Below are 57,671 nucleotides of genomic sequence, written 5' to 3' on the forward strand. Positions count from 1 at the left end.
AGCCAGATGAGAAACGCCCTGCCGCTGGTTTAATAAAGCCTGAGCTGCTTGCTGGTGTATCAGATACTTGATCTGAGCCGCCGCTGTGAGATGCAGGTGCATTTTTTTCAGCTGCTTGTTTTGCTTTCTTCGCTTCTTCCTTTTGTCGGTGTGCTTCCTCAGATTTCACAGCCGCTTTTTGATTCGCTAGGATTTCTTGTTCATTCTCAAGCTTGCCTAGTTCATCATGTGCATGATTTTTTTTATCTGTCACATCACCTAAAATGTGTTCTTTTTCTTTGTGCTTCTTAGATAAATCTTTTTTCAGTGCTTCTAGCTCTTTCAGAGATGTTTCAAGTCCGCTTAGCTGATTATTTAGCTCTGCTTCTTTTTGCTCCACCAGCTTTAAGTCATTTTCATGTTCTGTAATCATGTCTTTGTCTGCTTCGACAATCGTTGTGACAGCCCCAACACGACCGACAAAATCACTAAAGCTGCGAGCACCTAGCAGCACATCTAAATAGTTGATCGTACCGCCGCTTTTTTGCATTGAACGAATTCGGTCTTTGAAAATGGCTTTTCTTTTTTCAATTCGCTCATTGATGACTTGAATGTCTTTTTTTAGCTTCTTGATCTCTTGCTTCGTTTTTTTAACTTCTTTCTCTTTTTCAGCGACTTTTTCAGTTGCAGTACTTACCTTTTGGTCAATTTGTTCAATTTCTTTCTTGAGCTTTGATTCTTTCTTTTCAAGCTTTGCCAGCTCTGACTTCTTCTTCTTCAAGCTTGATTCAGTCTTCGATGTTTTCTCTTCGATTTGTTGACGTTTTTGATCTAGGTCTTCGTATGCGAATGCACGATTCTCGTTCCCTGGAATGTATAGCCACGTTGTTCCAATAAACGCTGCCATTCCAGCCATCATCAGCTTTCTTTTCAAAACGATATTCCCCTCCCATGACAACTGTCGACATGAAGAGCCGACCGGATGAATCGGATCAACCGGTCACATCTTCTATAGAACCCTCGAATGCTGCCATCAAAATATATTTATACTTTTAAGAATTTACGGATAGACGTTAAGCTTCCCCATACACCAATGATTGCACCGATCACTAGCAGGACCAGTGATACTTGATAGACAAACGGATTGTATGGAAGCATTGAAATAAATGAGCCTTGTACTCTCGGTGCGACCCAGCCAACTGCATATTGATACGTGCCAAGCAATAGGGCAATTGGTATAATGGAACCAAATACACCAAGCAATAATCCTTCAATGAAGAATGGCCAGCGGATAAACCAGTTCGTTGCACCTACCAGCTTCATAATCTCAATTTCTTTACGTCTAGCAAAAATCGTAATTTTGATCGTATTGGAGATTAAGAACATAGCTGTAAATAACAGCCCAATAATGAGCACAATGCCGACATTACGCGCTACTCCAACTACATTGAAGAGTCGGCTGACCTCTTCTTTCCCATAGGTTACTTTATATGTACCCTTTAGGTTTTCTAATTTCTTCGCTACTTTTGGTGTATCGTGAGGATCTGTTGTTTTCACAATAAACGCATCGTTTAATGGATTTTCTTGATCAACAAGTCCCATGGATTGTCCATTTTCTCCAAAGCTTTTAATCAGCGCTTTCAGTTCGTCATCTTTAGATGAGTACTTCACATTACTGATTTCAGGAATCTTTTCAATTTCTGCTTTTAATTCATCCTGCTGCTTTTGATTCGCCGTTAATTCGATTAATACTTTTACTTCTACTTCTTTTTCAGCGTTCGATGCCATGTTATTCAAGTTGAGCATAATCACAAGGAAAACCCCAACTAAAATCAATGTGACAGTAACCGCACTAATTGATGCAAATGTCATCCACGTGTTTCTTCCAAGTGAACGGAAGCTCTCACGTAAATGCCGCGAGAGAGTTTTAATCATAAATTCCGTACTCCCCTCTTGCTTCGTCACGCACAATCATTCCATCTTCGATTGCGATGACGCGTTTCTTCATGGTGTTTACAATTTCTTTGTTGTGTGTCGCCATAACCACTGTTGTTCCGCGGTTATTAATCTCTTCGAGCGTCTTCATGATTTCCCAAGAAGTGTCTGGATCAAGGTTTCCTGTCGGCTCATCTGCAATGACGACCTCAGGGCTATTAACAATCGAGCGGGCGATAGACACACGCTGCTGTTCACCGCCGGACAGCTGGTCAGGAAATTGACGCGCTCTGTGCTTTAGCTGAACCAGATCGAGAACATCAAGCACTTTTTTCTTAATGATATGAGGCTGTTCACCAATCACTTCAAGAGCAAATGCTACGTTCTCAAACACAGTAAGAGTTGGGAGCAGCTTGAAATCTTGGAATACTACGCCAATTTCTCTTCTTACGTAAGGAATTTCTTTTTCCTTCATTGAGCCTAAATCTTTGTTATTAATTAAGATTTGCCCTTTGGTTGGCTTCTCTTCACGATACATCATTTTGATGAAAGTGGATTTACCAGCACCACTGGGACCAACAACATACACAAACTCTCCTGGATGGATAGAGACATTGATTCCATTGATCGCCTTTACGCCATTAGGATAGATCTTGTAGACTTCCTTCATTTGAATCATGTAATCACCTAATCTTTTCTTATTCGCTGACTAACAGCTTATCATGATGTTTTGACACTTCTCGTCAAAAAACGTTATGTATGGTCACGCACATACCCTTCGATACTTACTAACAATTTATGTCCTTTTCATCCAAAAAGATGAAAAAATTGAATCGTCTAAATTTCAACAACTCCAATTATACGTCATGAATCGACGCAATGGTATTACATTTATATTTCAAAACTTATAAATAAAAGGTAAATAGAACAATCAAAACCGAAAAACATGCCTTTATACCCTTATTTTTTAAATAAAATTTAATATAATGCGTTTTCATACTATCCAAAAGTCTTTTTCTACATATAAAAAAACAAAAAAACCTTGTCGATTAGACAAAGGTTTTATTTTTTCTCTGCAAGCCATTTTGCTACTTCTTTTGCCTGCTTCTCATCTACCATACCGCTTGGCATAGAGCCTTTACCGTTTTGCGCAATATCTGCGATTTGGCTTTCATTATATTTCTTCCCTACTTCCTTCAGGCTTGGACCGCCTCCGCCAGATAGGTCTTTCCCATGACAGCCGATACAGTTTTGCTGATAGATCTCCTCACCACTGCTCACAGATGATGCACTTTTGCTGCCTTCTTTGTCGCTGCTGCTTGAATTTCCTCCACAAGCCGCGAGAACAAGAAGCATCGCTGCAAATAGCATCGTTAATCCGCTTTTTTTCATCTATTTCCCTCCCTTACAATCATTTGGTCAACGCTATTATATCCTTGTTTATGCCCTTTTAAAACCCTCACCAAGCACCTCTTTTGCATCCATCACGATGACAAATGCTGATGCATCGATTGCTTTCACCACTTGTTTCAACTTTGTGAATTGTGACTGCCCAACGACACACATCAAAATTGGGCGGTCATGATCGGTATATCCTCCGACTGCTGAGATCTTCGTCACACCGCGGTCAATTTGATCAAAAACCGCCTGTCTGACCTCATCTTCATGCCCTGTAATGATCATTGCCATTTTTGAATGACTGAAGCCAGCCTGTACCACATCAATCGTTTTACTAGAAATAAACACACCAATGACCGCGTACAGCCCCTCTTCAATTCCAAAGACCGTCATCGCAGCCAGAACAATCAAGCCATCCATCATCGCTAAACAGGTGCCTAGCGTGAGTCCTGTGTACTTATTGATGATTTTGGCAGCGAGTGCTGTTCCACCCGTTGATCCATTCCCAAGGAACACGAGCCCTATTCCGATCCCAATGACCACACCGCCAAATATAGCCGCCAGCAGTGCTTCATGTGTGACAGGTGCAATATGTCTTGTGACAAACACCATGAAAGGTAAAAAAATCGAGCCAACGAGTGTTTTCACTCCAAATGTACCGCCTAATAAATAAAAGCCAGCGATAAACAGGGGAATATTAAGCCCCCATTGCACATACGCCGCTTCAAAGCCGAATGACTGCATAATGGTACTAATGCCGCTCACACCGCCTGCTGCAATCTGATTCGGTAATAATAACGTATTAAAACCAATCGCCACGATGGCAGATCCGATTAAAATGAACAAATAATTTTTCACTTCGATCCAAAATTGTGAATGTCCCTGCTTCATGTCTTTCTTCCTCCGTTACTTCTGAATGCACACCTATTTTAATCCCTCTTAAAACGATTGTAAATAACAGCCAAATGCAGTGCTAATGGATTAATACTTTATCACACAGACGGAATAGCGTACTTGCCGGTTGGCATAGGATGAATTGATGGTATATTTAATATGTACATGAGAAAGAAGGGGCATGCGATGAAGAAAATACTGAAGATAACAGGTATGACATTACTTGCACTGATCATCTTAGCTTTTGGTGCTTTCTATACATGGAGCCGCTTTACATATGGACCATCAGAAGCATTAAAAAAACAAGTGAACATGGAGCAAGTGGAACATAAAAACAATGTTTATACATTTGAAGCATCAAAAAGTGATACTGGCATCATTCTCTACCCTGGGGCAAAGGTGGAACCACTTGCGTATGCCTATATCGGGGATACGCTGATGAAAAAAGGCTACTCTGTCTTTATCCCTGACATGCCATTTTTCTTTGCGATCTTCAATCCAAACAAAGCGCAGGACATCATCAAAGATCACCAATCGATCAAACACTGGTATATTGGCGGACATTCACTTGGCGGGGCAGCTGCCGCTATGTTTGCAGAAAAAAATCAGAGCAAGCTCGATGGACTCTTTTTCCTAGCATCTTATCCAGCATCAGATGACCTGAAACAATCGTCACTAAAAATCCTCTCTATTTCAGGTGAAAAGGATGGGCTGGCAACACAAGAAAAAATCAAAAAATCGAAAGCAAATCTGCCGTCTCAAACCGTTTTTCATGAAATAAAAGGCGGAAATCATGCGCAGTTTGGCATGTATGGCAAACAAAAAGGGGATCAGCCAGCGGACATTCCAGCCCTGTCGCAGCAAAATGATCTCATCCAGACAATGCTTGACTGGCTTAAGCCAGCAAAAAAGCTCCCATAACGGGAGCTTCAGCGTGTAGACAAACCCTCGCATTCTTTGTCAGTCCTGCGCGTTGGTGCTCACGAATGTTCAATTCGCTCCGCGCCAATGCTCGTCCTTCCTAGACTTCAAAGGTTTTCTATCACGCTGAAAAGAAGACAAAGAGCTAAAATAAAGATCATTTTAGCCCTTTGTCAACAGTCTGAAAGCTCCCGTAATGGGAGCTTTTATTATTATCTTTTCGTCACTTCTAAAAATTCTTCAGCATCTGCTACAGCCAAACGAATGGCTTCTTCCCAAAATGCTTTTTGGGTAAGGTCAACGCCTAGATGCTTTTTAGCTAAATCTTCCACTGTCATTGAAGCAGTATCTTTTAATAATGCAATGTATTTCTCTTCAAACGATGTACCAGCCTGCAATGCTTTTGCATAAATTCCTAACGAGAACATGTATCCAAAGGTGTATGGGAAATTATAAAATGGAACATTCGTGATATGGAAATGCAGCTTAGACGCCCAGAAATGAGGATGGTATTCATCTAATGAGTCACCAAACGCTTCCTTCTGCGCTTCGACCATCAATTCATTCAATCGGTCAGCCGGCACTTCTCCTTTTTTACGCTCTTCATAAAAGCGCTGTTCAAATAAGAAACGAGATTGAATGTTCATGAAGAAAGCTACACTGCGCTGCAGCTTATCCTCTAACAGGCTGAGACGCTCCTCTTCATTTGCCGCTTCTTTTAATGAAGCATCAGCTACAATCATTTCTGCGAAGGTCGACGCTGTTTCAGCTACATTCATTGCGTATTTGCGATTCAGAATGCGAACATCCTGCATCACTTCCTGATGGAACGAATGACCAAGTTCATGCGCTAGTGTCGCCACATTGGATGGACTTCCTGAGAAAGTCATAAAAATACGTGATTCTCCGCTGTCAGGGAAATTTGTACAAAAGCCGCCTACCCGTTTGTTTGGACGGTCCTCAGCTTCTATCCAGCGTTCATTAAAGGCTTTTTCTGTAAAAGCAGCGAGCTCTTCTCCAAATCCAGCGAAATGTTTCACAATAAAAGCAGCTGCTTCTTGATAAGGATAGATTTTGGTCTCACTCCCGATAGGAGCCCCAACATCGAACCAGCTCAGCTTATCAACTCCAAGCATGTCAGCTTTTCGGTGTAAATAATCAATGAATGGCTGCTTATGTTCATCAATCACAGACCACATCGTATCAAGGGTTTCTTGTTTCATACGGCAAATTTCTAGCGGCTCTTTTAAAATGTGCTTCCAGCCTCTTGCTTCATACACTTGCAAACGAAAACCAGCAAGGTGATTAAGCGTACTAGCAAATAAATGTTCATCCTGCGTCCATGCATGCTCTAGGTTGTGGTAAACAGCCTTTCTGACTTCACGATCTGAATCATCCATCGCATTTTCCGCTTGGCCTACAGAGATCATCTGTGTTTCTCCATGCTGTTCAAAAGGAATGGTAATTTTATTCACTAAACTGGAATAAAGCTCATCCCACGCATGGTACCCATCTACAGCCAGCTTTTGAATCAGCGTTTCTTGTTCAACAGGTAATTGATCCTTCACACGGTCTCTCCGCTCATTTAATATGTAGCGGACATCTGAAAAGGCGGTTGAATTCATCAGTTCTTCCCACTTGTTTGCTGGGATAGCAGCAAGCGCTTGATCAAACAGTGCAAGGATGGTTCCTAAATCAGCTTCCAGCTTGGCAATCGTACCTCGAAGGCTTCCTGCTTTCATATCCTTCGTATTTTGAGCTTGGAGGCAGGTTACAAATGAACCTGCTTGAGATAATTTTTTATATGTAGTTTCATACGTGTCAAGGACAGACGTTAATTGGCTTTCAACGTGTGTATCTTCTTTTGAAAAGGCATTCACCTTTTGTCGTAATTCATCTAATAGCTGCTGAATATTTTGCAGGTATGTCTTAAATTCTGGTGAAGAACTACCTCCTTTAAAAAAGGCATCTAAATCCCACGTTTCTTGCAATGGTGTTAATCCCAAAATATTTCCCCCTTTATTTGCTAATTTCATCATACAAAGGATATAGAATCAGTATGTCGTATGTATTCCTTTATATTCATTATATTTTCTCACAATTAAAAAAACCCGGCAAGAAGCCGAGTTTTTATGATAATTTCGAACGCAGGTACGCATCGATAAATGAATCTAAATCTCCATCCATCACCGCTTGAACATTTCCCATCTCCGTATTGGTTCGATGGTCTTTCACAAGAGAATAAGGGTGGAATACATAAGAGCGGATCTGGCTTCCCCAGCCAATTTCTTTCTGCTCTCCTCTGATTTCGTCCAATTCTGCCTGCTGTTCTTCGATCCGTTTTTGATAAAGTTTCGATTTCAGCATTTTCATCGCACGTTCTCTGTTTTTAATTTGTGATCTTTCTGTTTGGCATGTCACGACGACATTCGTTGGAATATGTGTGATACGAACGGCAGAGTCCGTCGTATTGACGTGCTGCCCGCCAGCTCCACTTGCACGATACGTATCCACCTTAATATCCTCTGTCCGAATATCAATATCAATTTCTTCATTGAATTCCGGCATGACATCACAGGAAACGAAGGATGTATGTCGGCGGCCAGAAGAATCAAAAGGAGAAATACGGACCAAACGATGGACACCTTTTTCAGCTTTTAAGTAACCGTATGCGTTATGCCCTTTGATGAGCAAAGTCACAGACTTAATTCCTGCCTCATCACCTGGAAGGTAATCAAGCGTTTCGACCTTAAAGCCTCTGCGCTCTGCCCAGCGAGTGTACATTCGCAGAAGCATAGAACCCCAGTCCTGTGATTCAGTACCGCCTGCACCTGGGTGAAGCTCCAGAATGGCATTGTTTTTATCATAAGGTTCGCTTAAAAGAAGCTGCAGCTCAAATTCGTTAAACTGCTTCGTTAAGTTCTTCAGCTCTTTTTCAAGCTCTGCATGAAGCTCCTCGTCATAATCTTCCTTTAATAAGTCATGCGTCATTTGCAGCTCTTCATGCGATTCACTGAGCTCATGATAGGAATTCACAGAATCCTTCAGTGCATTGGCTTCATTGATAACGCCTTGAGCCTTTTGCTGATCATTCCAAAAATCAGCCTCTGACATCGTCGCTTCAAGCTCTGCGATTTTGGCCTCTTTTGTTTCTAAGTCAAAGAGACCCCCTAAAATCAGCTAGCCTGCTAGCCATATTTTCAAGCTCTTGTCTAATTTCTACTAATTCCATATCCTTCACCTCATAGATGTATGGGGGCTGACATGAATAGAAAGAGGTTTTCACCTCTTTCCATTACTTATTCTGTCTTCCCATGACAATTTTTATATTTCTTGCCGCTTCCGCAGTGACATGGGGAGTTTCGTCCAATGTCTACGACTTTACGTACCGGCTTCTTCTTCACTGTCTTCTCCTCATCGCCCTCTTGCGGCTGATGAGCCGTTGTTTGACCTTGAACCACTTCTTCACGTTCTAGGTTGTTTTGGATTTCTGATTTCAAGACATACTTGGCCACGTCATCTTCAATTGAAGCAACCATATGCTCAAACATCGCAAATCCTTCCATTTGGTATTCACGAAGCGGATTCGTTTGTGCGTACGCACGTAAATGAATACCTTGGCGCAGCTGATCCATTGCATCGATATGGTCCATCCACTTCGAATCCACCGCACGAAGAACGATGACTTTTTCAAATTCACGCATTTGTTCTTCGCCAAATGTTTCTTCTTTTGCATCGTATTTTTCTTTAATACGATCCATGATGAAGCTTGTGATTTCATCTGCTTCTTTACCGAAGATATCTTTGACCGTAATGGCACCTTCGTCTAAATAGTTCGTGTTGATTAATTCAACAAGACCATCTAGTTTCCATTCTTCAGGCAGCTCTTCTTTTGGCGTATAAGATCCCACAGCACGCTCAATTGAAGATTGGATCATATTAATGACAATTGATTTTAAGTTGTCAGAATCGATGACTTCAAAACGCTGTTTGTAGATTACTTCACGCTGTTGACGAAGCACATCGTCGTATTGCAGAAGCTGCTTACGGGAATCAAAGTTGTTCCCCTCTACACGTTTTTGAGATGATTCAACGGCTTTAGACACCATTTTACTTTGGATTGGTGTAGAGTCATCCATACCAAAGCGGTCAAGCATCGCCATCGTCCGCTCTGCACCAAATCGGCGCATCAATTCATCTTCCATGGAGAGATAGAATTGGGTAATCCCTGGGTCTCCTTGACGTCCAGAACGTCCGCGAAGCTGGTTATCAATACGACGGGATTCATGACGCTCTGTCCCGATAACAGCCAGACCTCCAAGTTCTTTTACACCTTCGCCAAGCTTGATGTCTGTACCACGTCCTGCCATGTTTGTTGCAATGGTCACAGCACCTTTTTGACCAGCCTCTTCAATAATTTGTGCTTCACGCTCATGGTTTTTTGCGTTTAACACTTGATGAGGAATGCCTTTATTTTTAAGCAGCTTAGAAATAAGCTCAGATGTCTCAACTGCTACTGTTCCGACAAGAACTGGCTGCCCTGTCATATAGCGCTGCGCAACATCCTCAGCCACTGCTTTAAATTTACCATCCATTGTGCGGTAAATTAAATCAGGTCTGTCATCACGAACCACTGGTTGGTTGGTCGGGATTGACACAACCTGCATGTTGTAAATGTTACGGAATTCTTCTTCTTCCGTTTTTGCTGTACCAGTCATACCAGATAATTTTTCATACATACGGAAGTAGTTCTGGAACGTAATTGTTGCTAGTGTCATGCTTTCGTTCTGCACTTCAAGACCTTCTTTTGCCTCGATGGCTTGATGCAGACCTTCACTATAACGGCGTCCTTTCATTAAACGTCCTGTGAAGGAGTCAACGATGACTACTTGGCCTTCTTCTACCACATAATCCACGTCTTTTTGCATCGCAACATGTGCCTTCAGCGCCTGAGCGATGTGATGGTTCAGCGCGACATGTTTGACATCAAACAGGTTTTCAATGCCGAATGCTTTTTCCGCCTTCGTCATTCCGCTTTCAGTCAGCTGCACACTTTTTGTTTTAATATCATACGTGAAATCATCTTCGATTTTTAATGTGCGGACAAATGCATTGGCTTGTACATAAAGCTTTGTTGATTTCGCAGCTTGTCCTGAAATAATAAGAGGTGTTCTCGCTTCATCAATTAAAATGGAGTCAACCTCATCGATCACGGCATAATGAAGCGGTCTCTGAACCATTTGCTCTTTGTAAAGCACCATGTTATCTCGTAAATAGTCAAAGCCGAGTTCATTGTTTGTTGAATACGTGATATCAGCGGCGTACGCTTCTCTTTTTTCATCTTTGTCTAAGCTGTTTAAGTTTAAGCCGACTGTTAAACCAAGAAACTCAAAAATTTTGCCCATTTCCTGCGCATCACGGCTTGCCAAGTATTCGTTGACTGTCACGATGTGGACGCCTTTTCCAGAAAGAGCATTTAAATAAACAGGCATTGTTGATGTCAATGTTTTACCTTCACCTGTTTTCATCTCAGCGATGTTACCTTCGTGAAGCGCGATGCCCCCCATGAGCTGCACCTTAAACGGGAACATTCCTGTTACGCGGCGGGATGCTTCGCGAACCGTTGCAAATGCTTCAACCAGTAGGTCATCCACGGATTGTCCTTTTTCAAGTTTTTCTTTAAATTCAATCGTTTTATTTCGTAAAGCCTCGTCAGATAATTTTTCAAAATCTTGAGCGAGAGCTTCGATTTCATTTGCCTTTTTTTCATATCGGCTGATCGTACGTTTCGTAGGATCAAACACTTTGTTTAAGATTCCAAGCATATAATAACGCTCCTCTATTTCATGCAATTTTTCGGCATGTCCAAAAGTTTGACAGGTCCATATTTACCTGCATTTATCATACCATACCTTCTTTCATTTCCAAAGAATTTGCCATAATTTCGCACAAAAAACCCGCCCCTAATGAAGGGAACGGGTTTACTTTATTTAGGTTGTTTTAAAATCAGCATCAACTGATATTTAAGCGTTTGGCTCAATGAGTCCATATTTACCGTCATTTCGGCGATAAACCACATTGGTCAAATTTGTCTCAGCATTTGTGAAAACGAAGAAACTATGACCTAACATGTTCATTTGGAGAATGGCCTCTTCACTATCCATCGGCTTTAAGTTGAAACGTTTTTGTCTGACGATTTCTGTTTCATCAATCTCTTCGTCATCTTGAACCGCTACTTCAGCCGTACCATTTCCTCCAGCAAATAAGTGCTTTTTGGCACCTTGCTCGCGGAATTTACGGTTTACTTTTGTTTTGTGCTTTCTAATTTGACGTTCTAATTTACTGGCTGCTAGGTCTACTGCATTGTACATATCCTCATTATGCACCTCAGCTCGAAGTGCTAGATCAGTCATTGGAATGGTAACCTCAACTTTAGATTCTTGATCGTTGTAAAACTTCAAGTTCACGTTGACTGAAGCATCTACATCTGTCTCAAAATAACGCTCCAGCTTTCCAATTTTTTTCTCGACATGATCTCTTAGTGCAGGTGTTACGTCGATGTTTTCTCCTCTGACATTGTAATTCATGTAAAGAACGCCTCCTTTAAAATTAAGGATATGTAAACCTATTTCTACTTTTCCCTCCTTTTCTCCTGCTCAAACGTAAAAAAAATGTGAATATTTATTGAAATTTGTCGAATTTTGCGGTGCTTCAACTGTTGCTTGATAGGTGATGAATATATATTCGGCTGATTCTTGAAAAAGACCAGCGCACATTAAATGGTAAAAGATGAAATCGATGTTTTCAGCGATTGAGATAAGGATTTTAAATCCTCCGCAGCGGCTTTCATCTCTTCATTGGCGGCTAATGATTCTTCAACAGCAGCAGACATGTACTCTGTTTCTTCTGAGTTTCGTTTCGCACCTTCTTCAATGACACCAACTGTTTGAGAAATTTCCTCTGTACTAGCAGAAATTTGTTCTGCAGTGGCTGACAGCTCTTCTGCTTTCATTGAAATATCACGAATAGATTCCAAGATTTCATGGAAGCTCTGTTCAGATAATTGTGATACTTTTACACCCTCTGCTACATCCCGCTCGACCTTCGTCATCGATTGTGATGACCTTTCTGTATCTTTGTTCACGTTTTCGAGTAATTGACTAATTTGGTCTGTCAACTGACTAGATTCTTCTGCCAGTTTCCTCACTTCATCTGCTACAACTGCAAAGCCTCTTCCATGTTCTCCCGCTCTTGCTGCTTCTATAGCTGCGTTTAAAGCAAGCAAATTCGTCTGGTCAGCAATGGCATGGATATGACCTAACAGATCTTGAATGCCTGTAAACTGCGCTTGCACATGGGCCATTGTGGAATGGTGTTCATTCACAGACTCTTTAATAGAACTCATTTGTTGCACAAATTGTTGAATAAGGGCGGCACCCTCTTCAGCCTTTTCAGTCACTGAAATTGAGTGACCCGAAACATCGGACGTGTGTACAGCTGCATTTTGCATGCCAGTCGACACTTCCTGAATGGCGGATGCCACTTTTCCGACCGCATCTGATTGTTCACGTGAAGCTTCACTGACCTGTTCAATCGAGCTGGATGTCTGCTCACTAGCAGATATCGTTTGACTGATGGTTTCCTCAAATTGAGCAGCAGAATCAGCAAGCTGTCTTGATCCGCTTTGCACCTGCAAAATAAGCTGACGCAAATGAGCCGTCATTTGATTAAAGGCTGTGCCGAGTTGACCAATCTCATTTTTAGAGGTCACTTCAATCTCTTCAAGGGTAAGATCACCATCTGCCATCCTTTTTGCGGCATTGGTGACAGAAACAATTGGTTTTGTCATGCGATGAACAAATCTGATCCCAATCACCAAAAGGCCAACAATAATCGCTGCACTGACCAAAATGAGTGTAAGCAATAATTGATTACTATCTTGATTGAGCTGATTGATTTTTTGATCACGTTGTTTTAGCTGATTTTGAGCGAATTCTTTTGTAAAGGTATGTATTTCTTGTTCGATAGGTTGTAATTCTTGACTGAGGCGGGTGTTGAATTCTTTTTGATTTTGCATATTTAATGAATTAAATAATCGATTTGTTGAGGTGTAGTAGAGATAATTTTTTTCTGAGATTTGATCTAATAGATTTTTTGCTTGTTTGACCGTACTCATTTTAGAAGCTTCTGCTGTTTTCTTATTAATATCTTCATATGTTTGCTCAATTTTCTGCAAATTTTCAGCATCTTGCACGACGACATATGTTTTAATCTGTGCTTCCTGCTTTTGCAGAAGGGTTTCTAATTCCAGCGATGTCTGATAAAGCTTCACTTCCTTGCTTAATAGCGCTTTATAGGATTGATCTGTTTTGTAATAGAGAAAGCTTGAGAATCCTAACATACTGACAAACAATACACATATGACAATAAGCCCAAATAAAAATTGATTTTTTAGTCTCATAATTTCCTCCGAATGGTCTGAATTGGACAAAAATTAATGAATGACATACGGCCTCATACAGGCATGTATTTCATCCATCCACTTTCTATATTCAGGTATAAAGTATGTTTTCAGGAATGATTGGAAGTGATTTGAAGGGAATGTATAGAAAGCTAGTACATCAAAACTTAAAAATATTTGATCAAACGAACGAATCGTTTTGGCAAAGTGTTCATTTTCAATAATTGAAAGCAGAAGAGGATGTGTTGTGTCTAAATGAAAGAAGGCATGGATCAGATCATTAAAGATCCGATCCCCTTCTGTTTTGTCAAAATCCTTCTCAATTTCATCTAAATAGTTTAGACTCTCTTCTATCGTGTATAGAAGTTCATAATATGTGGTTAATAAAATATAGTCATTTGAACGATACGCCACAGGTCTCACCTATTTATTTCCGTTTATCGTAGTATACGCCGTCACTTGTTATGGGCTGGTATGGATTTTGATAATTCAGCTGTTTTGTTTTCTTTTTTTGTATGGCTTGAATATCTGCCTTTATTCCATTTTGGATAACCGTTAATTGCTTCGCCATCTGTTGATCTGTTTGGATGATTTCGCGGATTTTCTCTTTTTCTTGATCCGTCAATTCATGCTGTATATCTCTCATTAATTCGTCTCTCTCAATTAAAAAGGCATCAAAGTCTTCAACAAGTGTCTCACTTTGCGGATTTTCCGCTATTTCGGCTGCCATTTTTAATGTTTGATCATGCAGCTGGTCCACAATACTCATAGAGAGCCCCCGATAGAGTGGTGACGGCCTTTTCGATCGGTTTGAATGACTTCCTTCCACGCATCACGAAAATCAGTTACGTACTCTTCTACTTCATTCAATATCTCTTCGTCATTTTGAAGATTGGCTTCTATCAGTCTGCGATAAATGTAATCATACATACTTGCCATACTCTTTGATACGTCATAGGAACGATTTAAGGTGACATTTAATTCTTGAATGATGTTTTGAGCCTTTTTCAGGTTCACATTTCTCGTTTCTGCATCCTCTTTTTGAATGGCATGCTTCGCTATTCTGATGAACTTTAAGCAGCCTTCATAAAGCATAAGCGTCAACTCGGCAGGTGTTGCGGTCTCAATAGAATTTTTCTGATAGGCGGCATAAGGGTTCTGTATTGCCATATGTTATAAACCTCCAATTATTGTCCAAGCAGTTGAGAAAGGTAGCCAGATTGGTTGTTTAGCTTTTGAATTGCACTATCCATGGCGTTAAACTTTTTGTAGTAACGGGCTTCAACCATTTTTAAACGATCTTGGAATGTACTCATTCGTTTTGTCAAAGAATCAAGGTCCTTACCAAGTCCGTATTCCTTTGATTCCATTGTTATGCTGCCAGCCTTTTTTTGAATGCTCTTCGAAAAGTCTGATAAGGAATTTTTGATACGATAGATGATGCCTTGTTCTTGATATTGCTGCTGCGCTTTGTCTTTATCCTTTGAATCCACATTTAAACTACCCGAGATGAACATTTGTCTGACCTTCTCCGGGTCTTCTTCAATGGCTTTTTTTAATTTCTCTACTCCATCACTATCCTTAATAAATTCAAGCTTCCCACCATCTTTATAGCTGGATGATGTCGAAATACCGATTTGTGTGAGTTGGATTTTATTCGCATCACTTGTCGTAATATTAGCATACAAATCACTTCTTATTTTAGAGGCACCAGATCGTAAAATGGAATCACTTCTCAGCAAGCCAGACTTCGCGGTCGTTTCCCATAGCTCTATTTCTTTTTCAGACATCGCTTTTTTCTCTTCAGCCGTTAATGGATGATAGTCTCTGTTTTTCTTTTCATTGACTTTTCCATTAATCTGCTCAACGAGTTCATTATATTTATCAACAAATTGTTTAATTTTATCATATATTGCATCCACATCTGTTGAAACGTTTAAGCTGACGGGCTTATCTGTCGTTGCTTTAAGCTCGTACGTAATATCAGCCTGCGTGAATGTATTGTTGTTATTTTCCATTTTCAGACCATTAATCTCGTATTGCGCCTTCTGTCCTTGAGTGGTCGCAACTAATTTGTTATCTCCATCTACTTGGAAGCCTAATTGCGTTAAAAATGAAGCCGAATTGCCATCAGCTGCTTTAATACTGACGCCTTCACCCGTTGTTCGAGAAGTAAGAGCGATGGTATCCACGTAGTTAGTGCCATCAGAGATTTGGCCTTTGTAAGCCGTCACACCTAATTGCGCGCTGTTCAGCTTTTTCACGATGTCATCAATTGTATCGGTATCAGAAGTATTGATTGTCACCGTTTTTGGTTTTGTCGAATCTGGTGTCGTCACTTCAAACGTAAACGTTCCGTTTGTTGGTGTAAATCCAGATGTACCAGAGGATTTGAAGACGGAAGCTGTCGCTAGCTGAGTGACATGAATAGAGCCAGAGGTCGCATTTGTTGATCCAGTTGCTGTGACAGCAGATTCATTAGAGCTTGTCACCTTTTTGGCGCCATATGTACTTGGACGCGTTAAGTTTAAACTGTTAATCAAATCATCTAATTCTTTAATTTTCGAGTTAACCTCGCGATAGCTGTCTCTTTGCCATTCAAGCGTTTGTTTCTGACGCGTCATTGTATCAAGTGGTGCTTGCTCCGTTTTCATCAGCTTTGATACGATTTCATCAATATCGAACACATTTGAAAATCCAGTAATACGATTGACCATTATTTATGTTCTCCCTTCATTTACATTCTTTTATCTACAAATAAACCGACAATTTCTGTCATTGCTGCATAGAAATCAAGCCATTCCTTGGAAGGAATTTCTCTAATGACTTCATCTGTTTGGTTATCTACGACTTTGACATAATATTCGTTGAGTTTTTCATGTAATTCAAATTGAAGATGAAATTGAGTAGGTTCAATCAGCTTGTTTGCCCCTTGAAGCGTTTTTTCAATTTCTTCTTTTGAAACAGCCCTGCCATTTGCTTGTGAGTCAGAGTTTACATTGTCATTCTGGTTATTAGAAACACGGGTTTGAAATGCATCGATAATTGGCTCTAGCGATGTCAACTTACCAACAGACATAGTTATTCAGCTCCTGTGCTTTAATCTATCTTTTATATCGGCTTTGAATTTGCAAATTAAATATAGATGGACCGATTTGTTAAAGTTTCCTATAGATCATGAACATCTGTATCGAAACGCTTTCACACGGAGAAGGACAGCTGAATGCGATAAAAAAATCCTCACTTTTTTTGTGAGGATAATTGAGAGAGGAGATCTAAGGATAAACTAGCAGCACGATTGTTCTCTTCTTGAATTGACAGGTACACTTCTTTCCTGTGAATATCGATGTGCTTAGGAGCCTCAATCCCGACTTTCACTTGATCGCCTTCGATTGAAATAATCTTGACTTCAATATCATCGCCTATTTGAATCGACTGGTTTAATTTACGAGACAGCACTAACATGAGGATGCCACCTCTAACAAATGTTTTGTATGATAGGCTGAATCATGCAAAATCACCTGCTTGGCTTTCATGTTTTTCCGGTTCACAATAATAGGCGCTCTTAAATTGGCTGTTGTTTTTTCAATAGATGATTCCATTGTTAAAATAACCATTACTTCCACATCATTGGCATCTTCTACTTCCAGAATGTCTACAACCGTTTCGTCTAAATCAAATTCGTATTGATTGAAGAATAAAAACGGGCTGCTGACGATAAAACCTAATGCCGAGTTATTTAATGATTGAAGAACTAAAAATGGAGACTCTTCTGATAAAGGCAAAATGACAAACTGTTTTTGATCCAGAAATCCTGGTATCCCGTTAGAGAAGTGAATGATTTGCTCCTCTTTGATTGTCACTTCACCATGGTATTTTGTTTGAATGATCATAATTCACGACCTTTTTCATTTTTCTTAATTATACCTTATCACCATTTTGGCCCGTTTCGTCAACTTCTATTTTTAATTCTGGGTATTGTAACATATCAATATTGACCTTACCTGGCTGGTAGTTAACGATTGGTTTATGAGGTGTGGCCTCTATGATAGCTTTTTGCGGCTCCACATCAATTTGAAGCTCAGAAGGCTGATAGTGAATTTTCACACTAAAGAATGAAGGTATCACACCAATGGTGAATTGTTTTGCTGGGGGACTGCCATTGATTTTGGCAAACTCAGCAATCGCATTCCCACCATTCTCGATCTTGATGAGTTCACTTCCTTCTTCCGCTCTTCGACCCATTCCTTCTCCAACAGCACGCTTCCCCTCAGCTGCCCATTCCTCAGAACGTCTAAAAATTGACTTGATGTCCATATCGGCAAATGCCTCGGTTTGATCAATGGTTAATTTCGACGGTGTCCTTTTGATATTCATGACAGCTCGTGGCTGCTGAATCTCAAGATCAGCTTGTGGCTGCTCTACTTCTTGCCGGGAAGGAGTTGTCGACATTTGAAGTTTTGCATAGGTTTGCTGCATTAACAATCTAGGGATTTGCATATGTTCACCTCCATGATGCAAAAAAGCACCCATCGGATGCTTTTTATTATCTTAAGAAATCTACAAGGGATGGCTGAATGACTTTCGCTGTTGTCGCTAAAGCAGCTCTATTCACCGTCTCTTGTTGAAGAAGATCAAGAATTGCCTTTTCACTTTCAACATCTTCATTATCTGATTTAGCATTTTTCAGTACTTGAAATTGTGAAGTCAAACGACTTCCTACTAAGTCAACACGATTCGAACGCGCTCCTAGGTCAGATCGCTCAGCACTCATTACTTCTTTAAACTGATCGATACTTCCTAATGCATCATCAGAATTCGCAAACGTTCCATTTTTCAATGAGTTTTCTAAATCAGTCAGCATTTCAATGACATTTTGACCGTTAGCCTGTCCGCCAAACGCTGAGATTGGATTTGAGTTTACATTTAAAGTGATACCATCAGAAATATTCGCTTGAACAGCATTCGCATCTGTATAATTTTCGAAGTTAAATGTATACGTTCCGTCTGCATTCTCAACAACTGGTTTAACATTTGTATTTGTCCCATTAAATACGAACTTACCTAGCATTTGAGTGTTCATTGCATCAATGATTTGATTCTTCATCTGGCCAATTTCCACTCCGATAGCTGCTAAATCTTCGGGCTGCTTTGTTCCATTTGCCGCATCAAGCACTTTATCTCGTATATTTGACATAATATCAATGATTTCAGTGACACTTGTTTCAGATGTATCAATCCAGTTTTGTGCTTCATTTAAGTTATTTTTATATTGTTCATTTCGGAACAAGGCAGTACTATATTGAAGGCTTTTTACTGCTGCAACAGGATCATCAGACGTTTTTGTAAAACGTTTGCCTGTTTGTGCCTGCTCATTAATTTTAGAAAGTTTTTCATAACTTTTACTAATATTTCGAAGTGAGTTTTGAGAAATCATCCCTTGTGTGACTCGCATCCGTTATCCCTACCTTCCTACGACACCCATGCCGTTTATGACCTTATCCAATACTTCATCTTGTAATGTCATAATTCTCGCAGCCGCATTATATGCATGCTGAAATTGGATCATATTCGTCATTTCTTCATCAATGGAGACAGCGCTAGTCGACATTCTACGTTCATTGGCTGAATTGACAAGAGCAGCTGAACTGCTTTCAAGCGTCATGTTCTTTTTCCCTTGTACCCCCATCTCAGCAATCACATTTTGGTAATAATCCTGAATTGTCGTTGTATTTCCGCCGATTGGTAACTTTAAGTCTTGTATATTAGCTAATTTCGTAGCATTGGAACCGTCACCTTGTGTTTGATTGAGAGATGCAGCAATATTATCTGTTGATGCTAAAATGACATCGCTCACTTTAATACGAGCTGCCAAACCTTTATTCAACTCATTGTTATTTTCGATATCAAAAAAGTCTTGTCCACTTGCACCATTTAACGTGTACCCCTGCTTATGTACATCGTTAAATGTATCCATGAATACTTTTGCTACTTCATCCAGCTCTGCAAGCATATCTGGATACATGCCTTTTTCAGCACCGTTTGACATGTAGCCATAAGCCTCAACAAGTGCTTTTACTTTACCGTTCACTTGTAATTGATCCGCTGCAATTGTTGTTGTTCCGAATTGAAGTGAGTTAACAAGTCCCGTTGTATTATCGTAAGAGATTTGCAGTTCAGACTTTTCGTTCGTAATACCATTCAAAATGTTTCCAGCAGATTGTCCATTTGCACCGATAATGTCGATGTTGACAGTTCCTTCAGCAATTTTGAGTGCATTACCGCCAGGTGGATTGTAGCTGACCTTAATATCAACAAGTGAGGATAATTGATCGACCAAAGTATCACGTGTATCATAAAGATCATTTGGAAGATATCCATTTGGCTCAACTGCTGCAATCTGTTTGTTCACTTCATCTATTTGAGATAAAAGAGTGTTTACATCTTTGGCTGTTGAATCGAGTTCCGTTTTTAAATTCTTTTGTATCGTTGTTAAAGAAGAATTGAGCAGACGGAATTGGTCAACTAAAGCCTGTGCACTTGTTTTAACAACTGTACGTGCAGAAGCCGTATCAGCATTTTTTGATTCCGATAAGACCTGTAATGATTTCCATAGATTATCAAAAGCTCTGTTCAAGCCCTCATCCGTCAAATCATTCATAACCCCTTCCATCTGTGAAAGGGCATCTGACTTCGTTGAGTAGTAAGATAAGTTATTATTATGATCTCTGTATTGTAGATCTAAAAAGCTGTCTCGAATTCTTTCAACGGTTCCAACTTGTACACCTGTCCCCATTTGGCCATACGTTTTGCCGTCATAAACAGAAATGACTGGATAAGGATTTTCTGCTTTAAAGGTCACTCTTTGTCTTGAGTAGCCCTCCGTATTTGCATTGGAGACGTTGTTTGATGTGACATAAAGCCCTGCACGCTGGGCTGTGATGCCTCTTTTTGCCGTTTCTAGTCCCATGAATGTAGAACCCATTGGTATCCTCCTTGTTTACGCCTTTGAATCAAACAAAGCCCTTTGCTGTTTAGGCTTTGAACTCTCAAGACCATTTTGTCCGTAATTCATATTTTCTTTATTAGGGTTAACGAGATCGAATGTCAGTGAAATAAATTGAAGTGACTGCTGAATAAGCTGCTTGTTCAGTTCATTTACATCTTTTAGTTCCACCATGATGTCATTTAGTTTCTCATATAATGAAATGAGCTCTTCTTGATCTGTACCTTCAGCCTTTTCGATACATGCAGTGATGGTTGGTGATTGATCACTTTGTAAAAATTGAACGGTCGCTTCAATTCGTTTTTCTTCTAATTGAGAAATGGCCTGAATATACTTTTGCTCTAAATTCAGAACCTCTGAAAGAGCATCAATCTCATTGCTTTTCAGCATTTCTGTTTTATCCTTAGACAACTTTAAAAGCTGTTCATGCAATCCATAGAGACGATGCAGTTCTTCAATAATTATTTTAACTGACATTCACGCTGCTCCCTTTTGTTATTGTTGTTTATAAAAATTCAGCATTTTATCTGCAATGCCTTTTGTATCTACTTGATATGTTCCGGCTTCAATGCTTTTTTTAATTTGGTCAATTTTATCTTGGCGTTCTCTCATAATATTCGGCACCTTTTGCATTTCGATTGCCTTTTTAGAAATTTCGACTTTATCAGTTGATTTAGCTTGATTCGATTGCAACGTTTGTTTCTCATATGTTTTCTTGTAAGGATTTACTGGTTGTGTTCCATATCGATTAATTTTCACGGGATTCCTCTCGCTTTCCGTTACAGTCTGTCTTGATTCTATCCATTTTATCGACCAAACTGCAACTTAGTTTAGGGAATCAGTCGTTTTTAGGATTAATGGCATAATAGGTGTCTTTTTTCCTAGATTCAATCTCCCTTTTACGCTCCTCTTCTTGGTTCATTTGGCTGATTTGTGAATGAATATCCTGTTCACATTGGCTGCATAGCTTGTTTTTCCTGATCGCTTTGCCACATCTTTCACAAGGATAATTAATATTTGGAAATTGACTAATTTGCAGTCTTTTCAAACGAATAAATTTCAAGATTAATTCTTCATCAACGTCTGTTGCTTCTACTATTTCAGCAATAGTTGATTGTCTATTACTTTGTTTTCTCAAGAATTTATATACGATATCAAAAGAACGTTCTTCTTCTTCAAAGCATTTATTACAAACCGTTTGGATGGTGGTTTTTAAAAATAGCTGATTACATTGTGGACAGTTTGCCAATTGATTCATAACCAAAACCCCTTACGTTATTATCTTTTCTTATTATCGGTTAATTATCATGATTTTTAACTACGTATCAACGTAAAAGAAGAAACACTTTTAGCACCTGCGTCTTTCAAAATTCTTGCCGCATCATAGATGGTTGCTCCCGTTGTATAGATATCATCAACTAATATAATATCCCTTTGAACAATCGCATCTGTTTGCTTGATTTGAAACAATCCTTTTTGATCTAGGCGTTCATTTTTCTTTTTTTTAGACTGCTTACTTTGATGTATTTTCACGAGTGGCTGCAATATTGGCTTATCTAGCAAAGAAGCGATTATCACGGACTGATTAAATCCTCTTTCTTTTAGTCTTTCATGACTTAAAGGGATCGGTATCAGCAATGGGTCTTTTATGCAGAAGGAATGTTTAAATGCTGCTTGTACATCTTTTTTAAACAGCTCAGCTAAAGCCGTATCACCCCGAAATTTAAAGCGGGCAAGGACATCTTTCATCAAATCATTGTAAGTATAAACTGACCTATTTTTTACAAGGACTTTAGTAGAATCAGAGCGTTCATTCCAACTATTACAGTCCTGGCATAATTGGTCATTTGACTGCGCCCTTCCGCATGTTGGACAAATAGGACGATCAATCTTTACTAAGTGATTCTTACATGCTACACAAAGACGATCATCATTTAATAGTAGGAATGATTTCCATGTAAAAGCAGGCACAAAATGTCCCTCGCAAATTTGACAAATCAATTGGTTTCCTTGTTCAGCAGCAGACGATTTTCACACCTTGGAAATGCGGAAACCTTGGAAGCTGCTTCTGTCAGAATGACCAGCATCGCAGTATTCTTCTGTTTATCCACCATCTCAGATTTACTGTAAGATATTTTATCGATATCTGTTATATATTGTGGTTTCACTTGATTCAGTGAAATCGCTAATACATCTTCCATACACTTTTCACAATGACAAATCATGTTTAATTGGTTGAGATATTGATTGAGAATTTCCTTGAGTAGTATTTCTTTTGCATTGAGTAGCATATTTGTCTCTCCTGCCATTTGTGTATTGTGAATATAATGTACCATGATTTAGTTGAACCCACACTGTTTTTCAGAAAACTCTTTTGCAGCCGTATCATTCATTTTTACGATATGCTTCTTTGCTTGTTTCATACTTCTCGTTAAACCAAAATGAAAAAGGAAAACATCTCCTGTACAATAATCCGGATGTCTGCCTACCCGTCCAGAAATCTGAACAAGTGCACTCTCTGTAAAAATAGTAGATTCCGAACCTAGTACCCCCACTTGAACATTTGGAATGGTTACGCCTCTTTCTAGAATAGTGGTTGTAACTAGTACATCGTATACGTAATCTCTAAAGTGCTGAACCTTTTGTTTCCTATCCGGATCATCGGCAGATACTCCCTCCACGTTTAAGGATTGTTCTCGTAGAATCTTCGTTACCTTCTTCATGACAGCAATTGAAGGAACAAAAAGTAATATTCTTCTCTTATTTGCAATATGTCGCTGCATCCAATTCATCACTTTAGGGGGCAGCTGGTTCTTTTTTAATTTCTTTTTCCAATGTCCGATCCAATGAAAGGTCGGTACGGGTAATGGGTGCTTGTGAAAACGCAAAGGAATTTTTATCGCTTCCAGTTTTCCGCGAGAAACCTCTCTCGTCATTTTTTTAGAGGGTGTCGCACTTAAATAAATCCTAACCCCTCCGTTCTTTCTCATCGCCTTTAGAACAGCAAATTGGAGTCGCTCATCCATTGAATAAGGGAAGGCATCGACTTCATCTACAATGAGCACATCAAAAGCATTTTTGTATCTCATCAGCTGGTGGGTTGTGGTGATCACAAGCGGTGCTATTTGAAACCTTTGAGAACTGCCTCCATAAAGTACGGTAATTATCACCCCTTGAAATGCTTTTCTAAGCCGCGGTTCGAGTTCAAGCACAACATCTGTTCTAGGAGTCGCAATACAGACACTCATTCCTTGATTTAATGCATATTCGATTCCATGAAAAAGCACTTCCGTTTTCCCTGCTCCGCAAACCGCCCAAACAAGTAGATCAAATTTGTTTTTAATAGCTTCAATCATTCTTTCTGACGCTCTTTTTTGTCCTTTAGACAGCTCTCCCTGCCATGTTAATTCGGCTCGACCTGTTTCTACCATTTGTGGACCTGTCCATTCATAAAGAAACCCACATTCTGCTGCTTTTCCCATCATGATGCATGATCTACAGTACACACAATCCTTTTGACACACTTCACATGGAGAATGAGCGAAATACCGCTTGTGTGATACACCGCACCGGCAGCATGTAAAACCATTTGCTTTCCTCTCAATGGCTGGAGACCGATTGACTAAGCCCTTCTCCTCCAGCCAATCTAAATTGGACTGTGGGCACTTTGTTTCAACGGTGAGCAGATGGCGTGAATGCAGCTGCCCCATTAGTTCCATTGCTTTGTCCATATTCAACATTACCAAACACCTTTCAATTGATGTTTGGCCATTATGCGCAAAGACAGGACCTTTCGTCCAACAGGTAAAATCAAAAAACAAAACCTCTTTTCCATACGAAAAGAGGTTTTTTAGGAATTATCTAATCACCCAGCCAAGGGCTAAAGAGCCTTCACCTAGATGGGTGCCGATTACGGCACCAAAGTAGCTTTTATAAAATTCAACATGAGGATATTTTTCTGATAAGTGCGCAATTAATTCTTCTGCTTCTTCTTCTCTATTACCATGTATCAGTGTTGCTCTCATCGGAACACCACGTGATGCATCTTCATCAAATAATTCAAAAATACGTGAAATGGCTTTTTTACGTGTGCGAATCTTCTCAAAAGGAACAATTAGCTTGTTGTCAAAATGCAAAATAGGCTTTACCTTTAAGAGGCTTCCAATAAAAGCCTGAGCACCATTTAATCTGCCGCCTCTTTGCAAATGAGTTAAATCGTCTACCATAAAATACGCCCGCTGACTTTCTTTCAGGTAATTTAGATGCGCTAAAACTTCTTCTAAAGAAGCACCTTCTTGGATTTTTTCAGCAGCTTCTAACACATAAAAACCTTGTGCCATACAGCTTGTTTCTGTATCAAACGGGTAAATATCAATCCCGTCAACTAGATCATTCGCTGAGACCGCACTATTATACGTTCCACTAATTCCACTTGAAAGGTGGATACTAATCACGGCGTCGTATGTTTCACTTAGTTTTTCATATAAGGCTATTAATTCACCGAAAGCAGGCTGAGAGGTTGTTGGAAGATCTTTGTGTTTTTTGATTTCTTCATAATATGTCTTCCAGTCCATTTCTATTTCTTCACGGTATGATTCACTGCCGAAGATGACGTTAAGGGGGATCATATGAATATTATGTTTATCACGCAGCTCTTGTGGTAGATAAGCAGTACTGTCTGTTACAACGGCTATTTTCATTCTTAAATACCTTCCTTATTCGTTAAGTTACTCTTTTTTATTTTAAAAAAATGATCATTGTTTCATTAGATTTATAATAGTAATCAAAAAAGCCTGCCTAATCAATAGGCAAGCCCTCTATATCCGAAAAAGAATCCTTACCCTGTCTATCATTTCCCTTCACCTAAAATGTGAGAGAATAAAAACAGGCGAAAAAGGAGTACTTGTCCGGAACACTATCTCATTTCTACCCAGCCATTTTTAATAGCTACAACAACAGCTTGTGTACGGTCGTTTACATTCATTTTTTGCAAAATGTTACTCACGTGGTTTTTAACTGTTTTCTCACTAATAAAGAGCGATTCACCGATTCCTCTGTTGCTCTTTCCGTCAGCTAACATTTGAAGAACTTCACATTCACGTCTAGTTAAGATATGAAGTGGTCTGCGAATTTCAGGATATACCTCGTGCTGTGGATGTGCTGAAACGCCGCTAGTCGCTAGGCGTCGGAATTCATTTACTAAGTTATGAGTGACTTTCGGGTGTAAATAAGAGCCTCCGTCAGCTACAACTTTCACTGCTTCGATGAGTGTGTCTGCATCCATTTCTTTTAACAGGTAGCCTCTCGCCCCTGTTTTCAATGCATGTGTTACATAGTTTTCATCGTCATGAATAGATAGAATAATGACTTTTGATTCGGGATAAAGCTCAACAAGCTGCTTTGTAGCCTCAACACCATTTACATTCGGCATATTAATGTCCATAATGACAACATCCGGATGATAGTGTTCTACGATACGTGCAGCTTCGTCACCGTCGTCTCCTTCTGCAACTACTTCAAAAGTAGGTTCAAAATCTAAAATCCGTTTGACACCTTCACGGAATAATTGGTGGTCATCAATAATTACAATATTTACTTTAGTCACAAGCTACGCCTCCCCATGTTTATTGTTCTACACCTGAACTTTATGGTCAATATGTCTTTTGACTCTATTTTACAATTTTATTTTGCAATGTTAAAGGCACGCGAATCATGATGAATGTCCCTAGACCTATTTTTGAGTCTATGGTCATTTTACCTTCCAGTAAGTCTACGCGTTCTTTCATGCCAAGTAAACCGAAGGATTTGTTTTTGTTTGTTTTTACATCTTTCATATCAAAGCCTTTTCCATCGTCTTTAATAATTAAGGTCACAAAGTCTTTCGTTACTTCTACTTTGACAGAGATTTCTTCAGCTTCAGAATGCTTTAATGAATTTGTGACAGCTTCTTGGGCTAGTCTAAACAGTGCTACTTCAAATTGAGAAGCAATTCTTTCGCTTTCTGTATCACCTAGGCATTGGAACGTAATTTTGGTTTTTCCATCATATTCTTCAATTGTGTTTAAGTATTTTCTCAGTGTCGGAATCAGACCCAAATCATCTAAAGCCATCGGTCTTAAATCATAAATGATTCTTCTCACTTCGTACAGTGCATTTCGCACATTCTGTCTGAGACTTCTAATTTCTTTAAAGCCTTCTTCTGTACCGCGGTCTCTAAAAATCCGTTCAATTAATTCGGAACGCATCATCACGTTTGCCAGCATTTGAGCAGGGCCGTCATGAATTTCCCGCGACACTCTTTTGCGTTCTTCTTCTTGGGCTTCAATAATTCTGAGACCAAAATCTTGTTTTGCCTGAGCATCTTCAAGTAAAACGCCAACCTGGCGTAAATCCTGGTTGAGATAGTTGAGAACCACTGTAATCTGACTCACAAGCGTTTCAGAGCGTTCAATGACGTCTTGTAAACTTAATAACCGTCTTTCCAGATCGTCTCTTCTTTCTCTCAGCTGCTTCTCGCGCTGCTGAATCATGGTGAGTTCCACTTGCAAGTTATGTGCTTTTTCGTAGGCCTCACGTATTTCTTCTTCGCTGAATTTGTTGAAGTTTCTGCTGACCTCAGATAAGCGGTTTCTAGCATGTCTTGTATGGACTTCCAGCTTATCCCCAAAATCAATTACTTCGTTTACTTGCTGTTTGATTTGCTTCAGCTCTTCTACTAGGCTTTCATATTGTTGACGGGACTGTTCGCCTATTCTAAATACTTCGTCCTTGCTGCCATCAACTGTACTTAGCATTTTCATGATGATTGAATCCAATAATTTCGGATCCATTTTGGGTGTTGTCATGGCTTTTCCCTCCCGTAACAGTGATGTCATCTTTTTTTATTATAAATGTCATTGATCTGCATTTTATGTCGAATTATAATGAAAGAATGCGTATAATCATGAAGTTTTTATGACGACCCTTTTTCCGCTCCTATCATCATAACAAAATACGCTGTAAAATTCTAAAACCAATGCAAATTTTCACTAGTCTTACAATTTGCTTGTCAGGAGGGTATGTCTTTTGCTGAATCGCTATCTTACAGTAAAAAGTCGTGGCGAGCATGAGATCGTCATTGAAAAATCACGTTTTATTTGTCATATACAGCGTGCTGTCTCAGAAGAAGAAGCACAAGCATTTATACAATCCATTAAAAAACAACATTGGAATGCCACACATAATTGTTCAGCCTATCTCATTGGTGAACATGACCTGATTCAAAAGGCGAATGATGATGGTGAACCAAGCGGTACAGCAGGTGTGCCAATGCTTGAAGTGCTAAAAAAACGGAAGCTGAAAGATACAGTCGTTGTGGTCACTCGTTATTTCGGCGGTATCAAGCTTGGTGCCGGTGGATTGATTCGTGCCTACGGAAAATCTGTATCAGAAGCTATCAACCATGTTGGAATGGTAGAGCGCTGTTTAATGCGTACAATGCACACAACAATAGATTATACATGGCTTGGAAAGGTAGAGAATGAGCTTAGAGCCTCATCTTTTCAGCTAAAAGAAATCCATTATGCAGAAGATGTTATTTTTGAGACATATGTCGAAGAAACACAAACAGAGCAGTTCATTGAGTGGATGACTGAGCTGACAAATGGAAAGAGTGTTACAAAAGAAGGCGAACTTATTTATTTAGAAAAGGACATTGGTCCGATAAAGGAGACAGATGAATGGCACAACGAGTAAAAGTGCGTGTACGAAAGAAAAAGAGTAAGAAGAAGAGAATTATCAAACGTATTCTGGTCTTATTTTTGCTTCTTATCATCTGCATGGGCGGATTTGCAGTATATAAAATCGTCAATACTCTTCAAGCTGCTGACAAAACATATGATGAACTAAACCGTGGAGAGAAATCGAATCTTCGTGATGCTGTCATTGATATTAAGAAAAAACCTTTCTCTGTACTATTTGTCGGAATTGAGGATTATGCCACAAAGGGTGATCATGGCCGTTCAGATTCACTCATTGTTGCAACGATTAACCCCCAAGACAAAACGATGAAAATGGTTAGTATCCCTCGTGACACACGCGTACAGCTTGCAAGTGATACAACAGGAAGTAAAGAAAAGATCAATGCAGCATTTGCTAAAGGTGGTAAAGACGAAACGATCGAAACTGTCGAACAATTCTTGCATATTCCGATTGATAAGTATGCAACCGTTGATTTTGACGGATTCAAGGATGTCATTGATGAAGTCGGCGGAATTGATATCGATGTTCCATTTGACTTCAATGAAAAAAGTGATGTTAAAAAATCGAAAAAGATTTACTTCAAAAAAGGCAATATGCATTTAAACGGGGAAGAAGCACTTGCTTACGCACGGATGAGAAAACAAGATCCACGCGGTGATTTCGGACGTAACGATCGTCAGAAACAAATTTTACGTGCAATGATTGATCAAATGGCGAAGCCAAATAACATTGCGAACGTCGATAACATTGCGAAAGAAGTCAGTGATCACATTACGACCAATTTCCGTATCACAGAAGGTCTTGCCCTTCAGCAAATCTACAGCGGATTTAAAGGAGACGACACAGAAACTCTTTCAATTAAGGGATCAGACCTTTATTTAGGGCCAAATCGCACGTATTACTTTGAGCCAGATCCGACCAATTTAGCTAACGTCCAAAATGAATTACGGACGCATTTAAAGCTGCCTGCTGAATCTTCAACTGAAACAGATTCACAAACCAATCCGTCCTCTGGTGAAACGGGGACAAGTGATACACCTAACTCATCGACCAGCACACCTGGACAATAATAAAAACAGCCCAGTTCCTAGGAACGGGCTGTTTTTTACTGTCTTTTGACCATTCGTTTATAAAATTTCGTAAATGGTTTAAACTCTTCATTCACCAAGCCTGTGACTTCCGCAATCACTTGCATGAACATGACCAGTAAAAAGATAATAATCAGTGATAACCATATGGTGGCGCTCGTCAGCAAAATGGCACTTAAGCTAAAGACTAAGCCAATCATATAAATCACGATGACAGCCATGCGATGGGACAAGCCAAAGGCCATCAGTCTATGATGAATATGAGATTTGTCAGGTGCTGAAATCGGCTGTTTGTTTAATATTCGTCTAATGATGGCAAAAGTGGTATCGAAAATAGGGACACCTAAGATGATCACTGGGACAACAACACTAAACAAAGTGACACTTTTGTACAGCCCTAATAGTGACAGTACCGAAATCATATAGCCTAAAAAAAGCGAACCGGTGTCACCCATAAAAATCTTCGCTGGATGAAAGTTGTAAAAGAGAAAGCCGATGGTACTGCCAATGACAACAAGGGATAATGAAAGAATCAAAATTTTATCAGCTGAAAATGCCATCACGGCAATGGTTGATAAACCGATGACAGAAATACCGGCAGCCAGTCCATCAAGGCCGTCAATTAAATTAATAGCATTTGTGATTCCGACAATCCATAACACGGTTAGGGGATATGCCATCCAGCCTAACTCAATTCGATCTGTTAAGAAAGGAACAGAGAAAAAGTCCATTTTTAAGCCTGTGCTTACAATCAGACAAGCAACAAGAACTTGTACGAGAAATTTAAATCTTGCACTTAAATTATATTTATCATCAAATATACCTAGAATGACGATAAGTACGGCACCAACTGAAATTGCTGTAATTTTATTATGTAGAAACAGCCCGCCTGCTAATGCTCCAGCCGCTACCCCAATAAAAATTGCCAAACCGCCCATTCGAGGCATTACTTTATCATGAACTTTTCGTTTATTCGGCTGGTCCACTGCACCAATCTTAATTGCAAACTTTTTGACGATTGGTGTCACAATTAAAACTGTAGCCAGAGAGACAAAAAACGCTAATAAGGCGCGTTCGTAATCCATAGGTCAGTCTCCTTCTAAATTGAAATCTGTATTTTGTATATTGGCCGCTCTTTCCATTATACAATTGAATAGAGGATGATCACAAGCTCCCCCTGTGAAGAAGAAACAAATAAAAACGCACAATCCCTGATGAATTATGCGTTTTCTTTAATATTCGTTAGTTCCACCATGTTTGTGAACAGCGCGTGCCAATCTTTTTTCTTCGCACGGCTTTGTCTTAGATGTCTATAGGTCATGTCGTCTTTTTTGCTGATCACTTTTTGGCAGGCTTCTACGAAGAGCGCAGGATCCTCGCCTTCTAAATATTCATACACATCATTCTCTTTTAGCCTTTCCGTTGACGGAAGATTTAAACCAACAACCGGTATTCCTGCGGCTAAAAATTCATATAGCTTGAGCGGAAACACGGCTTGATTGTAAGGAGATTGTTTGTATGGCATCATGCCTACATCAATCAGCTTCATATACGCAGGCACTTCTTCTGGTGCAACAGCACCTGTCCAAATCACATTCGGCAGTTTAAGTGCATGCTGAAAAGATGGATCACCATTTGTTCCATCCGGACCGACAAATAAAAATGTCCAATCAGGCTGCATGCGGGCAGCTTCTGCTATCATGTCAAAATCCAGCTTCGGCTTGATGCCTCCAATAAAACCAAGAACAGTTCCTTCTCTACCTTGTAGCACATCCTCCTTACATGGAAGATTGCTTTTTGCAAACACATCGTACTCGACGCCATTTTCAACTGTAAAGACATCTTTCGGTTCACCCATGAGACGCCTTTTGATTTGATCGTGTAAGTATTGAGAAGAACATGTAATGCTGTGTGCGTATTTGATGATTCGATTTTCTGCTTTCACAATGACACGCTGCCTCATATAAGAAAGCAAATTATTTTTGCCGCTTATCGGCTCTCCCCACAGGTCACTGCAATCATAGACAATATGTTTCCATTCAAATAAAGAAGATAAGAGCGGAAAACCCGGAAACGTATACCATAAGCAAACAGCGATTCCCTTCTTTTCCTCCTGCCGCAAATGCTCAAGAAGAGGGGACAATTTATGAATATAGAACATGTCTTGATATCGGCCAAAGCGGAAAAATTTGCTCTTGAGCACATCAGGAATGGTCAATTGCTTCATTCGATCGGTTATGGGCTGAAAGGGAGCTGTGTGACGGGATGCAGATGGACATACCCAGATGACCTCTTTCGTTTCTGGATCAGATGCTAGAAATTCCGCCAGTCGATGCCGTCTGTACCTCAGGCCGTCCTGTCCCCATTCTCCCGTCGCTACGATAACATGTATGATCGAGTCTGCTTTCACCTTTATCACCTTTTTTCCCTTCTGTTTATAAGCGCTTCTTCACAGCATTTGTCGCATAGTGCATAAAACACCAAGATGCTTTGACAAAATGAAGCTGCTCAATTTCTCTGTAGACGAACCACGTTTTTTTCGCTGCTTTCCACTTGTTACTAGAGATCGAGTTTCCAACGATGCGGTATTCACTGAGCGGTTCACTCATGCCATAGGCTGTAAATCCTCTTTTTAATATGGACAGCCATGTAGCTAAATCCTGTCTTGTGCGGATGTTCGGCATTTCTACATGTCCTATCTTCTGTACATCAAGCATCACCGTTAAACAGCCGATAATGGTATTTTTCAAAGCTTCATCATAAGTTAATCTTGCTGGTGCAGTGACAGTTTTTTCTAACGGTTCTCCATTTTCTGCAATGATGTCATATGCCGTGAATGTAAAGGCATAATCGTTTGTCAGCATGAAGTCTACCTGCTTTTCGAGTTTCGTCTCTTTCCACTTATCATCACTGTCTAAAAAAGCGATAAAGCGGCCTTTTGCCTGTTTGATGGCTGCGTTTCTGGCGATGGCAGCTCCCCCATTTTGCTCTAAATAAATGACGTTGATTCTGTCGTCTGCTTCACTTAAGTCCCCAAGCAGCTTCCTTGTTCCATCTGTTGAACAATCATCTGCGATGATCAGTTCCCAATTAGAATAGGTTTGGGCAAGGACGGAATGAACTGTATCCGTTAAATAACGTTCCGCATTATAGGCCGGTGTAATGATTGATACTAACGGTTGATTGTTCACCTAAGACTCATCTCCAGTTCATCATTAAGATTCTTTGAACACTTCGGGTAAGACCACAAACATGAGCGAGATGCTAAAGCCAATGACAAGTCCAAGCAGTGCCCGCTTTTTCGCTGACATGCCTTTATTGCCTTCATCAAGAACTTGGGCAGGATCAACAATCTTCGCCTGCTTCATTCCAAGCTTTGTAGACTCCAATTCATATAAAAATCGTTCTTTATCTACTTTGGAATCGTTGCTGACAGATTCGTCTTCTAGAGCAGATAATCTACTTTCAATCACCTGCTGCCTTTTTGTAAATAATGCTTTGTCTTGCTTCAGAAATGTATCCGACACCTGCTTCACGACAGCTAAAGCATGATCCTTATCAGCATCTGTGAAAGACAGCTGTAATTGTGTATCTGATTGATTGGTGAGGATGAGGCGGCTTTTCACATCCTGCCTTTCTTCTTCTTTAACATCACTGAGTGCTTCATTCAAAAATGCATCGCTTTTTAATAGAGATGTCACTTCTGCGATATTGTTATACACTCCGTCATCATATTTACCAAGTGTGAGGGTAACGGCAGCTGTGTAACTAGACTGCTGCGCTGTTCCTTTGGCAAAAAAGAATCCAAAAGCGCCTAATACGACAGGCAACAGCACGAGCCATACGATATACTTTTTGATTCGCTTCCCTATTCTAGATATGAAACCAGACATGTTCATTCTCCCAACATTGACGTATTTGCTTTTTCATAAGTGTAGCCATACCAGCGCAGCATCACACACGGTTTACCAAGAGCTGTTTGTTTTTCAACATATTCACCGCTACGATTACGAGCCCTAAAAAGACCCAGTGGAAATATAAATTCGAGACCGAACTAGGACTGATACTTGAAACGAGAAAGCTCAGCATGGCAGCAAACAAACCTTCAATGATCATTTTTGCCGATCTTGTGTCCGCCCATTGGTATTGTTTATACAGCATGAACATGAGATAAGCGTAGACGGAAATATAGCCCAGCATGACCGCAAATCCAAAGTTCGTCATCACTTCCAGCAGCCAATTGTGCACTTCAACGACTTGATCTGTATCAAAGATCGAAAAGTGGGCTAAGTAGTAAGACACATTACCCGCTCCGACACCAAACCCGTATGAATCCGTAAAGAAATGCCATGCATTTTTGATCAAATTCGCTCTCGCAATGTTGGATGGGAGTGGTTCACTAAAAGAATGCGCGACCTGAGAAGCGAGAAACAAGTCATAAAAGACTGAATAAATCTTGGCTGAAAAAACAGCGATACAGATGACACCAAGTCCGCCTGCTGCGATGAGTGACCACTTTTTGAGAAAGCGCGGCATGAGCAGCCACACATAGATGGCCGCTCCTGCAAATATGCCAAGCAGGCTCGCGCGGGATTCTGTTAACAAAATGAGATACAGTGCTGCGATGGCGCCAAATAATCCAAATGCTTTGATATAACCATTTTTCATTTGCCGCATACACGCTAAATACAAGAAAAAGCTAATCGATAAAAACGTCGCAAAGTCATTTTGATTAAAAAAGACAGCTGTAGGATAGTGCTGTTTATACGCCGGCCCAAGATACAGTGAAGTATTCGGTAAATGGTTCAAAGTAAAGTGATTATAAAACCCTATCCCCATGACAAATACAGTCATGACGAGCCAAATGCTATAAAAGGTGACCACTTGATCCATTCGCTGAATGTACATGACCACAAGAAAGACAAAACCCATCCCCATAGCAAGCAGGGACATATATTTGAGACCGTCTGTCACCGAGTGGGCCCACAGCAGTGAGATGAGCCCGTAAAGAAACCATGCAGCGAAAAAACCAAGAATGCCTTTTACACGAATCTGCTGCCACTGCGATATGTACGTTCCCTTATCTCTCATCCGCCATATAAATAAAGCAAAGGCGGCAATGAGCATGATACGGTAGAGAAAAAGACTAAAGAACCCGGCACTAATTGAAAAGAAAGCGTTGTTGAGAAAGGTCAATGCAATTAAAAGATATATGGCTGACATGAACACTTGCTCACCGTTCATGTATAGCTTCATCAACACGAGAAAAGCTGTCAGAACCAAAAGCAGGACCGGAATGGCGACGATCTTTTTTAACCCGGCGGGCTGCGCAGACGCCATTTGTACAAGTCCTAGCCCTGCTGCAAATAATATACAACCGATCATGATTTGCCATGCTGTTTGTTTCACACTCATACCCATTTTCCTCCTAAGCAACCCATCCGATTTGAGGGATTAAGCCTTGACTTCCTGTTTATAGTAGGAAATGGTACGAGCCAAACCTTCCTGTAAACTCACAACAGGCTCCCATGCTAAGACTTGTTTCGTTTCCTCATTTGCCAATGTACTATGCACGATATCTCCTGCACGCTGCGGCTTGTAAATCGGTTCAAGCTGTGATCTCGTTACCCGTTTCATCGTTTGAAACAGTTCATTTACAGTGATGGAATCACCACACGAGATATTTAAACAAACGTTTGATTGGGCTGTTAAAGCCGCAACATTCGCTGCCGCTAGATCACCCACATAGATGAAGTCTCTTGTTTGTTCCCCATCTCCAAAGATAAAAGGGGCCTCATCCTTTGCAAACTTATCAGAGAAAATAGAGACAACACCGCCTTCTCCAAGTGCGTCTTGGCGCGGACCATATACATTGCTGTATCTGAGAATACAATAGTCCACATCATAGAGTGATTTTGCCATTTCTAAATAGCGCTCTACTGTCAGTTTTGCTAAGCCATATGGTGAACCAGGCTTCAGCCGGTGAGCGGTGTCCACTGGCAGATACACCGGGTCTCCATAGACAGCTGCTGATGAGGCAAAGATCACTTTCTCCACTCCTGCTTCAGCCGCGGCTTTTATGACGTGCAGAGATCCTTTTATATTAACTTCTTCGTCATATACGAAATCCTGAACGGAAACGGCTACACTTACTTGTGCTGCAAGGTGAATGATATAATCCGGTGCGATTTGTTTGATCAAATCAATCGTCGCTGGCTTTGTAACATCTGCCTCGATGCATTGCACGGAAAGATGGGCAATATTTTCTCGAGATCCAGTTGAAAAGTTATCAAGAACGATGGGCTCATAGCCTTTTTCTAGTAAAGCCTCTACCGTATGTGATCCAATAAATCCGCTTCCCCCAGTAACCAATACTTTCTTCATCCAAGCTCCCCCTGTTATTGTGCCTTCGATACCAATTCTGCTTCCCATACACTCGGGCGGCCGATAGACTGGTAAATAAATCCTCTCTCTTTCATTTCTGCTGGATCAAACAAATTCCTTCCATCAATTACAATCGGTGAACGAAGCAGCTGCTTGATCTGGTCTTTATCCATCTTCTGTACGTCATCCCATTCTGTTAGGATGAGACAGGCATCCGTATCTTTTACTGTTTCATACAGATCATTGCTGAAGATCGCCTGCGGGCCAAGCTCACGTTCAGCTTCTACATAAGCAATCGGATCATAGGCTTTCACAAAAGCCCCCAGCTCTCTCAGCATTGGGATAATATCTAGTGCAGGCGCTGAACGCATATCATTCGTATTCGGTTTAAAGGCGAGGCCTAAGACAGAAATGGTTTTTCCTTTAATATCACCGAACACACTCATCAATTTGCTGACAAGGTGGGCTCTTTGGTTGTTGTTCGTTTCAATGACAGATTCGATCAGCTTAAAACGATACCCGGATGTTTCGGCAATTTTGAGTAGAGCCATCGTGTCTTTCGGGAAACAAGAACCCCCAAATCCAATGCCTGCTTTTAAAAATTTATGCCCGATGCGGCTGTCTAATCCAACTCCTTCACTGACTTTTTCAACGTCAGCGCCTACCCTTTCGCAAATATTTGCAATGTCATTAATAAATGAGATTTTTGTGGCAAGCATGGCATTTGCAGCATACTTAATCATTTCAGCACTTTCTAAGTTGGTCTCCACAACTTCTGTTTGAAACGGATCATGCAGTCTTTTGATGATGGTAGAGGCATGAGTGCTAGTCGAACCAATGACCGCCCGCTCCATATTCATCGTGTCTTGAATCGCTGAGCCTTCTCGGAGAAACTCTGGATTGGATACGACGTCAAAAGGATATTTGCTGCGCGATGCCTTTTCCACAATGGCTTGAACGAGACGGCCTGTTCCAACGGGAACTGTACTTTTATTGACGATGATTTTATAGCCATTCATGTGTTCACCGATCGTTTGAGCGACAGCCTTCACATACGTTAAATCTGCTTCCCCCTGTGGTGTCATCGGTGTCCCTACGGCAATATAGATAATCTCTGATTCCCTAATAGCTGCAGGAATATTCGTTGTAAAAAACAGTCTTCCTTCTTCTGTATTCTTTTCAATCAATTCCTTTAAACCTGGTTCATAAATGGGAACGACACCACTTTTTAAGCTGTTGATTTTTGATTCATCAATGTCACAGCAGATGACACGATTTCCGATATCAGCAAAACAAGTACCCGATACTAACCCGACATAACCTGTTCCAATCACAGCAATTTTCTTCAACATTTTTCATCCTCTCAGTAAAAGCATATTGTCCGTTCCAAGCTGTTTATCTATCTATCATTCTTTGCACATTTCATCTTATTTAAACGATAGATGTTGATTGATTGAGCACCTTCTCATATTGCTGAATGAGATGCTTCGCATTATGTTCTGATGAATATTCTGTATGAACTATTTCATGAAGAACGTTCTTCACTTCTTCATTCCAGCTGTTTTCATAAAGGCAGGCGTGAATCGCCTCTTTCAGCTGACGCGTCGAACGCGGTTCAACGAGCAGGTGTTGATAGGTTGAAAATAAGGATGGGAGACCACCAACCCTTGTTGCAATGACAGGTACCTTTAAAGCGAGCGCTTCTAGAACGACGGTTGGCATTCCTTCACTGTAGGAAGGGAGTGCAAACAGATCAGCTGCCATTAAGTAGTCTCTCACCTGCTCATTCGGCACCTGGCCTGGGAGTATAATAGATGCTCCCGCCCGTTCTGTGAGCTCCATTGCAAGGGGGCCTTTTCCAACAAAGACTGCTTTCACCCCATCCATGCTGCTGACAGCATCAGCTAATTCAAGCAAGCCCTTCTCTTTCACTAAACGCCCGACGAAAACAACGAGCTTATCTTGAAGCGGTAAACCTAAGTGCTTTCTGATGCCTTCTTGACCTTCTTCCGTTCTGGAAAATGATCGGAGCGGAATACCAAGCGGAAGACATTTTGCTTCTACCTTCGTCATCTCATTTGTCTTTTTAGCCAGCTCCTCACTCACTGTCAGAACAGCAGATGCCTGCCTCACAGCCGTTTCAAAGGCTGCCTTCGCCCCTTTGCTATAGTTCGGATATACGTTCACATCACTGCCGTGCAAGGTCAGAAGATAAGGGATTTTCGTTTCTTTCTGAATAACAGCCGCCGCTCCGCCAGACGGCATGGCAAAGTGCGCATGGATAAAATCTGGTGACAGCTGATGACGCTGCATTGCTCTGAGAACGGAAGCCGCTATTCGTTTACTCGGCTGCGCCCATTTCAGCTGTCCTGGGAGCGCTGGATAAGGCGGTCTGTAAACCGTCACTCCGCTTCTCACTTCCTGTTCAGGCAGATCCCTTTTCTGCCGATAGGATGCCTTCAGCATCCGTAAAACCGGCGGATTCACTGGATTTGGGCAAATGACAGTCACTTCTATTCCTTGTTTGAGCAGCTCCTGCACTTGCGTTTCATGAAACACGCCCTCACTCGGATGTTTTTCACTAGGATATACACTTGTCAGCCATAGCACCTTCATGACGAACGACCTCTTCTCAATAATTTGCCTGCAGCCTGCGGATACATTTTGATGAGCAGCAAGCCATACAATGCAGCACTGACACAAACAGTCAGTAGTAATTGAAGTGAAATATCTGCTGTCGTCAGCTTCATCCCTTGATGTAAAGCTACCGCACAGACAGCCATGAGCAGCGTCATGACAGCAGGTTTTCCAAGTGATTTTAAATACACCTTCATATCAAGCTGAATGACATATGCCATGAGCCATCTGCCGACAATAAAGTTGAGCAGGCTGACACCTGAGTAGATCCAAGCTACTGTGAGCAGACTGCCTGTAGTCACACCTGCATATAATGCGCAGCCATACACGATGAGCATCCCCGTATCCCAATAAAAGGCTAAGTCCGCTCTCCCTTTTGCAAGAAGTATTGAACCGTTTGGATTCATCAGCACACGCAGCAGGCCGACAATACACAATATATTTAAAACCGGGACCGCTACTAGCCATTTCTCTCCAAACACGACTTCTATAAAACTGTCTGATACGGCAGCAAGGCCGATTAATAATGGAAAACTAACCAATGCGAGCATATTCGTCATACTTAGGAAGCCCTCTCGCAGCATGGAGTGATCCTGCTGACTTTTTGCGAAAACTGGGAAAGCCACTCTCGTCACAATCGGATTTATCTTCAGCACGGGTATTGTCACAATTTGATACGCCAAGCTGTAAATACCTAACGCTTCCGCTCCAAGAAACCGGCCGATTAAAATCATGTCGATGTTTGATCCTGCTCGGTTGACCAGTCTGGATGCGAGCTGGAATGCACCGAATGAGAAAAATCCCTTTACTTCTCCTAATGCAAAAACAGGTGATGGACGCCACTTCTTCCAATAAGCTGCTGCATACATGAGACCTTTTCCTGATTGCAGCAGCACTTGAGAGATGACATAGGCGACAATCGGATTCATGAAGAAGGCGAAAACGAGTAAAACGAGCAGCGATATGATGGTTGCAATGGTTTCAATGGTGCTTAATGTTTTAAAGGCTAAGTCTTTTTGCATCATATACTGGTACTGCTGGCCAATCGGTGCGATCAGAAACATGATCGATAATAGCTTGAGCAGACCTTCTAGCTCTGGCCGGTTATAAAAAGCGGCTATCATTGGGCTTAGCAGAATGAGCAGACAAAACAAGATAATCCCTGTGAGCAAGTTGATCCAATATAATGTAGATAATTGACGTTCTGTCGTTTGTTCCTTTTGAATGATCGCTGCCCCAATTCCTAGATCAAGCAAAATCTGCGTAAATATTGTGACAGTTGTGATCATACCAACAAGACCAAACTCCTTGAGTGACATCACGTTCCCTAAAAAGGCGAACTGTGCGATTTGGATAATGGTGATGATCAATGCGGACAAGCTTGTCCATTTTGCCCCGCCTAGCATGCGTTTTTTCATACTTGCCATTTCTCTTCCCTACTTTACTTATCTGGCTCCGTCACCAGTCATGATGACTTTTAACGTTTTTACCATAATCTTCGTGTCGAGAGAAAATGTCAAGTTTTGAATATACTGTAAGTCGTGTGTTAATTTTTCACTTGGACTCATTTCATATCCGCCATTTACTTGAGCAAGACCTGTCAGCCCCGGCTTTACTGCCAATCTTTTTGTGAAGCCTGGAATCGTCCGATTAAATTCTGCGGTAAACATCGGTCTTTCTGGACGAGGGCCTACGATACTCATTTCTCCTTTTAACACGTTGATAAATTGCGGAAGTTCATCAATTCTTGTTTTACGGATGAATGCCCCCACTTTGGTGATACGCGGGTCATTTTTTTGCGCCCATTTCGCTCCTCCGCTTTCTGCGTCAATTCTCATCGATCTGAGCTTCCATAATTTAAAGTAAACACCGTCTTTCCCGACCCTTTCCTGCATATAAAAGGCTGGCCCTGGTGTTTCCAGCTTAATCAAAAGAGCAAACAGCAAAATGATTGGCGTACTCAACATCAATCCGATGAACGAGAACATTAAATCTATGAAACGTTTTGCAAATAAATAACGAACCATATGTTCTGTTAAGGCAAAAGAGTGATTTCGTCTCACTTCATATTCTCTGTAAAGATTCATCGCTTTCTCTGCACTCACTGACCTGCACCTCACCATTCAAAGTAGTTGTTGTGTAAAGAGATGTTCTATGAAAGTCAGTTTAGCAGAGTAACATTAAGCAAATGTAAATGCGCTGTTAAGTCTTGTAAAACTGTGTTAAGAATGTGCACTTATATCAAATTATGCCCTTTTGAACGTAAAAAAGACCCGCAATTCTGCGGGTCTCCGGGTCTTTTCTTTATTTTGCTTTTACAGTTTCGATCGTTTTCAATCGAAGTGTTCCGTTTGCATCTTTTGTATAGGTTACTTTCACTTTTGATTCTTCTTTTAAGCTGTTCACTTGTTTAGAAAATGTATTTCCGAATTGAATAGCTACTTCTTTTCCATCAATGTTGACAGCAATTGTATGTCCATCAGCCAAACCGACATATGTGCCTTCTTTGGTGATTACATTTTTCTTACTAGTCGTTGATTCTTTCTTTGTTTTAGAGTCACCTTTTGAGTCAGCTTTTGATTGGTCTTTAGCAGGTTCTTCTTTTGTAATTTCTTTGCTTGAGCTGTCTTTTGCCTCTTCATCAGATTGACTTGCCGGCTCTTCTTTTTGAGCAGCTGTTTCTTTACTTTGATCATCTGCTTTTTCATTTGATGATTGATCTTCTGATTTTTCGTCCGCAGCCTTATCTTTGTTTTGATCGGCTGCTTCAGTTGTTTCTTTTTTGCTGTCATCCTTTTTGTTATCGCTTGATTGATTTGTTGTGCCGCACGCTGTGAGCAATACTCCTAGAAGCAATACTAGAAACGGCATTGTGATTAATTTTTTCAAGATCGTCACCTCTTCATGATTTGTCGGTTTGCTGTCGTTTGAAGATTTATGTGTAAACCATTCACCTTCTATGTTTCAATTATAACAAACATAACCAAAAATGAAATGTATTTTTAACTTGACACATCATTCATGATTCATTTTACGTCAAAGTAGTTGGACACACCCGTTGCAATTCCAGAAGCCAGCCGATCCTTTGCAGCGGTAGATTTTAAAATACTCGCATCGATTGGATTTGTTACAAAGCCGGTTTCTAGCAAAATACTCGGCATTCTAGAATATTTGATGACGTAGAACCCTGCTGTTTTCACTCCGCGATCTTTTGTTCCAAGGGCACTGACCATTCGGGGCTGCACCTGTTGTGCCAGCTTGACACTATGAGCAGCCGCATATGTTGTATCATAATACGTCTCTGTTCCATTTGCACCGCTGTTATCATTTGCGTTGGCATGGATACTGATGAATATATCAGCACTGGCCTGCGCTCCTTTACTGACACGTGTCTGCAAGGAGTCAAATGTATCAGATGTTCTCGACATGACAGTAAGGGCACCCGCTTGATGAAGCCTCGACTGAAGCTTTAATGCTACTTCTAAATTAATGTTCTTTTCAAGCAGGCCATTCCCTATCGCTCCAGCATCCTGCGCACCATGACCTGGATCAATAAAAATTGTTTCGCCTAACACCGCATTTTTCAACTGTGTGATGACATTTGATTGAATGGTTGATGTTCCGCCTACCACAGAAAATGCTGACATCTGTTTGGCCCCAATGACTTTTCTGATAGCATCCGGCACCGTTTGAGCATCTGTGAGAAGAAGGGTTTGTCCCTGTTTCGCTGCTATACTTGCCGCAGCGGCTGCATCTGCATAGGCATACCCATGACTCATAAATGTGTGACTTGTCTTCATTGGATACGTTTTAGCAATTTGGGCAGCCACCTCATACCGATTGGCTCCGCTTATTCTGACTGGTGAGGGAAGCTTTTGAAAAGCAGTTTTATTGATACTTGCTTCTCCGCCGATCACAATGGTCCGCTTGACTGCTTTGTTTTTTAATAGATTGGCTGTTTCCTCGCGCAGTCCTTTCGCATCTGTTAATAAAATGGGATAGCCTTGTTTAGCAGCGTACGGAGCAATCGCGACAGCATCAGCATAAGCAGAACCATTCACGACGACAGCCGCACTAGCACTCTTCATGTGCTTAGCCACATTTGCCGCCAATTCATAGCGGTTCTTTCCTTGAATACGGAAAACGGATAGATTCATTGCTTTTAGTTGCTTCACGACTTTTTCAGAAATACTCGCAGTCCCGCCAAGAATCGTTACCCGCTTCGTTTTCAGCTGCTGCAACCCTGTCTTTACAGCACCTGAAAGACTGCCAGCATTCGTTAACAGGACTGGGGCCCCTTGCTGGTAGGCATAAGGCACAGCACTCAGGGCATCTGCATAAGCATCACCGCCCACAAGCACAACGGCAGGCGCTTCCTGCCAGCCCCTTTTCGCGGCATTTACCGCTACCTCATACCGATTGCTTCCTTCTATCCTCGATACAGTGTGCTGAGCAAAAACGGATGGTGTATATAAACATAGTGAAATAGCAATCAGTAACATACATTTGATATCAAAACGCATGAAGTCAACCTCCTTGGTTTGAACCCTTCACCCAGGAGCTTCATGGACTTTTGAAAAAAGGCTGCCGAGTACGTTCTCGAGCAGCCTATCTGAGGCACCCCTCAGTTTTGTGTTTTCTTATCTAAAATAACCTGACACACCGCTTGAAATGCCTGACGCTAATCGATCTTTATACGTAGCAGATTTCAAGATGTTTGAATCAACTGGACTGGAAACAAAACCAGTTTCTAAAAGAACGCTCGGCATCTTAGAATATTTAATGACGTAGAAGCCAGCTGTTTTCACACCACGGTCTCTTGTACCTAGTGCGCTGACCATTTTAGGCTGGATGTTTTGCGCCAGCTTCAGGCTGTTTGCAGCCGCATAGGTTTTGTCATAATACGTTTCTGTTCCATTTGCACTGCTGTTATCATTTGAGTTCGCATGGACACTGATAAAGATATCTGCATTCGCTGAGGCACCTTTGCTCACTCGTGTTTGAAGACTATCAAATGTGTCTGATGTTCTTGACATGGTCACAAGTGCACCAGCGTTGTTTAATTTCGTATTTAAACGCTTTGCTACATCTAAATTCAAATTCTTTTCATATAATCCGTATCCTACAGCTCCTGAATCATGCGCACCATGACCTGGATCAATGAATACTTTTTTCCCAACAGCCGGATTTTTCAGCTGGTTCACAACAGTTGGTGTCACTGTATTTGTACTGCCTACGACAGTAAATTTGGTGATTTTCTTACTGCTCACTGTTGCTCTCGTTACTTTTGGCAGCGTCTTTTCATTCGTTAGAAGCAATGCTTTGTTTTGCTTCGCTGCAATGCCTGCAGCAGAAGATGAAGTGGCGTAACCAAATCCTCTTCCTACATAGGTATTATTGACACTCATATTGTACTTTTTCACAATATTTGCCGCGACATCATAACGAGTCGAGCCTTTGATCCGCGTTGGTGATTTCAATTGGTTATAAGCTGCTTTTGTGACGTAATTCTCTCCGCCGACTACAATGGTTTGTTTCACATTGCTTGCTTTTGCAACAGAAGCGATTTCAGAACGAAGTCCCTTTTTATCTGTGTATAGAATTGGGAATCCTTTTTGAGCTGCTACAGGTGCAATCGCAATCCCATGTGCATAGAAAGAACCCTCAACGACAACGACGCCTGCTGGCTTTTTCATTTTTTTCGCGATATTGGCAGATAGCTCATATCGGTTTTTTCCTGAAATACGCTGTGTGGAGATGCCCATTTTCTTCACTTGGTTGACCACGTTGTTTGACACACTTGATGTGCTGCCTAAAACGATTACCGTCTTTGTTTTTAATGAAGTTAAGGCTTTTTTTGTATCACCCGAAAGGCTTTTACTGTTTGTGTAAAGAACTGGTCCGTTTTTTTGGTATGCAAGTGGAATTCCTGCTGTTGCATCTGCATACGCAGTTTTCCCTACTAAAACGACTGTACTTGCAGTTCCCCATCCTTTTTTCGCTACGTTTGCCGCTACAGCATATCTGCTCCCGCCATCAATTCTTGAGACTGAATTGTCTGCCAATGCTGTTGGAACGATAACGAAAATGGCGATGAGGCTGAGGATGGCTGTTTTCATCAATGAGCGCATCTTCTATGTCCTCCTTTTACCTTTTAATAGTTTGTTAGTTTTGTACCTGGATAGTAGAACGAGAGTATGGAAGAATACGAGTTTCCAGATTCAGCTCTCGCTTTGGCTCCGTATTGGCTCATACCAATGCCGTGGCCATATCCTTTTCCTGAAATCGTGAAGTCATTTGTGTTGTTTTTGACTGACGCAAACGTGCTTTTCACCTTTGTTGCGCCCATGACTGATCGAAACTCGGTCATCTTCATACTTGCCGTTGTGCTTTTGTTTACCGAATATGTGCCTGTTTTGTTTTTCAGATGGTATGTCAGTTTGATCGATACCGTCTTCGCACGCTGGCCTTTTGTTTTCCCTGAGAACGTCAGGCTTGAAATCGATGCGATTTTCATATCAGATGCAGCGGTTTCTTTGTTTTTGAGCAGCCATGATTTCAGGCCTGCAAGGTCAGCTGCATTTGTCTCTTTTGCTTTAGACCACTCAGATGCTGCTGTGCTGGCAGTCAATGTCGTGCCCAGCTGTTTCTTAGAAAGTTTCAGTGTCCATGGATTGACTGGATCTTTTGGATCCTTTTTGGCCACTAAGTATGGCAGTGCATTTCCCCATACTTCTTCACTTGCCTCTGTATAACCGCCATTGCTAGAGTAATAGGTTGCTGAAATGAGCTGATTGTTGTATTTCAGAACCTTTCCTTTTGTAGCATCGACAGCTTTTGTTGAATTTGTGTACCAGTTATATCCTCCATATACTTGGAAGGCTGTTGTATCAGGGACGACTTTTCCAATACTTTTCACCGAATACGTTCTAGCGGCAACTGCCTGTGCTTTTAACGCTTCAACATTCCAGCTTGCAGGCATTTCATTTGGCACTACACCTTTTAAATAGTCTTCAAATGGAATATTTTCGAGAGTCGGCCTGATATACCCTGATTCAATTGCAAAGTTTACGCTGCCTAAATACGGCTTTCCTGCAATTTGAAGGACATTTTTTGTTGAATATTTCTCAGGAACAACTCTTACTGTGTTATACGTCTTTATGCCTTTTAATGAAATTTTTCCGTTAGAAATATTCAATTGGTAGTTTTGATTTTTTTTCAGATAGACTTGTTTGGCTAATGAATTTTTCAAGCTATCTTTAATTGCACTTGTGCTGCCAGCAAGATGATAAGCATATGTACCTTTTTCCTTCAGCAGTGCTTTTAAAGACGCTGTGACAGAATCGGGTTTCACATACACAACCGTACTGTTAGATTTTGCAGCCAATTGCGACAGCGGCATAGCATAAATATAGCTAGAGGCTTTTGCCAAATAAACTTTATCTGCATTAATATTTAATTTCTTTATAATATTCACAGATAATTCATAGCGATTGGCCCCGCTGATTCTTGTCACCTGTGAGGTTTTTTTGATTTGATTTTCAACTTTTTGTCCAGTACTTTTCGTACTGCCGATGATGATCACTTTACTTGGCATTCTATAAGACGGAATGGAATCTTTTTTTGTTAACAGGATAGGGTATCCCTTTCTCGATGCGTAGGATGCAATGGCAATCCCATTCATAAATGAGTTCCCGCCGACAACGACAGCTTGCTTATAGTTACCCATTTCTTTTGCGATTTTTTGGGAGATTTCAAACTTATCTTTTCCACTAATACGTCTGACTTTGCCATACTTTTTAATAGACTTCTCAGCAGCTGTTGAAATGCTTTTCGTATTTCCGACAATCAGAATGTTATCCGGCTTCATTTTCTTCAGCTGGTTTTCTGTTGTTTTCGTCAGTTTTTCAATATTCGTATACAAAATAGGTGCGCCCAGTTTGTATGCTAACGGCGATACAGAAATTGCATGATCAAATGCATCACGACTGACAATGACAACAGTTGATGGGTTTTTCCAGCCAGCAGAAGCGATGCTGTTGGCTACTTCGTATCTATTTTTGCCGTCATATCTTTTTGTCACAGCAACATTTGATCCTGATAGCTTGTATTCCCCAGTTGTTGAGATATCCATACTTGTTTTGTTTCCGATATAATTAGACAATTTCACTGAAATTGCCGAGCTTGCCATGGCAGACTGAAAGGGTGCAACTAGTAGAGTCAGTATCATGAGAACGATTAGTGTAACGCCTGTTTTCTTCAATTTTGTTCATCCCGCCCATCTTTTTTACTTCTGTTTTTCAATCTTCTGGATTTCCTTTTGACCACTGTCATTAATAAAGTAAGAGATTTCTACTGTGTCTCCTGGTTTAAATTCATTTAACACATCTTTAAAATTATCCGTAAATTCATAGCTTAGGGTCGTATTCACTTTTTTCACTTCGACTGTATGTGCATCAGCCATTCCAATAAATTCAGCTTTCTCTTCCAGTACCTGAGGAGTTGAACTGCTTGTCTTGTTTTCTCCTGAGGACTGCTCGGCCGTTCCACATGCTGTGAGCACGATACCTAGTAGCAGTATTAAGAACGGTAAAACGACGATTTTCTTCATTTTTTTCACCTCATGTCTTTGTATCGTCTTATAAGTTATTATTTTAAGGTAAATTTAAGGTTTTTTGAAACCTTTTTTTTGTTACAACGTCTATATCTAGGTTCAGAGTAAAAAAATAACTTGTTTATCAAGATTCGTAAACCTATAATCATGGAAGAATCATAGAAAAGGTGAGGGACATTATGAGAGCTGAAAGAAAAAGAAAGAAGAAAAAGGTTCTTTGGATTGTTTTATCGATTATTGGCTTATTCGTATTAGCAACTGGCGGATACGCATATCATCTTTGGAACACAGCAGCATCGACCGTCGCAGGCATTCAAGAAAATTTAAAGAAGTCAGATAAGCGTGACAAAGATGTCGATTTAAGTAAGAAAGACCCGATTTCTATTTTAGTCATGGGTGTCGATGAACGAAAAAATGACCGAGGCCGTGCAGATACATTAATATACATGACAGTAAATCCGAAAACAAAAACGACCGAGATGGTGAGCATCCCGCGTGATACGTATACGAAGATTGTCGGAAAAGGCACAATGGATAAAATCAACCACTCCTATGCATTTGGCGGTACACAAATGGCAGCAGATACTGTAGAGGAACTGCTTGATGTACCTGTTGATTACTTCGTTAAAGTCAATATGGAAAGCTTCAAGGATATTGTTGATACACTTGGCGGTATTACAGTAAATAGCACGTTTGCATTTAGCTATGACGGCCATTCATTTGGTACAGGAGAAATTAACCTGAATGGCGATCAAGCCCTTGCCTACACAAGAATGAGAAAGCAAGATCCAAAGGGTGACTTCGGACGTCAGCAAAGACAGCGCCAGGTCATTGAAGGCATCATTGCAAAAGGTGCCAACATTTCATCTATTACGAAATTCGGCGATATGTTCAAAGTCGTGGAAAATAATATGAAGACAAACATGTCATTTGACGATATGTGGATGATGATGAATGATTATCGTGATGCAAGACAGCATGTGGAGCAGCACGAGCTGAAAGGATCAGGCACACGTATCAATAACATTTATTACTACCAGCTTGATGACAGCAGTCTTGCGAATGTGAAGAAGGAATTGAAGGAAAGTTTGGAGCAGTAAAAAAGAAGACTACAGAAATGTAGTCTTCTTTTTTTATGATTGAAATGGAACTGGTTTTTCTTCACTTAATCCAAAACGATGGAGAAGCTCTTCGACAATTCGTTTTGACGCTTGTCCATCACCATATGGATTAGACGCCTTCGACATGTTGTCGTACTCTTTCTGATCGACTAACAGCTGTTTTGCCATGTTGTAAATGGTCTCTTCATCTGTACCAGCGAGCTTCAGCGTGCCAGCTTTCACACCTTCAGGGCGTTCTGTTGTATCGCGCAGAACTAATACTGGCTTCCCTAGAGAAGGCGCCTCCTCTTGGACACCCCCAGAATCCGTTAATATAAAGTGTGAGGCAGCAGCGAAGTTATGGAAATCAACGACTTCAAGCGGCTCAATTAAGTGCACACGATCAAGATCACTGAATTCTGTTTGAGCCGCATCACGAACAGCAGGGTTTAAATGTACAGGATATACAACCTGAACATCTTCAAACTCTTCTACAATACGTCTAATCGCTCTAAACATGTTTTTCATCGGCTGGCCGAGATTTTCTCTGCGATGAGCCGTTAACAAAATCATTTTATCTGTGCCTATTTTCTCTAAAATAGGGTGTTGATACTGCTCTGTAACCGTTGTTTGCAACGCATCAATCGCAGTATTCCCCGTCACACAAATCGTCTCTTCTTTTTTATTTTCAATTAAAAGATTCTGCTTTGCCTCATTTGTAGGAGCAAAATGAATATCGGCAATCGTACCTGTCATTTGTCGGTTCAATTCCTCAGGGAACGGCGAGTATTTATTGTGTGTTCTTAAACCCGCTTCAACGTGACCGACTGAAATTTGGTGGTAGAATGCGGCCAAGCTTCCTGCAAAGGTTGTTGTTGTGTCTCCATGAACAAGGACAATATCAGGTTTTTCCTCTTGAAATAGTTGATCTAGTTTCAAGAGTGCATTTGATGTGATTTCAGATAATGTCTGACGTTCTTTCATAATATTTAAATCATGATCCGGACGAATGTTAAAGGCTTTCAACACTTGATCAAGCATTTGCCGATGCTGTGCAGTCACAGTGACTGAGGATTTGATTTGCGGATGTTTTTTCAACTCAAGGACAAGGGGTGCCATTTTAATCGCTTCAGGCCTCGTCCCGAATACAGTCATTACATGTAATGTTTTCAATAGTCGATGCCTCTTTCCTTCTCATTTATCATAAGTGTATTATACAAAAGAATAGGAACGAATCCTAATCATTCTATTTTCAATTTTTACATCGCCTTTACTCTTTTCAACATAAAAATTTACACAAACTCTTTACAATAGATAATGAATCAAATCATGCATTTATCGTAAATCATTTGTCATTTCTATCATTTGTAAGTTACACTTTATGAAAGATGAAAAATGAAGCCAAATCATTTTTTCTATATGTAAGGAAGGTGCAAAGTTCATTGAAAAAAGTACGTAAAGCCATAATACCAGCTGCAGGTCTTGGGACACGTTTCCTCCCTGCAACAAAAGCGATGCCTAAAGAAATGCTCCCAATCGTTGATAAACCAACCATTCAATATATTATTGAAGAAGCTGTTGAATCAGGAATTGAAGACATTATTATCGTCACTGGAAAAGGGAAAAGAGCCATTGAGGATCATTTTGATTTTGCACCAGAGCTAGAGCGCAATCTTGAGGAAAAGGGAAAGAGCGAGCTTTTAGAAAAAGTGAGAAAATCCTCTAACATTGCTGACATTCATTACATACGTCAAAAAGAGCCGAAAGGACTTGGACACGCCGTTTGGTGCGCACGTAACTTTATTGGCGATGAGCCTTTTGCTGTTTTATTAGGTGATGACATTGTGCAAGCCGAAACGCCTGGGCTTCGCCAGCTGATGGATGAATACGAAAAAACCCTTTCATCTGTCATCGGTGTTCAGCAAGTAGCAGACAGCGATACGCATCGCTACGGGATCATTGATCCTCTTACACAAGAAGGACGCCGCTACCAAGTCAAAAACTTTGTTGAAAAGCCGCCGCAAGGAACAGCACCATCGAACCTAGCCATCTTAGGGCGCTACATTTTCACGCCAGAGATCTTTATGTACCTCGATCAGCAAGAGATTGGTGCAGGCGGAGAAATTCAACTGACAGATGCCATTCAAAAGCTGAATGACATCCAGCGCGTCTTCGCCTATGATTTCGAAGGAAAACGATACGATGTCGGCGAGAAGCAAGGCTTCATTGAAACGACGCTTGAGTTTGCTCTTCAAGATGAAGAATTGAAAAAGAAACTCATTCCATTTATGAAACAGCTTCTCGAAAAAGAAGAAGTGAATTAAAAAAAGCTGCCGGCCTCGGCAGCTTTTTTATTTAATGACTGAAATAGTCAGTGTATGCTGTTCATTATCAATGACAAACAGGTTGTTTTCGCCCTTCACTGCGAATTTTGTTCGTTTCTCATTCATCCAGACATTTTGTTCTGTCAGCCCAAGTGTGGAAGGAGAGATTGACATAATGCCGCGAAACACAATCGTGTTTGCCTGACCATTTTGAATGACATAGTCGGTTTTCTCTGTGGTCAATCGCTCAATCGTATCTCCTTGGTCATTTTTCACTGAACTCAGCGTCTGCATTCTCTGTTTCAGCACAGATTCTTCTTTTCCAAGGAAAGAAAGTAAATACTCATACGAACCTGCCGATGCAGGCGATACATAGGAATTAAACTGTCCTGGTCCAATGGATAATGACTTTAAATCCTCTGCATTTTGAAGCGCATCGGGTTTGACAAAATACGTTTCTGACGCTGTTTTAATTTGAACGGTTTGTTTATTTTCAGCCACAGCCTGTACTTCTTGTCCAAATGGCAAAGTGACATCGGCCTTTTTTTTCATGGCTTGGTCTTTGTAAACCTTGAGTGGATCAGCCGTGACAATCGCCTGTTGATCCACCTTTTTCATATCAGGCGATCCTTTGGTCTGCGGGTTCTTCGACTGAGGCGCTTCTGTCTTATCTGATGGGATTGCACCAAATGTCGCCAATGTACGAAGCGGGCGATCTGAAAACATCGATAAGGCTAGTAATAGCGTTAAGACCGCTAAAACTGTCACTTGAAATGCGGGTCCTAACAATGAGCGGCGGTTTCCGTTCTCTTGATAACGAGACACCTTCTCTGTCTTTTGTACGCCTTTTCTACCTTCTTTATGTTCCATTTGGTATTTTTGTTTCTCTTTCTTGGAAAGCTTGTTAAACCAATCAACAAACTCCTTATATTCCTTCACGACCTTTTTCGTATCATCAAACATGCGAAGTTCACCATAATGCATCCAAGCTACCCGATCACAGATTTTTTGAATTTGGCTAATGGAGTGACTGACAAAAAAGATCGTCTTTCCTTGTTCCTTGAACTCTGTTATGCGGTCAACACATTTTTGATAGAAGGTTTGGTCTCCAACAGACAGTGCTTCATCAATAATCAGGATATCTGGATCGATATGCGCTGAAATGGCAAAGCCAAGGCGTGATTTCATTCCGCTTGAATAGCTCTTAACCGGCTGGTCAATAAAGTCACCAATATCCGCAAACTCTACGATTTTTTCATAAAGCTCGTCTATCTCTTTATTCGTCAGCCCCATCATTAAGCACTTTAAACGAATGTTGTCTTTCCCGCTTAATTGGTTGTTCAGCCCTGCCGCAATGGCAATTAACGATGGCTGGCCGTCCATATCAATTTCACCACTTGTTGGTGGAATGATTTTCGCTAGAAGGTTCGACATTGTCGATTTCCCAGATCCGTTAATCCCTACAAAACCAATTGTCTCGCCTTCATAGACATCAAAGGACACATCACGAACAGCAAAGAAACCTTTTTCATTTTTATTAGGTAAAAACAGCCCTTTAATCTTATCCGACTGTTTTTTATATAGGACGTATTGCTTGGATACGTTTCGAAACGAAACCTTTAGTTTCATCGTATAATCTCCTTACTTTTTAAAGAAAATCGACAAATTTATCCCTAAATTTCATATGAAGCAATGAACCGACTGTTAAAAGAAGAAGCGTGATCAGCCAAAAATAAAGTGTGTATTTGACATCATGGAAGAACCATTCTCCCTTTAATAAGCTATTTCTGAAACCATCAATAATGTAGAAAAGAGGATTCAGTCTTAATATGTCCCCAATCCACGCTTTGTCTCCAGTGAGCTTCTCTGAGATATTCCAAAAAATCGGCAGCAAAAAGAAAAGTAATCGTGTCACAGATTGTAAAAGAAATTGATAGTCTCTCACGAGTACACTAATCGTGGAATTAAACAAACTAAACGAAAACATAAACGCGATCATACAAATAAGATAGTATATATATTGCAGCCAATGCGCGTCAGGGTAGATGCCATAGGAAATCAGCACAATCAGATAGACACCCATCATAACAAAGTAGCTGAACAAGTTGGACATAATCACCACAGACGGCAGCGCACTAATCGGAAAATTCATCTTCGATACCATATTAATGCGTTTAAACACACTGTTTGATCCATCAAGAATGGTCGGACTAATGAAGAACCAAGGGATTAAACCGGCAAGCATCCAGATGATAAATGGAACCTCCATGTCTCCAATGGCAATTGGCTGCCCTCCGCGAATGCCCATACCAAAAACAAACCAGTAAGCGAGCATCTGCATTAATGGATTTAAAAACTGCCACAAAACACCCAAATAATTCATCTGATATTTTGATTTTGTTTCATAAACAGCAAGTCGCATAATCAGCGGAAGTGAGCTGATTTGCTCTCTTAATATTGTAAACAATGCGTTCATTCTAATCTTCCTTAGATATAAGTTTTTGGGATTGCCTCTTTAAAAAAATCACCGCTCATAATTGTAACAGATGTTGAGAAATATTTCACTTTTCAAATCGAATAAGTATATTAAATAGTAGGGAATTTTGATCAAAATAAACACTGGTATATTCAGCTATTCTAGGTTACTAATTACCTTATTATATCATTGCTTTATAATTGTCATTAGAATATAATTATCAGGATAATTGCATTTCCAAAATAAATATCATTTTCCTATTATATATATTACATGAAGGGGCTTAACATTAATGAGAATCAAGCAATTCAAAAAAATCGTTACAAGAAAGATTAAATTTATTTTAAATCCACTAATTGAGTTTTCCAGAGATTCACGACTTCGTATTAGAAGTAAATACACCTCCTATTTAGAGAAAAATCCGGTTAGAAGTAATTATATTCTATATGAAGCTTATCATGGCAAAAGTATTTCTGGAAATTGTTACGCAATTTTTCTAGGCTTGATGAAAGATAGTACTTTTAAAGATTTACATCATGTTTGGGTCATTAATGATTTCAATGATCCAATGATTGCAGAATTAAAGCAGAAAACTTCTAATATTTCCTTTGTTAAAGTTGATAGCAACGAATATCTAAAATATTTAGCAACTTCAAAATATTTAGTTAATGATACGTCATTTCCTTTTTACTTTATTAAAAGAGAAGAGCAAGTTTATATCAATACATGGCATGGAACTCCTTTAAAAACTTTAGGGAAGGATATTAATAAAAGATCAATGTCTGGTCATAAAAATATCCAAAGAAATTTGCTTCATTGTGATTACCTTATTAGCCCGAATACTTTTACGTATGAAAAATTACTAAAATCAAATGATGTATTTGGGATATTTGCCGGGGAAATTGCAAATATCGGTTATCCTAGAGTAGATTTAACATTAAACACTAACAGTGAAAGTGTTAAAGAAAGATTAGACTTACCTTTTAATAAAAAAATTGTACTTTATGCTCCAACATGGAGAGGAACAATAGGGGCCGAAGAGGATACTTGCTATACATTGCATAGTGAAGTGGTGAAAATTCAGCAGGCGCTTGGTGATGATTACTTAGTACTTTTAAAATCTCATTACTTTTCTTATAAATTTTTTAAACAGAGTGGTCTTGAACATCTTTGTGTTCCAAACTGGATTGATACAAATGAACTTTTATCAGCTATAGACATTTTGATTACAGATTATTCAAGTATCTTTTTCGATTTCCTACCTTTAAAAAGACCTGTCTTTTTCTATATGCCTGACTTACGTGAATATGAATCAGAAAGAGGTTTTTATTTAGATATAACAAAACTTCCAGGACCTATCTGTGAAAATATAGTTGATTTAATTGACAGCTTAGGCCAACTAAACAGTTTAAATAACTTCAATAAACAGTTTGAAAGTCAATACAAAGAGTTTTTAGATGAATACTGCTCTTATGATGACGGAAATGCTACTAATCGACTCATTGACATAATATTTAAAGGGAAAAATCAAGATGAATTAATCAAGGTTGAAAGCAATAAACAAAAATTACTTTTTTATTGTGGGGGCTTCTACAATAATGGTATAACCGTTTCAGCGACTAATTTATTTGATCAGATTGATTACAACAAATATGAAGTTGTCGTCATTGATAACTCAAATTATCATAAAGATAAATGGATGAACATACAAAAGCTTCATCCTAATGTTCATATTATTTATAGACCAGGTTTTGTTAATAGAACATTAAAAGAAACATATAAACAGAATCTAATTTTCCGCCGTGGTTTATACAATAACAAAATGTTAAAATACACTCCAGTAAACTCATACAAGAGAGAATTAAAGAGAATTATTGGTAATACGAAGTTTGATGTAGGAATAGATTTTGGAGGGTATAACAAATTTTGGACTCTTCTTTTCGCATTCGGAGATTTTAAAGTCAAAAGTATTTTCCTGCATGCCGACATGATGAAAGAGTATAACAAGAAAGTGAACCACAAATATAAACATCGTGGTAACCTAAAAGTAATTTTCTCACTGTACAAGTTCTTCGATAGAATTGTTTCAGTTGCCGAATCGACTAACATAGAAAATCACTTGAACTTAAGCCCTTATATTCCTAATGCTTTAGAGAAAATGGTTTTTGTTAATAATGTAATCTCGCCTAACAAAGTCCTTCAAATGAAAGAAAATAAAGAGATTATAGAATTTAATAATGAGAGATATTTAATTACTTATCAAAATGATAAAAACGAATCCATCGGTCTTAATCTATCTGCGATTCCACTTCCAAATAAGGAGTACATCAACTTTATTACTGTAGGAAGATTATCTCCTGAAAAAGGGCAAAAGAAATTAATTTCTGCTTTCTCACAATTACACAAGCAATACCCAAAAGCTGTATTGTATATTGTGGGTGAAGGGCCTTTAAAAAGAGAATTAAAGGATCACACAAAAAAGTTACATCTAGAACATTGCGTGTTTTTTGTTGGACAACTCGAAAATCCATTTTCTTTACTAGATGAATGTGATTGTTTTGTATTATCTTCAGATTATGAAGGGCAAGGCTTGGTTCTCATGGAAGCAATGATTTTAAAGAAACCAATTATAGCTACCGATGTAACTGGAGTACATTCCGTCTTAGAGGGTGGATATGGATTATTAGTTGATAATAATGAAACTGCGCTATTTAATGGTATGTCTGATTTTATCCAGAATAGTATGGAACAAAAATCCTTTGATTACGAAAAGTATAATAGCGAGGCGCTAGACCTCTTCTACAAAAATGTCTGTACAAAAACTAATTAACCACTTATATATAGAATAAAATTATATGTATTAAAAAACACCTTTGGATAATGGTCAAGTATTGAACTTGATACCTTCCAAAGGTGTTTTTCCATCTATAAGAAAACAATCAAAAGCGTTGCGAATTAAAAACTACTTCAACCACCCGCTTCGATGACGCCCCGCTCTCTAAGTAACAGAATTTCTCATAAAACGGTGCAAATGATTCTGGTAGTGTAAAGTCTGGCTGTTCTGTTTCTCTCACCCAGTCAATGACACTTGCTGTCTCTTTCACAAGTGGTCCAGGTGCTTCTTGTTCAAAGTCGAAGTAGAAGCCTCTGAGCTTGTCACGATATGTTTCAATGTCTGGCACATAGAACAGCATCGGACGTTTGAGGTTTGCATAATCAAAGAACACAGATGAGTAATCTGTGATGAGCAGATCTGAAATCATATAAAGGTCTCTAATGTCTTCGTAATGAGAGAAGTCATAGGCAAAGCCTTCATAAGGCCCTAAATCAAAGTTTTCAGCAACTAGATAGTGCATACGCAGAATGATAATATACTCATCTCCGATAGCAGCTCTCATCTCATGCAGGTCAAGGTCTAAATCAAATTTGTACTGCCCTTTTTTATAAAATTGATCGTCTCTCCATGTCGGTGCATATAAGATCAATTTTTTATCGAGCGGCAGGTTCATTTTTTGTTTCAGTGCTCTCATCGTTTCTTCATTGTTTTGATTGTGAAGAAAGTCATTTCTCGGATATCCTGACTCAATCATGGTCTTTTGGAATTGGAACGCACGTGTAAAGATTTCAGTCGAGTAGGCATTTGGAGAAATGAGATAATCCCAATTCGATGCTTCTTTTGTGAAATTCTTTTTGTATTTCTTCGTGTTTGTTCCAGGCATATGCACCTCGTCCATGTCCATTGCCAGCCGTTTTAACGGCGTACCATGCCAAGTCTGCAAGTATGTTGTGTGATCTGGCTTTGGAACCCATAGCGGCAAACGGCTGTTTACGACCCAATACTCAGCTCTTGCCATCGCAAAGATCCATTTCAATGACAGACGATTGATATAGTAGATGCCTTTTTCCTTAAACGGTGCTTCATGACCCTTTTTAACGCTCCAGATCAGCGTATATTCAGGGTGATGTTCTTTCATATACTCATAAATCCCACGCGGGTTACAACTAAATTGTTTTCCATTAAAGCTTTCAAAAACAACCGTTTTCTTTTTCACAGACAGCTTACTCGCCAGTTTAAAGGTCGTTTTAAACGTTCTTGTCACAAGGCGGTTACGGACTTTTTTGATTTTACTGATCTTCTTTTTGAATTTCTTCCACTTGCTTTTGACGTAATACTTGGCACGTGTTTTCATTGTGTAATCATTAATACGGATGCCAAGCGTTTGTCTTTTTTTCTTTCGGTACACTTCATATCGAATCGGTACATCGTTTCGTTTATGAATTTGAACAAGTCCTTTGAGTTTGTTCGAGCGGTCTCCAAGCACTAAAGAAGTGGTTGTTAATGTTTCCTCTGCTCCGTTTACATCACAGATAAATTCAAGATAGAAGCGATATACAAAGCGTTTGTTTAATGAATAGGTCAATTCCTCTAAAGGGACTTCTGCTAAAAATTGATAAAGCTGTGGTACATGTTGATCATCACGGTATTCGATCACTTCGTCTTTTATATGGGTGATATTGACCGGAAAACGATGTTCAATTGGTTCTTCACCATTTTTCTTCAATAGAAGCTTTGCTTCTTTGATCTCATACGGATGTTCTGCACTTAGTACACCTGCATACCCGGATAAAGATAACATACACCCTTTGTTGAGCTCGATATGATTGAATTTCACAACCTTTAGCTCACGCTTGATTTTCAAAGAAGCATTCCCTT

At 40.1% G+C, this 57,671-nt stretch carries 54 protein-coding genes (2 of these 54 only partly in view); 6 read left to right on the forward strand and 48 right to left on the reverse strand.

Features of this window, described 5'->3' with window-relative positions:
- The 5 genes from NSS65_RS16825 to NSS65_RS16845 all read right to left on the reverse strand — a co-directional run.
- A protein-coding gene (locus NSS65_RS16825) for a M23 family metallopeptidase (RefSeq protein WP_034281077.1) crosses the window boundary here: on the reverse strand, positions 1 to 913 show its 5' portion. It extends 350 nt beyond the left edge of the window; the window shows 913 of its 1,263 coding nt (coding positions 1-913); it begins with the start codon at positions 911 to 913; its stop codon lies beyond the left edge, outside the window.
- Between the two features lie 110 nt (positions 914 to 1,023).
- Positions 1,024 to 1,914, reverse strand: a complete 891-nt coding sequence (ftsX, locus tag NSS65_RS16830) for a permease-like cell division protein FtsX (protein WP_034281079.1) — start codon at positions 1,912 to 1,914, stop codon at positions 1,024 to 1,026.
- On the reverse strand, positions 1,907 to 2,593 hold the full coding sequence (gene ftsE, locus NSS65_RS16835) for a cell division ATP-binding protein FtsE (RefSeq protein WP_024423601.1): 687 nt from the start codon (positions 2,591 to 2,593) through the stop codon (positions 1,907 to 1,909). Before ftsE ends, ftsX begins: the two co-directional genes overlap by 8 nt.
- A gap of 383 nt (positions 2,594 to 2,976) precedes the next feature.
- Entirely contained in the window at positions 2,977 to 3,306 is a 330-nt protein-coding gene (gene cccB, locus NSS65_RS16840; RefSeq protein ID WP_024423602.1) for a cytochrome c551, read from the reverse strand.
- Positions 3,307 to 3,354: 48 nt separating this feature from the next.
- Positions 3,355 to 4,203, reverse strand: coding sequence for a YitT family protein (locus tag NSS65_RS16845; protein ID WP_024426245.1), 849 nt, complete (start codon positions 4,201 to 4,203; stop codon positions 3,355 to 3,357).
- Between the two features lie 189 nt (positions 4,204 to 4,392).
- Between NSS65_RS16845 and NSS65_RS16850 the strand changes: the two genes are divergently transcribed.
- Entirely contained in the window at positions 4,393 to 5,127 is a 735-nt protein-coding gene (locus NSS65_RS16850) for an alpha/beta family hydrolase (protein ID WP_065214822.1), read from the forward strand.
- A 212-nt stretch (positions 5,128 to 5,339) separates the two neighbouring features.
- Here NSS65_RS16850 and NSS65_RS16855 read toward each other — a convergent pair whose 3' ends face one another.
- The 24 genes from NSS65_RS16855 to NSS65_RS16970 form a co-directional block, all read right to left on the reverse strand.
- Complete coding sequence (locus NSS65_RS16855) at positions 5,340 to 7,133, reverse strand: M3 family oligoendopeptidase (RefSeq protein ID WP_326135256.1); 1,794 nt, start codon at positions 7,131 to 7,133, stop codon at positions 5,340 to 5,342.
- Between the two features lie 124 nt (positions 7,134 to 7,257).
- Positions 7,258 to 8,359 (reverse strand): peptide chain release factor 2 gene (gene prfB, locus NSS65_RS16860; protein ID WP_098677688.1). Its coding sequence is split into 2 segments (ribosomal slippage): positions 7,258 to 8,286 and positions 8,288 to 8,359, totalling 1,101 coding nucleotides; the frame shifts between segments, so codons are not numbered across the junction.
- A 67-nt stretch (positions 8,360 to 8,426) separates the two neighbouring features.
- Positions 8,427 to 10,952 carry a preprotein translocase subunit SecA gene (gene secA / locus NSS65_RS16865; protein ID WP_024423607.1) on the reverse strand — a complete coding sequence of 842 codons (2,526 nt, stop codon included), beginning with the start codon at positions 10,950 to 10,952 and terminating at the stop codon, positions 8,427 to 8,429.
- A 198-nt stretch (positions 10,953 to 11,150) separates the two neighbouring features.
- A complete protein-coding gene (gene raiA, locus NSS65_RS16870) occupies positions 11,151 to 11,714 on the reverse strand; it encodes a ribosome-associated translation inhibitor RaiA (protein WP_024423608.1) in 564 nt (187 codons plus the stop codon).
- Positions 11,715 to 11,902: 188 nt separating this feature from the next.
- Entirely contained in the window at positions 11,903 to 13,588 is a 1,686-nt protein-coding gene (locus NSS65_RS16875; protein WP_326135255.1) for a methyl-accepting chemotaxis protein, read from the reverse strand.
- Between the two features lie 33 nt (positions 13,589 to 13,621).
- Positions 13,622 to 14,002: a hypothetical protein gene (locus NSS65_RS16880; RefSeq protein WP_041115576.1), complete on the reverse strand. Its 381-nt coding sequence runs from the start codon at positions 14,000 to 14,002 to the stop codon at positions 13,622 to 13,624.
- Between the two features lie 13 nt (positions 14,003 to 14,015).
- Entirely contained in the window at positions 14,016 to 14,357 is a 342-nt protein-coding gene (gene fliT / locus NSS65_RS16885) for a flagella biosynthesis regulatory protein FliT (RefSeq protein ID WP_041115575.1), read from the reverse strand.
- The gene (gene fliS, locus NSS65_RS16890; RefSeq protein WP_041115574.1) at positions 14,354 to 14,758 is read right to left on the reverse strand and encodes a flagellar export chaperone FliS; all 405 of its coding nucleotides are present in this window, start codon (positions 14,756 to 14,758) and stop codon (positions 14,354 to 14,356) included. The genes fliT and fliS overlap by 4 nt, the downstream gene beginning before the upstream one ends.
- A gap of 17 nt (positions 14,759 to 14,775) precedes the next feature.
- Positions 14,776 to 16,305 carry a flagellar hook-associated protein 2 gene (locus NSS65_RS16895; RefSeq protein WP_034281091.1) on the reverse strand — a complete coding sequence of 510 codons (1,530 nt, stop codon included), beginning with the start codon at positions 16,303 to 16,305 and terminating at the stop codon, positions 14,776 to 14,778.
- 20 nt (positions 16,306 to 16,325) lie between these two features.
- Entirely contained in the window at positions 16,326 to 16,667 is a 342-nt protein-coding gene (flaG, locus tag NSS65_RS16900) for a flagellar protein FlaG (RefSeq protein WP_034281093.1), read from the reverse strand.
- Positions 16,668 to 16,828: 161 nt separating this feature from the next.
- Complete coding sequence (gene csrA, locus NSS65_RS16905) at positions 16,829 to 17,053, reverse strand: carbon storage regulator CsrA (protein WP_008360181.1); 225 nt, start codon at positions 17,051 to 17,053, stop codon at positions 16,829 to 16,831.
- A complete protein-coding gene (gene fliW, locus NSS65_RS16910; RefSeq protein ID WP_024423615.1) occupies positions 17,047 to 17,481 on the reverse strand; it encodes a flagellar assembly protein FliW in 435 nt (144 codons plus the stop codon). Before fliW ends, csrA begins: the two co-directional genes overlap by 7 nt.
- A gap of 28 nt (positions 17,482 to 17,509) precedes the next feature.
- On the reverse strand, positions 17,510 to 18,088 hold the full coding sequence (locus NSS65_RS16915) for a DUF6470 family protein (protein ID WP_024426253.1): 579 nt from the start codon (positions 18,086 to 18,088) through the stop codon (positions 17,510 to 17,512).
- 46 nt (positions 18,089 to 18,134) lie between these two features.
- The gene (gene flgL, locus NSS65_RS16920) at positions 18,135 to 19,043 is read right to left on the reverse strand and encodes a flagellar hook-associated protein FlgL (RefSeq protein WP_034281095.1); all 909 of its coding nucleotides are present in this window, start codon (positions 19,041 to 19,043) and stop codon (positions 18,135 to 18,137) included.
- Positions 19,044 to 19,052: 9 nt separating this feature from the next.
- Positions 19,053 to 20,573 carry a flagellar hook-associated protein FlgK gene (gene flgK / locus NSS65_RS16925; protein ID WP_024423618.1) on the reverse strand — a complete coding sequence of 507 codons (1,521 nt, stop codon included), beginning with the start codon at positions 20,571 to 20,573 and terminating at the stop codon, positions 19,053 to 19,055.
- Positions 20,574 to 20,588: 15 nt separating this feature from the next.
- Entirely contained in the window at positions 20,589 to 21,071 is a 483-nt protein-coding gene (locus NSS65_RS16930) for a flagellar protein FlgN (protein WP_024423619.1), read from the reverse strand.
- An 18-nt stretch (positions 21,072 to 21,089) separates the two neighbouring features.
- Complete coding sequence (flgM, locus tag NSS65_RS16935; RefSeq protein WP_024423620.1) at positions 21,090 to 21,353, reverse strand: flagellar biosynthesis anti-sigma factor FlgM; 264 nt, start codon at positions 21,351 to 21,353, stop codon at positions 21,090 to 21,092.
- Positions 21,354 to 21,432: 79 nt separating this feature from the next.
- Entirely contained in the window at positions 21,433 to 21,852 is a 420-nt protein-coding gene (locus NSS65_RS16940) for a TIGR03826 family flagellar region protein (RefSeq protein ID WP_034281098.1), read from the reverse strand.
- 56 nt (positions 21,853 to 21,908) lie between these two features.
- The gene (locus tag NSS65_RS16945) at positions 21,909 to 22,565 is read right to left on the reverse strand and encodes a ComF family protein (RefSeq protein WP_260983460.1); all 657 of its coding nucleotides are present in this window, start codon (positions 22,563 to 22,565) and stop codon (positions 21,909 to 21,911) included.
- A 26-nt stretch (positions 22,566 to 22,591) separates the two neighbouring features.
- Positions 22,592 to 22,885 carry a competence protein ComFB gene (locus NSS65_RS16950; RefSeq protein ID WP_024423623.1) on the reverse strand — a complete coding sequence of 98 codons (294 nt, stop codon included), beginning with the start codon at positions 22,883 to 22,885 and terminating at the stop codon, positions 22,592 to 22,594.
- A 48-nt stretch (positions 22,886 to 22,933) separates the two neighbouring features.
- Positions 22,934 to 24,334, reverse strand: coding sequence for a DEAD/DEAH box helicase (locus tag NSS65_RS16955; protein WP_309300290.1), 1,401 nt, complete (start codon positions 24,332 to 24,334; stop codon positions 22,934 to 22,936).
- 117 nt (positions 24,335 to 24,451) lie between these two features.
- Complete coding sequence (locus NSS65_RS16960) at positions 24,452 to 25,294, reverse strand: DegV family protein (protein ID WP_024423625.1); 843 nt, start codon at positions 25,292 to 25,294, stop codon at positions 24,452 to 24,454.
- 215 nt (positions 25,295 to 25,509) lie between these two features.
- The gene (gene degU / locus NSS65_RS16965; RefSeq protein WP_008348273.1) at positions 25,510 to 26,199 is read right to left on the reverse strand and encodes a two-component system response regulator DegU; all 690 of its coding nucleotides are present in this window, start codon (positions 26,197 to 26,199) and stop codon (positions 25,510 to 25,512) included.
- 64 nt (positions 26,200 to 26,263) lie between these two features.
- Positions 26,264 to 27,439 (reverse strand): sensor histidine kinase, encoded by a 1,176-nt coding sequence (locus tag NSS65_RS16970; protein WP_003213166.1) that lies wholly within the window; start codon positions 27,437 to 27,439, stop codon positions 26,264 to 26,266.
- A 220-nt stretch (positions 27,440 to 27,659) separates the two neighbouring features.
- Between NSS65_RS16970 and NSS65_RS16975 the strand changes: the two genes are divergently transcribed.
- Positions 27,660 to 28,328, forward strand: coding sequence for a YigZ family protein (locus tag NSS65_RS16975; RefSeq protein WP_012011434.1), 669 nt, complete (start codon positions 27,660 to 27,662; stop codon positions 28,326 to 28,328).
- A complete protein-coding gene (locus tag NSS65_RS16980; protein ID WP_034281103.1) occupies positions 28,313 to 29,404 on the forward strand; it encodes an LCP family protein in 1,092 nt (363 codons plus the stop codon). Before NSS65_RS16975 ends, NSS65_RS16980 begins: the two co-directional genes overlap by 16 nt.
- Before the next feature lie 35 nt (positions 29,405 to 29,439).
- Here NSS65_RS16980 and NSS65_RS16985 read toward each other — a convergent pair whose 3' ends face one another.
- The 15 genes from NSS65_RS16985 to NSS65_RS17055 form a co-directional block, all read right to left on the reverse strand.
- Complete coding sequence (locus NSS65_RS16985; RefSeq protein ID WP_024423627.1) at positions 29,440 to 30,507, reverse strand: MraY family glycosyltransferase; 1,068 nt, start codon at positions 30,505 to 30,507, stop codon at positions 29,440 to 29,442.
- Positions 30,508 to 30,641: 134 nt separating this feature from the next.
- Positions 30,642 to 31,838 carry a glycosyltransferase gene (locus NSS65_RS16990; protein WP_034281445.1) on the reverse strand — a complete coding sequence of 399 codons (1,197 nt, stop codon included), beginning with the start codon at positions 31,836 to 31,838 and terminating at the stop codon, positions 30,642 to 30,644.
- Positions 31,839 to 31,857: 19 nt separating this feature from the next.
- Positions 31,858 to 32,613, reverse strand: a complete 756-nt coding sequence (locus NSS65_RS16995) for a glycosyltransferase family 2 protein (protein ID WP_034281105.1) — start codon at positions 32,611 to 32,613, stop codon at positions 31,858 to 31,860.
- Between the two features lie 24 nt (positions 32,614 to 32,637).
- Positions 32,638 to 33,315 carry a hypothetical protein gene (locus tag NSS65_RS17000; RefSeq protein WP_048237565.1) on the reverse strand — a complete coding sequence of 226 codons (678 nt, stop codon included), beginning with the start codon at positions 33,313 to 33,315 and terminating at the stop codon, positions 32,638 to 32,640.
- A 61-nt stretch (positions 33,316 to 33,376) separates the two neighbouring features.
- Positions 33,377 to 34,837: an O-antigen ligase family protein gene (locus tag NSS65_RS17005; protein ID WP_144496412.1), complete on the reverse strand. Its 1,461-nt coding sequence runs from the start codon at positions 34,835 to 34,837 to the stop codon at positions 33,377 to 33,379.
- Positions 34,838 to 34,876: 39 nt separating this feature from the next.
- Positions 34,877 to 35,806 carry an NAD-dependent epimerase/dehydratase family protein gene (locus NSS65_RS17010; RefSeq protein WP_070326078.1) on the reverse strand — a complete coding sequence of 310 codons (930 nt, stop codon included), beginning with the start codon at positions 35,804 to 35,806 and terminating at the stop codon, positions 34,877 to 34,879.
- A 14-nt stretch (positions 35,807 to 35,820) separates the two neighbouring features.
- On the reverse strand, positions 35,821 to 37,158 hold the full coding sequence (locus tag NSS65_RS17015; RefSeq protein ID WP_034281112.1) for a UDP-glucose/GDP-mannose dehydrogenase family protein: 1,338 nt from the start codon (positions 37,156 to 37,158) through the stop codon (positions 35,821 to 35,823).
- Positions 37,159 to 37,237: 79 nt separating this feature from the next.
- Positions 37,238 to 38,422 carry a glycosyltransferase gene (locus NSS65_RS17020; protein WP_061110146.1) on the reverse strand — a complete coding sequence of 395 codons (1,185 nt, stop codon included), beginning with the start codon at positions 38,420 to 38,422 and terminating at the stop codon, positions 37,238 to 37,240.
- Positions 38,419 to 39,870: an MOP flippase family protein gene (locus NSS65_RS17025; protein WP_070326079.1), complete on the reverse strand. Its 1,452-nt coding sequence runs from the start codon at positions 39,868 to 39,870 to the stop codon at positions 38,419 to 38,421. The genes NSS65_RS17020 and NSS65_RS17025 overlap by 4 nt, the downstream gene beginning before the upstream one ends.
- Positions 39,871 to 39,888: 18 nt before the next feature.
- On the reverse strand, positions 39,889 to 40,548 hold the full coding sequence (locus NSS65_RS17030) for an exopolysaccharide biosynthesis polyprenyl glycosylphosphotransferase (RefSeq protein ID WP_024423636.1): 660 nt from the start codon (positions 40,546 to 40,548) through the stop codon (positions 39,889 to 39,891).
- A 199-nt stretch (positions 40,549 to 40,747) separates the two neighbouring features.
- Positions 40,748 to 41,332, reverse strand: coding sequence for a hypothetical protein (locus tag NSS65_RS17035; protein WP_065214834.1), 585 nt, complete (start codon positions 41,330 to 41,332; stop codon positions 40,748 to 40,750).
- 137 nt (positions 41,333 to 41,469) lie between these two features.
- On the reverse strand, positions 41,470 to 42,966 hold the full coding sequence (locus NSS65_RS17040; RefSeq protein WP_065214835.1) for a cell wall-binding repeat-containing protein: 1,497 nt from the start codon (positions 42,964 to 42,966) through the stop codon (positions 41,470 to 41,472).
- A gap of 117 nt (positions 42,967 to 43,083) precedes the next feature.
- A complete protein-coding gene (locus NSS65_RS17045) occupies positions 43,084 to 44,574 on the reverse strand; it encodes an N-acetylmuramoyl-L-alanine amidase (RefSeq protein WP_034281124.1) in 1,491 nt (496 codons plus the stop codon).
- 23 nt (positions 44,575 to 44,597) lie between these two features.
- Positions 44,598 to 46,706 (reverse strand): SpoIID/LytB domain-containing protein, encoded by a 2,109-nt coding sequence (locus tag NSS65_RS17050; protein WP_034281125.1) that lies wholly within the window; start codon positions 46,704 to 46,706, stop codon positions 44,598 to 44,600.
- Positions 46,707 to 46,730: 24 nt separating this feature from the next.
- Positions 46,731 to 47,054, reverse strand: coding sequence for a hypothetical protein (locus NSS65_RS17055; protein ID WP_024423640.1), 324 nt, complete (start codon positions 47,052 to 47,054; stop codon positions 46,731 to 46,733).
- Between the two features lie 182 nt (positions 47,055 to 47,236).
- Between NSS65_RS17055 and NSS65_RS17060 the strand changes: the two genes are divergently transcribed.
- The gene (locus tag NSS65_RS17060; RefSeq protein ID WP_046313060.1) at positions 47,237 to 48,157 is read left to right on the forward strand and encodes a LytR family transcriptional regulator; all 921 of its coding nucleotides are present in this window, start codon (positions 47,237 to 47,239) and stop codon (positions 48,155 to 48,157) included.
- Positions 48,158 to 48,190: 33 nt separating this feature from the next.
- Here the strand turns inward: NSS65_RS17060 and wecB are convergent, their stop codons facing one another.
- The gene (gene wecB / locus NSS65_RS17065; protein ID WP_024423642.1) at positions 48,191 to 49,330 is read right to left on the reverse strand and encodes a UDP-N-acetylglucosamine 2-epimerase (non-hydrolyzing); all 1,140 of its coding nucleotides are present in this window, start codon (positions 49,328 to 49,330) and stop codon (positions 48,191 to 48,193) included.
- Between the two features lie 269 nt (positions 49,331 to 49,599).
- Here wecB and galU point away from each other — a divergent pair, with 269 nt between their 5' ends.
- Positions 49,600 to 50,481 carry a UTP--glucose-1-phosphate uridylyltransferase GalU gene (gene galU / locus NSS65_RS17070; RefSeq protein ID WP_008343198.1) on the forward strand — a complete coding sequence of 294 codons (882 nt, stop codon included), beginning with the start codon at positions 49,600 to 49,602 and terminating at the stop codon, positions 50,479 to 50,481.
- Positions 50,482 to 50,508: 27 nt separating this feature from the next.
- Here galU and tagH read toward each other — a convergent pair whose 3' ends face one another.
- Together tagH and NSS65_RS17080 are read right to left on the reverse strand one after the other, a co-directional pair.
- Positions 50,509 to 52,110 (reverse strand): teichoic acids export ABC transporter ATP-binding subunit TagH, encoded by a 1,602-nt coding sequence (gene tagH / locus NSS65_RS17075; protein WP_034281128.1) that lies wholly within the window; start codon positions 52,108 to 52,110, stop codon positions 50,509 to 50,511.
- Positions 52,111 to 52,129: 19 nt separating this feature from the next.
- On the reverse strand, positions 52,130 to 52,957 hold the full coding sequence (locus tag NSS65_RS17080; RefSeq protein WP_034281130.1) for an ABC transporter permease: 828 nt from the start codon (positions 52,955 to 52,957) through the stop codon (positions 52,130 to 52,132).
- A gap of 292 nt (positions 52,958 to 53,249) precedes the next feature.
- On the opposite strand from NSS65_RS17080, the gene NSS65_RS17085 reads away from it, so the two are divergent.
- A complete protein-coding gene (locus NSS65_RS17085) occupies positions 53,250 to 55,787 on the forward strand; it encodes a glycosyltransferase (RefSeq protein WP_034281132.1) in 2,538 nt (845 codons plus the stop codon).
- Between the two features lie 109 nt (positions 55,788 to 55,896).
- Here the strand turns inward: NSS65_RS17085 and NSS65_RS17090 are convergent, their stop codons facing one another.
- Positions 55,897 to 57,671, reverse strand: the 3' portion of a protein-coding gene (locus NSS65_RS17090) for a CDP-glycerol glycerophosphotransferase family protein (protein ID WP_065214839.1). The gene runs 502 nt beyond the window's last position; only the last 1,775 of its 2,277 coding nucleotides appear in the window; the start codon falls outside the window, past its right edge — the gene reads right to left on this strand; the stop codon is at positions 55,897 to 55,899.

Source organism: Bacillus sp. FSL K6-1006, assembly GCF_038593175.1.
Lineage (GTDB): Bacteria > Bacillota > Bacilli > Bacillales > Bacillaceae > Bacillus > Bacillus safensis.

Bases quoted from the DNA above. Each gene is read 5' to 3' on its own strand.
- NSS65_RS17025 (WP_070326079.1), bottom strand. From the start codon at position 39,870: ATGGCAAGTATGAAAAAACGCATGCTAGGCGGGGCAAAATGGACAAGC.
- NSS65_RS17010 (WP_070326078.1), bottom strand. From the start codon at position 35,806: ATGAAGAAAGTATTGGTTACTGGGGGAAGCGGATTTATTGGATCACAT.
- NSS65_RS16845 (WP_024426245.1), bottom strand. From the start codon at position 4,203: ATGAAGCAGGGACATTCACAATTTTGGATCGAAGTGAAAAATTATTTG.
- NSS65_RS16940 (WP_034281098.1), bottom strand. From the start codon at position 21,852: ATGAATCAATTGGCAAACTGTCCACAATGTAATCAGCTATTTTTAAAA.
- fliS (WP_041115574.1), bottom strand. From the start codon at position 14,758: ATGGCAATACAGAACCCTTATGCCGCCTATCAGAAAAATTCTATTGAG.
- NSS65_RS17055 (WP_024423640.1), bottom strand. From the start codon at position 47,054: ATGAAGAAAATCGTCGTTTTACCGTTCTTAATACTGCTACTAGGTATC.
- NSS65_RS17080 (WP_034281130.1), bottom strand. From the start codon at position 52,957: ATGAACGCATTGTTTACAATATTAAGAGAGCAAATCAGCTCACTTCCG.
- secA (WP_024423607.1), bottom strand. From the start codon at position 10,952: ATGCTTGGAATCTTAAACAAAGTGTTTGATCCTACGAAACGTACGATC.
- NSS65_RS16980 (WP_034281103.1), top strand. From the start codon at position 28,313: ATGGCACAACGAGTAAAAGTGCGTGTACGAAAGAAAAAGAGTAAGAAG.
- ftsX (WP_034281079.1), bottom strand. From the start codon at position 1,914: ATGATTAAAACTCTCTCGCGGCATTTACGTGAGAGCTTCCGTTCACTT.
- cccB (WP_024423602.1), bottom strand. From the start codon at position 3,306: ATGAAAAAAAGCGGATTAACGATGCTATTTGCAGCGATGCTTCTTGTT.
- NSS65_RS17015 (WP_034281112.1), bottom strand. From the start codon at position 37,158: ATGTTGAAGAAAATTGCTGTGATTGGAACAGGTTATGTCGGGTTAGTA.
- NSS65_RS16875 (WP_326135255.1), bottom strand. From the start codon at position 13,588: ATGAGACTAAAAAATCAATTTTTATTTGGGCTTATTGTCATATGTGTA.
- NSS65_RS16915 (WP_024426253.1), bottom strand. From the start codon at position 18,088: ATGCAAATCCCTAGATTGTTAATGCAGCAAACCTATGCAAAACTTCAA.
- NSS65_RS17045 (WP_034281124.1), bottom strand. From the start codon at position 44,574: ATGCGCTCATTGATGAAAACAGCCATCCTCAGCCTCATCGCCATTTTC.
- NSS65_RS17060 (WP_046313060.1), top strand. From the start codon at position 47,237: ATGAGAGCTGAAAGAAAAAGAAAGAAGAAAAAGGTTCTTTGGATTGTT.
- NSS65_RS17085 (WP_034281132.1), top strand. From the start codon at position 53,250: ATGAGAATCAAGCAATTCAAAAAAATCGTTACAAGAAAGATTAAATTT.
- tagH (WP_034281128.1), bottom strand. From the start codon at position 52,110: ATGAAACTAAAGGTTTCGTTTCGAAACGTATCCAAGCAATACGTCCTA.
- NSS65_RS17020 (WP_061110146.1), bottom strand. From the start codon at position 38,422: ATGAAGGTGCTATGGCTGACAAGTGTATATCCTAGTGAAAAACATCCG.
- NSS65_RS16960 (WP_024423625.1), bottom strand. From the start codon at position 25,294: ATGAAAATAGCCGTTGTAACAGACAGTACTGCTTATCTACCACAAGAG.
- NSS65_RS16970 (WP_003213166.1), bottom strand. From the start codon at position 27,439: ATGACAACACCCAAAATGGATCCGAAATTATTGGATTCAATCATCATG.
- NSS65_RS17000 (WP_048237565.1), bottom strand. From the start codon at position 33,315: ATGTCTGGTTTCATATCTAGAATAGGGAAGCGAATCAAAAAGTATATC.
- NSS65_RS16850 (WP_065214822.1), top strand. From the start codon at position 4,393: ATGAAGAAAATACTGAAGATAACAGGTATGACATTACTTGCACTGATC.
- fliT (WP_041115575.1), bottom strand. From the start codon at position 14,357: ATGAGTATTGTGGACCAGCTGCATGATCAAACATTAAAAATGGCAGCC.
- flaG (WP_034281093.1), bottom strand. From the start codon at position 16,667: ATGTCTGTTGGTAAGTTGACATCGCTAGAGCCAATTATCGATGCATTT.
- NSS65_RS16985 (WP_024423627.1), bottom strand. From the start codon at position 30,507: ATGGATTACGAACGCGCCTTATTAGCGTTTTTTGTCTCTCTGGCTACA.
- ftsE (WP_024423601.1), bottom strand. From the start codon at position 2,593: ATGATTCAAATGAAGGAAGTCTACAAGATCTATCCTAATGGCGTAAAG.
- NSS65_RS16895 (WP_034281091.1), bottom strand. From the start codon at position 16,305: ATGGTCAATCGTATTACTGGATTTTCAAATGTGTTCGATATTGATGAA.
- NSS65_RS16955 (WP_309300290.1), bottom strand. From the start codon at position 24,334: ATGTTGAATATGGACAAAGCAATGGAACTAATGGGGCAGCTGCATTCA.
- NSS65_RS17040 (WP_065214835.1), bottom strand. From the start codon at position 42,966: ATGCGTTTTGATATCAAATGTATGTTACTGATTGCTATTTCACTATGT.
- NSS65_RS16930 (WP_024423619.1), bottom strand. From the start codon at position 21,071: ATGTCAGTTAAAATAATTATTGAAGAACTGCATCGTCTCTATGGATTG.
- flgL (WP_034281095.1), bottom strand. From the start codon at position 19,043: ATGCGAGTCACACAAGGGATGATTTCTCAAAACTCACTTCGAAATATT.
- fliW (WP_024423615.1), bottom strand. From the start codon at position 17,481: ATGATCATTCAAACAAAATACCATGGTGAAGTGACAATCAAAGAGGAG.
- flgK (WP_024423618.1), bottom strand. From the start codon at position 20,573: ATGGGTTCTACATTCATGGGACTAGAAACGGCAAAAAGAGGCATCACA.
- NSS65_RS17005 (WP_144496412.1), bottom strand. From the start codon at position 34,837: ATGAGTGTGAAACAAACAGCATGGCAAATCATGATCGGTTGTATATTA.
- NSS65_RS16950 (WP_024423623.1), bottom strand. From the start codon at position 22,885: ATGCTACTCAATGCAAAAGAAATACTACTCAAGGAAATTCTCAATCAA.
- csrA (WP_008360181.1), bottom strand. From the start codon at position 17,053: ATGTTAGTGCTGTCTCGTAAATTAAACCAGTCGATTCAAATAGGCGAT.
- raiA (WP_024423608.1), bottom strand. From the start codon at position 11,714: ATGAATTACAATGTCAGAGGAGAAAACATCGACGTAACACCTGCACTA.